The organism is Hydrogenophaga sp. T2 (genome assembly GCF_049843535.1).
Taxonomy (GTDB): Bacteria; Pseudomonadota; Gammaproteobacteria; order Burkholderiales; family Burkholderiaceae_C; genus Hydrogenophaga; species Hydrogenophaga crocea.
The window spans coordinates 221,378-276,028 of the sequence record NZ_JBBHZJ010000006.1; the positions used below are offsets into that span (position 1 = coordinate 221,378).

Below are 54,651 nucleotides of genomic sequence, written 5' to 3' on the forward strand. Positions count from 1 at the left end.
ACTGGTTCGTGCAGGGCCTGCTCGCGCGGCTGATGTACGCGAGCCTGCACCTCATGCACCACCAGGCGGTGCTGGGCACGCTGCGCACCGCCGTGCTGGCGTTGGCGCGCTTCCTCGTGAAGCGTGCGACGCCGCTGGTGAAGCTGCACTGAGGCGCGGCGAGCGCCGGGCCTGCAGCGCGCGCGTCAGAGGGCCGCGCGCACGCGCGACCAGTGCATCAGCCCCTCGGGCACGCCCTCGCGCTCGAACACCGGCGTGTGGGCCTCGCCCGCGGCGTCGAGCCGCGCCACGGCCCAGGCCAGCAGCGTGAGCGCGAGCGCGTGCAGCAGGTCGTCGGCGGTGTCGAGCAGGGTGGCGCCGCCTTGCGCGCAGCGCGCCAGCCACGCGGGCAGCACGGCGCGCGCCTCGTCGAACAGGCGACGCAGGCCGGCGGCTTCGCCGAGTTCGGCCTGCAGGCCGTCGAGCAGTTCGGTGAGCGCGGCGCCGCCGTCGGCGAGCAGCTTGCGCTGCGCGAGGTCGATCGCCTGGATCTGGTTGGTGCCCTCGTAGATCATCGCGATGCGCGCGTCGCGCACCGTCTGCTCGATGCCGTATTCGTGCACGTAGCCGTAGCCGCCCCACAGGCCCAGCGCCTCGGCCGGGCCGTGAAAGCCGTGGTGGGTGCAGAAGGCCTTGACCACCGGTGTGAGCAGCGCCGCGAAGCGGCGCTCGCGCGCGCGCACCGCCTCGTCGCGGTGGTGGTCGGCGAGGTCGAGCGCCAGCGCAGCGCGGTAGGCGAGCACGCGCTGGGCTTCGGTGTAGGTGCGCAGGCGCTGCAGCGTGCGCCGCACCGCGGGGTGCTGCGCGATGGGCTTGCCCATCTGCACGCGCTCCTCGGCGTAGCGCTGCGCGTTCTGCGCCGCCATTTCCTGGTGGCCCAGGCCCTGCAGGCCCACGTGCAGCCGGGCCGAGTTCATCATGAGGAACATCGCCGCCAGGCCGCGGTTGGCCTCGCCCACCAGCCAGCCCGTGGCGCCTTCGTAGCGCATGGCGCAGGTGGCGCTGGCCTTGATGCCCATCTTTTTCTCGATGCCGTCGCAGACCATGGCGTTGCGGCTGCCGTCGGGCAGCCACTTGGGCACGAGCGCGAGCGACAGGCCCTTGGTGCCCGCGGGCGCATCGGGCAGGCGGCACAGCACCAGATGCACGATGTTGTCGGTGAGGTCGTGCTCACCGCCGCTGATGAAGATCTTGCTGCCGCTGATGCGCAGGCTGCCGTCGGCCTGCGGCTCGGCACGCGTGCGCAGCTGGCCCAGGTCGCTGCCGGCCTGTGGCTCGGTGAGCGCCATGGCGGCCAGCCATTCGCCGCTGGCGATCTTGGCCAGGTAGCGCGCCTTGAGCGCGTCGCTGCCGTGGTGCTTGAGCGTTTCGTAGGCCCCGTGCAGCAGGTCGGGGTACATGTTCCAGCCGTGGTTGCAGGCGTCGAGCATCTCGCGCATGGCGGCGTCGAGCAGCAACGGCAGGCCTTGCCCGCCCCAGGCGGGGTCGCAGGGCAGGGCGGGCCAGCCGCCTTGCACGAAGGCCTGGTAGGCGGCGCGAAAACCCGGCGGCGTCTTCACCGAGCCGTCGGCCTCGCGCACGCAGCCGGCCAGGTCGCCCGGGCCGTTGAGCGGTTGCAGCACCTCGCTCGCGAAGCGCGCGGCTTCCTGCAGCACGGCGTCGGCGGTGTCGATGTCGAGTTCGGCGAAGGCCGGGCACTCGGCCCACAGCGCGGGCGCGCCCAGCACCTCGTCGATCACGCGCCGCATCGATGCGAGCGGCGCTTCGTATCCCCAGCTCATCCTTTTTTCGCCCCCAGGTAGGTCTCGATCACGCGCGGGTCGGTCGCCAGTTGCGCGGCCGGGCCCGAGAGCACCATGTCGCCGGTTTCGAGCACGTGGCCTTCGTCGGCCACGTTGAGCGCGGCGCGCGCGTTCTGCTCCACCAGCAGGATGCTCACGCCGCGTTCGCGCAGCGTCTCGACGATGCGGAAGATGTCGCGCACGATCAGCGGCGCCAGACCCAGGCTGGGCTCGTCGAGCATGAGCAGCCTGGGCTGGCCCATGAGCGCGCGGCCGATGGCGAGCATCTGGCGCTCACCGCCCGAGAGCGTGCCGGCGGCCTGCGCGCGGCGCTCCTTCAGGCGCGGGAACAGCTCGAAGACCTGCTCGAGCCCTTCGCGCCAGCGCGGCGCGCGCTGCTTCATGGGGCGCCAGCCGCCCAGCACCAGGTTGTCTTCCACGCTCATGGTGCCGAACAGCTCGCGCTTCTCGGGCACCAGCGCCAGCCCGGCCATCACGCGCTCTTCGAGCGTGAGGCGCGAGACGTCTTCGCCGTTGAAGCGCAGGCCGCCGCGCTGCGGCAGCAGGCCCATGAGCGCGTTGAGCAGCGTGGACTTGCCCGCGCCGTTGGGCCCGATCACGGTCACCACCTGGCCCGCGCGCACGCTCAGCGTGATGCCGCGCAGCACCTCGGCCTTGCCATAGCCGGCGTGCAGGTCGTTCACTTCCAGCAGAAGTTCGCTCATGTCAATGCTCCGTGCCGAGGTAGGCCGCGCGCACCTTTTCGCTCGCCTGGATTTCTTCGGGCGTGCCTTCGAGCAGCGGGGTGCCGAACTCCATCACCAGGATGCGGTCGGTCAGGTTCATCACGAAGTCCATGTCGTGTTCCACGAGCAGCAGGCTCAGGCCCTCGCCCTTGAGCTGGCGCAGCACCTCGGCCAGCGCCTGTTTCTCGCGGTGGCGCAGGCCGGCCGCGGGTTCGTCGAGCAGCAGCAGGGCCGGGTCGCTGGCCAGCGCGCGCGCGATCTCGACCAGGCGCTGCGGGCCCAGGGCCAGGTTGCCCGCCAGCTCGTGCATCTGCTCGCCCAGACCCACGCGCTGCAGCTGGCGCGCGGCCTCGGCGAAGGCGCGGGCCTCTTCGGCGCGGTCCAGGCGCAGCATGGCCGCGGCGGTGCCGCTGCGCGTGCGCAGGTAGGTGCCCAGGGCCACGTTCTCGAGCACCGTCATGTCGGGCACCAGCTTCACGTGCTGGAAGGTGCGCGAGAGGCCGCGGCGCGCGATCTCGCGCGAAGGCAGGCCGTCGACCCGTTCGCCGCGCAGCCAGACCTCGCCACCCGACAGCGGCAGCACGCCCGAGATCAGGTTGAAGGTGGTGGACTTGCCGGCGCCGTTGGGGCCGATGAGGCCGAAGATCTGGCCGGCCTGGATGTTGAAGGCCACGCCATTGACGGCCACCAGGCCGCCGAAGGTGCGGCGCACCGACTTCACCTCGAGCAGCGTGCTGCCCGCGGCGGGCTTGTCGCGCGCCGGCAGCGTGGCCGTGGTGTCCACGGCGCGCGCGCGGCGGCGCGGCAGCAGGCGCTCGATCGAGGGCCACAGGCCCTCGGGCGCGAACTTGAGCACCAGCACCAGCACCACGCCGAAGACGATGATCTCGTAGCTGCCCGAGGTGCCCAGCAGCGCGGGCAGCCAGGTCTGCAGCTGGTCTTCGGCGAGCTTGACCAGCGCCGCGCCGGTGAACGCGCCCCACACGTGGCCCGCGCCGCCGAGCACCGCCATGAACAGGTACTCGATGCCGAACTTGATGCCGAAGGGCGAGGGGTTCACGCTGCGCTGCATGTGCGCGAACAGCCAGCCCGAGACGGCCGCGAGCAGCGCGGCGATCACGAACATCAGCATCTTGTGGCGGAAGGCCGAAGCGCCCATGGCCTCGGGCATGGTGGAGCCGCCGCCGCGGTTGGCGTTGAGCGCGCGCATGATGCGGCCGGGCCGCGAGTCGAGCAGGCGCGTGACGGCGATCGCCGCCGCGATGGCCACGGCCCAGATCAGCAGGTAGATGCGCCGCTCTTCCTGCAGGCTGATGCCGAACAATTCGATGGCGGGCACGCCGAGCAGCCCGTCGTATTTGCCCAGGGCTTCGAGGTTGCCCATGGTGTAGAAGAGCGAGAGGCTCCAGGCGATGGTGGCCAGCGGCAGGTAGTGGCCCGACATGCGCAGCGTGACCCAGCCCAGCACCACGGCCACGGCCAGCGTGATGGCCAGCCCCGCGAGCAGGCCGATCCAGGGCGACAGGCCCACCTTCACCGCCAGGTAGGCGCTGGCGTAGGCGCCCAGGCCCGCGAACGCGGCCTGGCCGAACGAGGTGAGGCCACCGATGCCGGTGAGCAGCACCAGGCCCAGCGCCACCAGGCCGAACAGGCCCACGTAGTTGAGCTTGGTGATCCAGTAGTCGGGCACCGGCAGGAAGGGCACGGCGGCCATGACCACCACGAAGGCCAGCAGGCCGTAGCGACGCAGGTCCATGTCAATGCTCCTCGTCATGCGGGTCGACGAACGAGCGCCACAGCAGCACCGGCAGGATGGCGGTGAACACGATGACTTCCTTGAAGGCACTGGCCCAGAACGAGCCGAAGGCCTCGATCAGCCCGACGCCGAGCGCGCCCACGAGCGCGAGCGGGAAGCTGGTGAGGCCGGCGAACACGGCGGCCACGAAGCCCTTGAGGCCGATCAGGAAGCCGCTGTCGAAAAAGATGGTGGTGGTCGGGCCGATGAGCAGGCCCGAGAGCGCACCGATGAAGGCCGCGAGCGTGAAGCTCAGCGAGCCGGCGGCGTCGGTGGAGATGCCCATGAGCCGCGCGCCGGTCTGGTTGACCGAGGTGGCGCGCAGCGCCTTGCCGGTGAGCGTGCGGTCGAACAGCACGAACAGCGCAGCGATGAGCGCCACCGAGGCGATGAGGATGATGAGCGCCTGGCCGCTGAGCGCGATCGGGCCGAGGCTGAAGCGCTCGTCCCAGAAGCTCGGGTTGCGGAAGCCCTCGGCGCCGAAGAAGGCCAGGCCCAGGCCGGTCAGCGCGAAGTGCACGCCCACCGAGACGATCAGCAGCACCAGCACGCTTGCGCTCGCGAGCGAGCGGTAGGCCAGCCGGTACACCAGCGGGCCCATGGGCGTGACCAGGGCCAGCGTGAGCGCGGCCTGCACCAACATGGGCGGCTGCTTGGGCGCCAGCCACACGGTGAGGCCGCAGGCCACCAGCGGCAGGGCCGCGGTGCGCACGGCCAGCTTCGCCCAGCGCGCGAGCGGCCAGCTTTCGCGCCAGGCGCGCACGGTGTCGAGCACCAGCGCCAGCGCCACCATGAGCAGCAGCAGCCACACGGTGCCGGGCACGGCGCCGCTCTGGAACAGCGCCATGGTGAGGGCCGCGAAGGCGACGTACTCGCCCTGCGGGATGAAAACGATGCGGGTGACCGCGAACACCAGGACGAGGGCGATCGCCACCAGCGCGTAGATCGCGCCGTTGATGACGCCATCGACCCCGAGGATCGCGGCAATGTTCAGGTCCATGGGTCGCGGTCTCCCGTCAATCCTTCAAATGCCGATCAGTGCTCGAGCTTCCAGTCGCCGTTGACGACCTTCATCACCACGCCCGAACCGGTCTTGAAACCCCAGTGGTCGGTGGCGGTGAAGTCCAGGATGCCGTGCGTGACGGGCATGGCGGCCTCGGCTTCGATCGCGTCCTTGAGGGCCGCGCGGAACTCGGGCGTGCCGGGCTTGGCCTTCTTGAGCGCCACCGGCACGACCTTGTCGAGCAGCAGGTAGGCGTCGTAGGAGTGCGCGGCGAACTGGTTGCGCATGCCGGCGCCGTGGATCTTTTCGTACTCGGCGTTGAACTTCACGCCCACGGCCTTGCTGGGGTGGTTGTCGGGCAGCTGCTCGGCCACCACCACGGGGCCCGAGGTCACGAAGGTGCCCTCGACGGCCTTGCCGCCCACGCGCATCAGGTCGCGCGTGGCCGCGGCGTGCGTCTGGTAGTACTTGCCCTTGTAGCCGCGCTCGACCAGGCCCAGCTGGGGCATGGCCGCGCCGCTGCCCGAGGCGACGATCACCATGGCGTCGGGGTTGAGCGAGGCGAGCTTGAGGGCCTGCGCGGTCACGCTGGTATCCGAACGCGCGAAGCGCTCGACGCCCAGCATCTTGATGCCGGCCTTCTCGAGCAGCGGATTCAGGGCCTGCAGCCACTGCTCGCCGTAGGCGTCGGTGTAGCCCAGGAAGCCCACGCTCTTGACGCCCTGCTTCTTCATGTGCTCGACCATGGCCTCGGCCATGACGTTGTTGCTCTGCGGCATGCGGAAGCTCCAGGCGTCCTTGCCCGGGGGCAGGCCGATGGGCGAGAGCGCGAGCTGCACGGTGTTCGATTCGATCGCCACCTCGGCCATGGGGATGGCCACCGGCGTGGCGACCGCGCCCACGATCACGTCGACCTTGTCCTGGTTGACGAAGCGGCGCGCGTTCTGCACGCCCTTGGTGGGGTCGGTGGCGTCGTCGAGCACGATCACGTTGACCTTCTCGCCGCCGATGGTGGACGGCCACATCTTCACGCCGTTGGCCACCGGAATGCCCAGGCCCGAGGCCGGGCCGGTGAGCGACGCGCTCACGCCGATGGTGATGTCGGCCCAGGCGGCGCCGGTGAGCGTGGCCGCGACAGCGACGGCCAGGGTGTGCTTCAGCAGTTTCTTCATGCGTTGTCTCCGGTGGTGTTGCGTGTGCTCGTGGCCCGCACACGCGAGGGCGTGAAATCGGCTCAGGCGGCCGCGGGATTCTCGACCAGCAGGGCAATGCCCTGGCCACCGCCCACGCAGGCCGAGGCGATGCCCCAGCGCGCGCCGATGTCGCGCAACTGGCGCGCGACGGTGATGGTGAGGCGAACGCCGGTGGCCGCCAAGGGGTGGCCGAGCGCGATCGCGCCGCCGTGCACGTTGAGCCTGTCTTGATCGAGCTGCAGCTCGCGCGCCACGGCCAGCGCCTGCGCGCCCTGCGCCTCGTTGATCTCGAAACGCGCGATGTCGCCCAGCGCCAGGCCCGCGCGCTCGAGCAGCAGGCGGATGGCCGGCGCCGGACCGATTCCCATGATCTCGGGCGGCACGCCCACCACGGCGGCGGCGGCCAGGCGCGCCAGCGGGGCCTTGCCCGCGGCCTTCACGCCCGCGCCGTTGGTCACGACCGCGGCCGCGGCCGCGTCGGTGAGGGCCGAGCTGTTGCCGCCGGTCTGCACGCCGTCCTTGAACACGGTGCGCAGCTTGGCCAGCACCTCGGGCGGGGTGGGGCGCGGGTGGGTGTCGCGGTCGGCCACGGCGGCCTTGCCGCTCAGGCGCAGGCGGCGCGGCTGGTAGCCCTCGCGCTGGAATTCCTCGTTCGCCACGGGCACGGTCTCGCCGTCGAACCAGCCCGCGGCCTGCGCCGCCACGGCGCGCTCGAAGCTGCGCGCGGCGAAGGCGTCCACGTCTTCGCGCGTGAGGCCGTAGCGCTGCGCCAGGTTCTCGGCGGTGCGGATCATGCTGATGTCGGCGGCCGGATCGGTGAGCGCCTCCCACATGTAGTCCTTGAAGCCGATGGGCGCGCCCAGGCGGAAGCCGCCGCGGTGGTCGAAGGCCGCGATGGGGTTGCGCGTCATGGACTCGGTGCCGACCACCAGCACGTGGCTGGCCACGCCCGCGCCGATCTGCTCGCCGGCCTGGCGGAACAGTTCGAAGCCGGTGCCGCAAATGCGCTGCGCCATGAGCGCGGGCACCTCGACCGGCACGCCCGCGTACAGGCCGATGTGGCGCGGCACGTAGAACTGATCGAAGCCGCCCGGGGCCATGTTGCCCGCGATCACCGAGTCGATGCGCTCGGCGGGCACGCCGGTGCGCGCGAGGATCTCGCGCGCCACCTTGATGCCGAGGTCGATCGGGTTGGCATCGGCGAACGCACCCATGTAATCGACCATGGGGGTGCGAACCCCGTCAAGGATGAAAACGTCGTCGAAGGTCTGGCTCTGGCCGCGGCTCATGGGAGGGCTTTCTCGGGGGTGGCGGGGCGCACCACGCGCGCCGTGTCGTTGTCGTCGTAAAGGGCTTCGACCAGGGCCGCGCGGCGCTGCAGCACGGCACGCTGGTTGAGGTAGCCCTTGTCGGTGATTTCGCCGGCGTCCACGCTCGGGGCTTCGTCGAGCACCAGCGCGCGCGTGGGCGATTGCGAGGAGCCGCCGCCTTCGGCGCGCAGCGCGGCCAGGCCGCGCGCGATGTGCGCGTGCAGCTCGTCGCGTGGCAGCCGGGCCGCGGCCGGGGTGGGGAACACGAGCACGCCGATCTGGTCGCGGTCGTGGCCGGTGATGACCACGTCCTGTGCGTGCGGCGCGAGCGCCGACACCACGCGCAGGCGCAGCGTGCCCACCGACACCCAGGTGCCGGTGGTGAGCTTGAAGTCTTCGGCCACGCGGCCGTTGAACACCACGCCGCGCTCGGGCGCCTTCGGGTCGGCCAGGTAGCCGGCGTCGCCGATGCGGTAGTAGCCCTCTTCGTCGAAGGCCTGGGCGCTGAGCTCGGGCGCGTGGCGGTAGCCGGGGAAGATGTTCACGCCGCGGATGCGCAGCTCGTGTTTCTCGCCATTGGGCACGAACTTGAGTTCGACGCCGGGCAGCACCCCGCCGATCACACCCGCGCGCTCCATGCGCCAGTGCGCGCTCGTGACCGCGGGCGCGGTCTCGGTGGAGCCCCAGGAGGTGGTGAGCCAGACCTCGCGGCCGAGCACGCGCCTGGCGAGCCGCTGCAGCCGTTCCCAGCTGGCCTGCGGCAGCGCGGCACCGGCGTAGAACACCGTGCGCAGCCGGCCCAGCACGCGGCGCGCCAGGTCCTCGTCGGCCTCGAGCAGGGGCATGGCCATGTCGAAGCCACGCGGCACGTTGAACCAGATGGTGGGCTGCACCTCGGCGAGGTTGGCCACCGTCTTCTCGATCAGGCCCGGCGCGGGCCGGCCTTCGTCGATCACCAGCGTGCCGCCGTGGCACATCACCATGTGCAGGTTGTGGTTGCCGCCGAAGGTGTGGCTCCAGGGCAGCCAGTCGACCAGCACCGGCTTTTCATGGCGCAGGAAACGCCAGGCCTGCGCGATCATCTGCTGGTTCGCGCACAGCATGCGGTGTGTGTTGATTACCACCTTGGGCGTGCCGGTGGAGCCCGAGGTGAGCAGGTACTTGGCCGTGGTGTCGGGCGTGATGGCCTCGAAGGCCGTGCGCACCGCGGGCGTCTCGTCGCCAGCCAGCAGTTGTTCAAACGCCAGGGCCCCGGGGATGCGGTCCTGCACGGTGTCGGCGCCCTGGCTGAACACCACGGGCACCTGCAGGCCGCTGCTGGCGATCGCGGGGCCGTACACCGCGGCGTCGGACGCATAGACCAGCGCGGGCTGCAACGTGTGCAGGATGCCGTGCACCTTGCTGTACTCGCGCGTGAGGCGGCAGTAGGCGCTCGACACGGTGCAGCTCGCGCGGCCGATGTGCTGCGCGGCGAGCACCAGCAGCAGGTGGTCGATGCCGTTGTCGGACAGCACCACCACCGGCGCGTCGGGCGCGAGGTCCAGGCCCAGCAGGGCCTGCGCGACGCGGCCCACCTGCGCGCGCAAGGCGCCCCAGCTCAGGCGGCGCCAGCCGCCCTCGGGCGTGCGCTCGGCCAGCGCGGGCGCGTCGGGCGTGTGGCGGGCCCAGTGCTCGAGCCATTCGCCCACGCAACGCGCGTAATCGCCCAGGGGCTCGGGCGAGCGCAGCACAAAGCTGCCGTCGGCCCGGTGTTCCACCGTGGCCGCGGGCGGTGCGATCCAGGCGGGATCGGCCATCCAGTCGAGGGTGCTCATGGTCTCCATACAGTTATGTATGTTTGATAACCAATGCTATCGAGGGTTTTCACCAGGGGGGTACAGGGTTTTTCCCTAGCTCCGTACATTTCTGTACGGAGCCCTTTGAAGACGCCATCGATAGAATCCGCGCCGTGAGTTCGACCAGCGACAGCCCCAAGGCCACCGCCCCGGCGCGCAAGACCCGCGCGGGTGGCGAGGCCGCACGCGTGTCGCTCACGCCCGAGACCTGGATCGAGGCCGCGACCGGGGTGCTGGTGGACCAGGGCATCGACCACGTGCGCGTGGACCTGCTCGCGCAGCACCTGGGCGTCACGCGCGGCAGCTTCTACTGGCACTTCAAGGACCGCGAGGACCTGCTGCGCCGGGTGCTGCAGGCCTGGCGCGAGACCGCCACCGAAAACCTCACGGCGCGGCTCGAGTCCGCGCACGAAGACCCGATGGCGCAGCTGCGCGACGTGCTCTCGCTGCCATTTCGCGGCCGCTCCGCGGCGCGCGCGGCGCGCATCGAGCTCGCGATCCGCGCCTGGGCCCGGCGCGACCAGATGGCGCGTTTCGCGGTCGACGAGGCCGATGCGAGCCGCATCGGCTACATCGCGCAGGTGTTCTCGGCCCTGGGTTTTCCGGTGATGGAAGCGCGCTCGCGCGCCTTCATGCTCTACGGCTACATCGTGTCGGAATCGCTCATGCCCACGCTGAGCAGCAAGGCCCAGCAGGACGAGCGGCGCCGCTTCGCGGAGCGGCTGTTCACGCAGCGCGTGACGGTGCCGTAACTGGCCGGTTTATCGGTTCGAACGCTGGAGGTCGCGCTGGACGCGTTCGCGCGTTGAACGCTCTTCGTCGGCATCGAGAAAGCGCGTGAAACGCAGGCGCTTCACCACCACGTCGAGGTCAAGAAGACCCGCTTCGATACCGGCCCGGATCCATCGCAGATCGTTGGGCTCACCACGTGCGTACTTCGAGATCGCAGCGTCCGCGAAGTCGAGGAAGCAAACCTTGACGCCGTCCCGCTCCAGCAGGTGCATGCGACCTTCCCAACCCTCGGGCAGGGTGCACAACTGCGGTGTGACGGGATCGATGAAAACACCTGTTTCGGCGAAGAAGGCGCTGCCCTCTCCCAGCGCCGACACCACGTCGAGCATGCGCTCGGGATCGGCTCGCGTGTAGGCGTCGAAATCGTTAGACAGGGTCATGGCGCTTGGCAGCGGTCCCCGGGTTTCGTGCACCAGGGCGCTGAGGCTACCCACGACCACGAATTCGGTGTGTCCGGTGATGTCGCGTGCCCTGCGCAAGGCCTCGAACAACAGGTCGAGTTTTCGCGACATGGTTGGGATTACCGGGGCGCCAGGACAAAAGGCGTGTTCTGCCGAAGCGCACGGCCCCAGCCATCGGCGTCACCCACGATCGCACTGGCCAACTGCTTCACGGGCAACCCCAGCAGTTGCTCCCATTTCCCGATGTAATCCTCGCTGACCAGCCGTTCGTCTTTCCACTTCTTGAGCATGGCGCGGGCCTGGGCAATCAAGGCGTCCTGGCGCGAACGCGGCGCGCTCAGCAACTCGACGGCGAGCTGGGCATGGCGCTGCAGGCGTTGGGATTCGAGTTCGGCCTGTTTCGCGCGGGCCAGCTGCCGCTTCATCTGATCAACCGCGCGATGGGCTTCGTCGAGCGACTTCGAATTCGAATCCCAGACCTCAGGTGCGGCCATCAAGGCCTTGATGCGGCCGTGGGACGTGATGGCCAGCGCTGGCTCGGACCGCAAACGGTCCAGCATTTCGCCAAAGGCCTGTTTTGCCTGCGTAGCCGGCACCTGCGGCAAATTGTCTAATTTGTTCATAATGGACAAATTAGACAATTCATTGGGCGTGAAATCAAGCGCTGCGCTTGAACAGCGCGAGCAGCCCGCCCGCCACCACGAACAGCGTGCCGAACACGCGGTTGAGGGCGCGCACATGGGCGCTCGACTTGAGCGAACTCAGCAGCCGCGCCGCGAGCGCGGTGTAGCCCGCCATCACCACCAGGTCGGTGAAGCCCAGCGTGAGCGCGATCACCAGGTACTGGGGCGCAAGCGGCTGGGCCAGGTTGAGGAACTGCGGCACCACGGCGAGCAGGAACACCGTGCCCTTGGGGTTGAGCGCGTTGATGATCCAGCCGCGCACGATGAGCTCGCGCGCGCGCCGCGGCGTGGCGTCGGTGCCGGCCTCGGCGATGGGCCGCGCGGGCGCGCGCCATTGCTGGATGCCCAGCCACACCAGGTAGGCCACGCCGGCCCATTTGATGACCGTGAAGGCCGTGGCCGAGGCGGCCACCAGCGCGCCCAGGCCCACGCCCACCACCAGGATCTGCGTCCAGATGCCCAGCACCAGCCCCAGCGTGGTGAGGTAGCCGCGGCGGAAACCGTGCGACAGGCCCGAGCTCATGGCGGCCACGGCGCCCGCGCCCGGCGAGATGCTGATGGCCCAGGAAGCGGCGAAAAAGGCGAGCCAGGTGGTGAATTCCATGGTGGGCGGAGCGAGCAGCAGAGGGGCAGCGATGCTACCGGATCCTCAGCTTGAACTGCAGCAGCAGCGCACCGTCCACGTTCTTCATCGAGGGGATCACGCCCAGGTTGATGCCGAAGCGCCGGCCTTCGATGGTGGCCATGGGCAGGGCTGCGAAGAAAGTGCCGCCGCGCTCGATCGCGGGGTAGCCATTGAGCACACCGATGGCCGCACCGAGCTTGACGGGCCCGATCTGCCAGGGCTGCCAGTTCACGGCCGCGTACTGCGAGTGCTTGCCCAGGCTGTTGTCGTACACGCCCGCCATCAGCGCCACGTCGGGCGAGCGGCGCCATTCGAGGCCGAAGCCCAGGTTGCGCTCGTTGTAGTGCGCGTGGCGGTTGAAGTGGCGCGAGAAGCCACCGACGTTGACCCACACCGAGGACGTGTCGGCCACCGGCGTGGCCGGGCCATCATCGGCGCGCGCGGCAAAGGCCGCGAGCGGCAGCGCCAGGGCGATCAGCCAGACCCGGGCTGCGGGCAGGCAAAGGCGGGAAAGAACTGGGCGCGCAAGCATCGGTCACCTCGATCACGGAACCCCCGGTGGGGGCATGCCTGTGATCTCGGCGCCGCAGCGGCGCGCTGAATGCCACCGGTCGGGCTAACACCCGACCGTGACAAGCGCGTGACGGGATGCTCAGTTGCGCTTGCGCGGCGCAGCGGGACCGCGACCTTCGAGGTGGCGGAAATTGATGCGGCCCTTGGTCAGGTCGTAGGGCGAAAGTTCCAGCGAAACGCGGTCACCCGCGAGGATGCGGATGTGGTTCTTCTTCATCTTGCCGGCGGAATAGGCAATGAGCTGGTGCCCGTTGTCCAGGGTCACGCGAAAACGCGTGTCGGGCAACACCTCGTTGACGATACCCATCATGTCGATCAGTTCTTCCTTGGCCATGCGGATCCTTTTCAGTGGCTACGACGCCACCACGCAAGCCGCCCGGAGCTGCAGCGCAGGCCCGGGTGCGTGGAAGCGAGGAAATGGCCATCGGGGCGATGGCCGGCGAACGGCCCGGGCGCGGAGCCCGGGCAGGCGCGCGGCGGCGCGCAAAACCCCCGGATTTTACCGGGTCGCGCTTCAGCGCTTCTCGGGCAGCTCGATCTTGACCTCGAGCACGTCAAGGTTGTCCTGGCGTTCGAGCTGCACCTTGATGTCGTTGGGGTCGATGCGGATGTACTTGCCGATCACCGCCACGAGCTCGCGCTGCAGCGCGGGCAGGTAGTCGGGTTCCGCGGCGCTGCGGCCGGCCCGCTCGTGCGCCAGGATGATCTGCAGCCGCTCCTTGGCGACGCTGGCGGTCTTTTTCTTCTCGCCGAGCAGAAAGGACAGCAGGGACATGTCACTTCCCTCCGAACAGGCGCTTGAAGAAGCCGGCCTTCTCGGCCTCGATGAAGCGCAGGGGCTTTTCGGCGCCCAGGAAACGGTCGATCACGTCGCCATAGGCCTCGGCCACGTCGCTGCCTTTGAGGTGGATCGCCGGCGTGCCCTGGTTGGACGCCGTGAGCACGCTCTCGCTCTCGGGGATCACGCCGATCAGCGGGATGCGCAGGATGTCCTGGATGTCCTGCAGCGAGAGCATCTGGCCGTCGGCCACGCGCGAGGGGTTGTAGCGCGTGATCAGCAGGTGCTCCTTGATCGGGTCCTTGCCGTCGATGGCGCGCTGGGTCTTGCTCGAAAGCATGCCCAGGATGCGGTCGGAGTCGCGCACGCTGGACACCTCGGGGTTGGTCACCACCAGGGCCTCGTCGGCGTAGTGCATGGCCAGGAGCGCCCCGGTTTCGATGCCCGCGGGCGAGTCGCAGACGATGAAGTCGAAACCCATCTCGGCGAGCTCGTCGAGCACACGCTTGACGCCCTCCTGCGAGAGCGCATCCTTGTCGCGCGTCTGGCTGGCCGCGAGCACATACAGCGTGTCGACCTGCTTGTCCTTGATCAGGGCCTGGCCGAGCTTGGCCTCGCCGTGGATCACATTGATCAGGTCGTAGACCACGCGGCGCTCGCAGCCCATGATCAGATCGAGGTTGCGCAGGCCGACGTCGAAGTCGATGACGGCGGTCTTGTGGCCGCGCAGCGCGAGGCCGGTGGCGAAGCTGGCGCTGGTGGTGGTCTTGCCCACCCCGCCCTTGCCGGAGGTGACGACGACGATACGGGTCATGGTGCGGTTCCTTGGATTCGGATGGTTCAGGCAGGCAGCGGATCGATCACGAGCTTCTCGCCGTCGGGCGTGCGTTGCAGGCGCACCTGGGCCGGCTTGCCGTGCAGCTCACCGGGCAGGGGCACTTCGCTCGTGCGGTAGATGCCGGCGATGGACACCAGCTCGGGTGCCATGGCCAGCGAAAAAATGCGCGCATCGGCAAAGCCGCGCGCACCCGCGATGGCCTTGCCGCGCAGCGGCGCGTACACATGGATGTGGCCGTCGGCGATGACCTCGGCGCCCGGGTTCACGGGTGCCATCACCACCAGGTCGCGGCCGCGCGCATACACCTGCTGGCCCGAGCGCAGCGGTTTGTCCACCACCAGCGCGGCCGGGTTCACGGGCGGCGGGGGCGGCGCCACCGCGGCCTCGCGCGCCGGCTGGCGAGGCGCTTCGCGCGGCAGGTTGATGCCATCGGCCAGCGGGAGGCCAGCGCTGCGGGCCGCGGCGCGCTGGGCGTCGTCGAGCGCGTGCACGGCGACCGCGCGCAGGCGGTGCTCCTGCAGCAGGGCCACCACGGCAGCGAGGTCGGGCGCGCCCGCATCGGCCACGCCCTGCAGATCGATCAGCAGCGGATCGTGGTCGAAGAACTCGGGCTGGTCGCCGTAGCGTTCGCCGAACTCGCGGCGCAGCAGATCCAGGTCGCTCGACTTGAGCAGCAGGGCCAGCAGCGGGAGGTGGGCGCTCTTGAGGTCGAAACTGGCGGGCGCTTGGCCGCCCAGGGACACGGGCATGGACGGAGGTCGGGCACGGCGGAAAGGCGCGCAGTGTAGCAGCGGGCACCGGGGCGTCCGGTGAGCGTTCGTGACCGGATGTTGGACAAACCTGTGGAAAGTTCTGGCACAAGCCCGCTGTTGTCCACAGGCGGGGCGCGGGCGGCGGGTTTGTCCCCATCGGCGAACACCGGGAACCGGCCCCTCCCCACAGGCTTGTCCGGTTCACAAACGCCTTGCGCCACAAGGGAAAAGGGCGCTTGTCCACAGAAGACAGCGCCCTTCTACTAGCTACGACTATCTTTTAAAAAGAAACCATAGATAAGACAGCCGAACTCCCTCAGCCGCGACCAGGACCCTGGTGCGGGCCGCCGTGACGGTGGTCGTGGCCGCGGAGGTGACCGCGCTCGCCGCGCGGCCCGGACATCGGCTGTTGCGCGTCGAAGGCCTTTTGTTGCGCGGGATTGAGTTGCGCGTAGAAGCTGCGGATCGCGTCGTGGCGCTGGGCCATCGCGCGGTCGCGCTCGGCCTTCATCGCGTCCATGCGGTCCAGGCGCTCGGGCGTGCTCAGCTTGTGCCAGGCCTCGCGGTCCATCGGCGGCTGGGCCGGGCCTTGCGGGGGCTGCATGCGCGCCACGAAGGCGTTCCACGCAGGCTCCTGCTGCGGCGTGAGCTGCAGGCTGGCTTTCAGACGGGCCTGGTGCTCGGCCATGCGCTGTTGCAGGCGTTGCTGGTGCTCGGCATGGCGCTGCGCGTCGGCGCGCGGTGCGCCCGGGCGCTCGGCCTTCACCGCGGCGGGCGGCTGGCCGGCGGCCGGGGGGCTGGGCATGTTTTGCGCCAGTGCGGTCAGGGACAGGCCGACGATGGTCGTGGCCAGGACGGTGGCGGCGGTGCGGCGGACAAACAAGGTCTTCATGGTCACTCCTGCAAAGGGCCACCGGGGTGGTGGCGTGGGAATGACTGTGCGCCGCAACCGTGCATCAACCGTGCAACAAGCGCGGCGTTTCTGTGTTCTTTCGGTAAAGACCGGTGTCGCCCGCGCCGCCGAGGTCGTCGAGGATGGGGCAGTCGGGCCGCTGGTTGCCCGGGCAGCGCTGCACCAGGTCCTGCAGCGTGCGGCGCATGGCCTCGAGGGCGGCAATGCGTTCGCCCAGTTCGTCGATGTGGCGCTGCGCGATGCGCTTGACGTTCTCGCTGCTGCGCCGGCGGTTGTGCCAGAGGTTCACGAGGTCGCGGATCTCGTCGAGCGTGAAGCCCATGTCGCGCGCGCGCCGGATGAAGCGCAGCGTGTGCACGTCGGCCTCGGCGTACTGGCGGTAGTTGCCCTCGGTGCGGTGCACCGCACCGAGCAGGCCGAGGTTTTCGTAGTGGCGCAGCATCTTGGGCGAGATGCCGCTGAGCTGCGCGGCCTGGCCGATGCTCACCGGCCAGGGCACCGGGGACAGGTCGGTGTTCATCCGGCGCTCACCGCATAGCCTTCCTCGCGGATGGTCTCGGCGATCTTCTCGCGCGGCTGGGCGCTGGTCACGTCGACGCGGTTGTGCGACCGGTCGATGCGCACCTCGGCCTGCGGGTCGAGCTGTTTGATGGCGGTGGTCACGGCGCGTTCGCAGTGGCCGCAGGTCATGCCCTGCACGGTGAAGGTCTGGTTCATGGAAAAGCTCCGGGGGTTGAAGGAACGGCTTCATTCTCAAGCTTGACACCATGTCAAGGTCAAGCGCAGGGTGTTCCGATCGGTGGTTCTTGACCTTGCCATCGTGGCAAGGTGCACCATGCCGGGCATGAACACCACCACCACCCTGTCCACGGCCACAGCCGATGCCGAGGTTTGCGAGATCGACCTCGGCATCGGCGGCATGACCTGCGCCTCGTGCGTGGGCCGCGTGGAGCGCGCCCTGCGCAAGCAGCCCGGCGTGATCGATGCGAGTGTGAACCTGGCCACCGAGACCGCGCGCGTGACCGCTGCCGCGGGCGACCCGGCGCTGGCCGCGCGACTCAGGCGCGCGGTGCGCGACGCCGGTTACGAGCCGCGCGCGGTCGAGACCGACGACGACCCCGACCGCGACCGGGTGCTCGGCGTGCCGCGCAACGCCTGGCCCGTGCTGATCGCCGCGCTGCTGTCGGCGCCGCTCGTGGGGCCCATGGTGGGCGACCTGTTGGGCAAGCACTGGATGCTGCCCGCGCTCTGGCAGTTCCTGCTCGCCACGCCGGTGCAGTTCGTGCTGGGCGCGCGTTTCTATCGCGCCGGCTGGCACGCGCTCAAGGCCGGCAGCGGCAACATGGAGCTGCTGGTGGCCATCGGCACCACGGCCGGCTGGGCCTTGTCGACCTGGCTCTGGTGGCGCGCCGACGCGGGCGAGATGGTGCACCTCTACTACGAGGGCTCGGCCGTGGTGATCACGCTGGTGCTGCTCGGCAAATGGCTCGAAGCGCGCGCCAAGCGCCAGACCACCGAGGCCATCCGCGCGCTGCAGGCGCTGCGGCCCGAGCGCGCGCGGCTGCTGCCCGACGGCGTGCGCCGCACCGAGATGGTCGAGGTGCCGGTGGAAGAGCTGCTGCCGGGCGACCGCATCCAGGTGCTGCCGGGCGAGCGCTTCGCGGCCGATGGCGAGGTGGTGGACGGCCACACCCAGGCCGACGAATCCATGCTCACCGGCGAGGCCATGCCCGTGCCCAAGGCGCCGGGCAGCGGCGTCACGGGCGGCTCGCTCAATGGCGAAGGCCTGGTGGTGGTCGAGGTGCGCGCGAGTGGTGCGCAATCGGTGCTCGCGCACATCATTGCGCTGGTGCAGGACGCGCAGGCCGGCAAGGCGCCGGTGCAGCGACTGGTCGATCGCGTGGCCGCGGTGTTCGTGCCGGTGGTGCTGGCGATCGGCGTCGTCACGCTGCTGGCCTGGCTCGCGCTGGGCGCACCGCTCGAAGACGCGCTGCAGCACGCGGTGGCGGTGCTGGTGATCGCCTGCCCCTGCGCGCTGGGCCTGGCCACGCCCGCGGCCATCATGGCCGGCACCGGCGTGGCCGCGCGGCACGGCATCCTGATCCGCGACGCCGAGGCGCTGGAGATCGCGCACCGCGTGCAGGCGGTGGCCTTCGACAAGACCGGCACGCTCACCGAAGGCCGGCCGCGTCTGCTGTTCCTCGCGGGCGACCCAGGCAGCGACGAAGCCGCTCTGCTCGTGCAGGCCGCCGCACTGCAGGCCGGCAGCGAACACCCCCTGGCCCGCGCGGTGTTGCAGGCGGCGCGCGAGCGCGGCCTGGCCTGGCCCGAGGCGCGCGAGCTGCAGGCCGTGACGGGCCGTGGCGTGCAGGGCACGGTGGATGGCGCGCTGCTGCTGCTGGGCAGCCTGCGCTGGATGGAGGCGCTGGGGGTGGGCATGGCCCCGCTGCAGCCCATGGTGCAGCGCGCGCTCGCGCAGGGCGCGTCGGTTTCGGTGCTGGCGCGCCGCGACGCCCCCGAGCGCTTCACGGCGCTCGCGGTGCTGGCCTTCGGCGACGAGCCCAAGCCCGGTGCGCGCGAGGCCCTGGCGCGCCTGCGCGAGCGCGGCCTGCAGCTGGCGCTGGTGTCGGGCGACAACCGCGCCGCCGCCGAGGCCATGGCCGAGCGCCTGGGCCTGCGGCCCGAAGAGGTGATGGCCGAGGTGCTGCCGGCCGACAAGGCCGCGGCGATCCGTTCGCTGCAACAGGGCGGGCGCGTGGTGGCCATGGTGGGCGACGGCGTGAACGACGCGCCCGCGCTGGCCGCGGCCGACGTGGGCCTGGCCATGGGCCACAGCGAAGGCGCGAGCGCCGACGTGGCCCTGCACGCCGCAGGCATCACGCTCATGCGCGGTGAACCGCAGCTGGTGGCGGCGGCCTTCGACATCTCGCGCCGCACGGTGCGCAAGATCCGACAGAACCTGTTCTGGGCCTTTGCCTACAACGTGGCCGGCATACCGCTGGCGGCGCTGGGTTTTCTCAACCCGGTGGTGGCCGGTGCGGCCATGGCGCTGAGCTCGGTGAGCGTGGTGAGCAACGCGCTGCTGCTCAAACGCTGGCGGCCTTGACCTGTGTCAAGGCGCACGGTGGCCGCGCGTGGGATGCTCGCGGCCATTGTGAGGAGATGCCCATGAAACGCGACGCCCTGCGCACCGTTCGCGACGAGCACGCGAGCCTGGCCGCGATGCTGCGCTCCATGCTGGCGATGATCGAACGCGGGCCCGAGACCGACGGGCCCGAGCGTTTCTTCGATGTGCTGCGCGCCATGCTGTTCTACATCGGCGAGTTTCCCGAGAAGCTGCACCATCCCAAGGAATCGGACCTGCTGTTCCCGCGCGTGGCGCGCGCCGCGCCGCACACGCTCGAGGCCATCCAGCGCCTCGAGAAAGAACACATGGGCGGCGAAGACCGCGTGCGCGAGCTCGTGCACCTGCTCATGGCCTGGGAGTACCTGGGCGAGCCGCGCCGCCAGGCCTTCGTCGACGAAGTGCAGGCCTACGTGAATTTCTACCTCGCGCACATGCGCCTCGAAGAGCAGCTCGTGCTGCCCGCGGCCGAGCAGTCGCTGAGCGACGAAGACCGCCGCCTGCTCGACGCCGCTTTCGCCGCGCACACCGACCCGCTGAGCCCCGAAGGCGCGCGCGACCCGGCCTTCGACCGCCTGTTCACGCGCATCGTGCGGCTCGCACCCGCGCCGGTGGGCGTGGGCTGAGGCATCGGCTGGCGCTCGGGCGGGTGCTTGGGCGGGTGCTTGGGCTGGCGGTCAGCGCGCCAGTTCGGCGAGCAGCTGATCGAACACCGCGAGCAGCGCGGCCACATCGCCTTCGCGGGTCTCGGGGCTCACCAGCATCATGCTGTGGAAGGGTGTGAGCAGCACGCCGCGGTTGAGCATGAACAGGTGCGTGAGCGCTTCGAGTTCGCTCTGGGCATGGTCGCGCACGTCCTGCGCGTGGCGCGGCGTGTGCGGCATGAACTGCAGTTCGAGCCGCGCGCCCAGGCGCGTCACCGTCCAGGGCCGCTGCGCCCGCGCGATGCGCTGCACCAGGCCTTGTTCGAGCTCGGCCGCGAGTGCGAGCATGTGGCGGTAGTTCGGTGCCGTGTGCAGGTGCGTGAGCGCGGCGTCGAGCGCGGCCAAGGTGAGCGCGTTGCCCGCCAGCGTGGTGCCGATGCCGCTGTGGCCCTCGGGCGCGGCCGCCTTGGCCGCGGCCATGCGCGCACCCACCGCGTGCGTGAAGCCGTAGACCGCGCAGGGCAGGCCGCCGGCCACGGCCTTGCCCACCACCAGCACGTCGGGGTCGAGCGCATGGGCGCGCGCGTAGCCGCCGAGCGCGGTGGACACGGTGTGGGTCTCGTCCATCACGAACAGCACGCCGTGGCGGCGGCACAGCGCGCGCACGGCGGGCCAGAAGCCGTCGGCGGGCGGCACCAGGCCGAAGTTGGTGAGCGCGGGTTCGGCGAGCAGGCAGGCCACGTCGCCGGGCGCGAGCGCGGCCTCGAGCGCGGCGAGGTCGTTGAAGGGCACCACGCGCGTGAACGCGGCGTGGTTGTGCACCTGGCCCAGCACCGAGGGCCGGGGCAGGGTGCGGCCGGTGGCGGGGTCAAGGTCGACCAGGGTGTCGTCGACCGCGCCGTGGTAGCAGCCGTCGAACACCAGCAGCTGCGGCCGGCCCGTGATGGCGCGCGCCCAGCGCAGCACGAAGCGGTTGGCGTCGCTCGCGCTCAGCGCCATCTGCCACAGCGGCAGGCCGAACACGCGCTGCAGGGCCTCGCCCACGGCCGGGCTGCGCGTGGAAGGCAGCATGCAGGTGAGGCCTTGCGCGGCCTGCTCGGCGATGGCGTGCGCGAGCGGCGCGGGGCTGTGGCCGAACATGGCGCCGGTGTCGCCGAGGCAGAAGTCGGCGTAGCGGTGGCCGTCGGCGCAGGTGAGCGTGATGCCTTGCGCGCTGTGCACGGCCAGCGTGGCGGGCGTGGGCCAGTCGCGCATCCAGTGCAGGGGCACGCCGAAGAGGTAGTAGGCGCGCGCGGCCTCGGCCTGGGCCACGGAGCGCGGGTGGGTGGCGATGAAGCGCTCGCGCTCGGCCTGCTGCAGGGCCGCGATGCGCTGCGAAGCGATGGAGGGGTTCATGCGGCCACTCTACGGCCACACGCAGCGGCCGCACGGAGCCAGTGCGCGGGCCCCGGGGCGGACCGGCGCGACAGGCCCTGCGGGGGCACACGGCCACAATGCCGCGCATGCCGACCCGCGATCACCCCCTTCCCCTGTTGCGCCTGGCGCTGGCGCTGTCGCTCGGGGCCGCGGTCTCGCTGGGCATCACGCGTTTCGCCTACGGCCTGCTGCTGCCGCCCATGCGCGAGGACCTGGGCTGGAGCTACACGCTCGCGGGCGCGATGAACACGGTGAACGCGGCCGGCTACCTGATCGGTGCGCTCGCCACGCCGCTGCTGATGCGCCGCTGGCGGCCCGCGACGGTGCTGCTCGCGGGCTCGCTGCTGGCCTCGCTGTTCATGGGCCTGAGCGGCTTCTTCACGGCGGCCGCGCCGCTGCTCGCACAGCGCCTGCTCGCGGGCGTGGCGAGCGCGCTGGTGTTCATCACGGGCGGCCTGCTCGCGGCGCGGCTGGGCGCGCGCGACCCGGCGCGCAGCGGCTTCCTGCTGGGCCTGTACTACGGCGGCACGGGCCTGGGCATCGTGGTGTCGGCGCTGGGCGTGCCGCCGGTGCTCGCGGCCGCCGCGGCGCAGCCGCACGGCTGGGCCTGGGCCTGGTGGATGCTGGCGCTGGCCTGCCTGCTGGCCACGGCCCTCATGGTGTGGCCCGCGCGGGTGCTCGCGGCGCTGCCCGCGCCGGCACCGAACGCGCAGGCGCCGGGCCACCGCGTGTTCCGCGTGCGCGATTTCGGCTTCGGCCTCGCGGGCTACGGCTGTTTCGGCATCGGCTACATCGGCTACATGACCTTCGTGATCGCGCTGCTGCGCGAGCAGGGCAGCACGGCCGCGGCGCTGACGCTGTTCTACGCGCTGCTGGGCGTGGCGGTGCTGGCTTCGTCGCGCATCTGGGCCGGTCTGCTCGACCGCGAGCGCGGCGGCGGGGCGTTGGCGCGGCTCAACGCGCTGCTCGGCGTGGCGGCCATCGTGCCCGCGCTCACCGCGGCCTGGCCGCTGGTGCTGGCCTCGGGCCTGCTGTTCGGCGCGGTGTTCCTGTCGGTGGTGGCGTCGACCACCGCGCTGGTGCGCCACAACCTGCCGCCCGCGCAGTGGGCCGCGGGCATCAGCGCCTTCACCATCGTGTTCGCGGCCGGCCAGATCGTGGGGCCCACGGTGGTGGGCCTGATCGCCGACGGCCCGGGCGGCCTGGCGCGCGGGCTGGTCTTCTCGGCCGCGGCGCTGTGGCTGGGCGCGCTGCTGGCCTGGCGCCAGCGCGCGCTCTGAGCAGCGGCCCTCAGCGGTAGACGTTGACCCAGGGCACGGCGCCACCCACGCCGTCGAGCACGTGCCAGGCGGCCGCGGCGCTGCCGTCGGCCGACACCGCGAGCGCGGCGTCGCTGTCGAAGCCGATGTTGCTCGCGAGCGACCACACGCCGCTCTGCGTGCCCCAGTTGCCGGCCGTGTCGCGCACGCGCGAGACCAGGCGGTAGCTGGGTTCGTAGGCGCCCCAGACGAGCACGATGTTGCCCGTGCTGTCGCGCTGCATCATGGCGCCGCTGATGATGCTGCCCGCGCTGGCGCTGAGCATGCTGGCCGTGCCCACGCTGCCGCCGGCCGCCACGGTGTTGGTGTAGAGCAGGTTGCCCCCGGCGCTGGCCTGCTGCCAAATGACGACCGCGGTGCCGTCGTTGGCGAGCGCGACGCGGCTGAACAGGCTTTCGGCGCCGGTCTGGTCGACCTCGACCGCACTGCCCCAGGCGCCGCCCGCGGCGCGGCGCGCGAGCAGCACGCTGCGGTTTTCGCCGACCACGGGCGAGGTGCGGTGCATCGCGGCGGCAGCCGAGCCGTCGGACGCGATCGCCACGTCTTCGAGCACGCTGTTGTAGCCGCTCACGGGCGTGGTCAGCAGGGCCGGTGTGGCCCAGCCACCGCCCTGGGTGAACACGGTGGCGGCGGCGTACTGGCCGGCGGTCGGGCCCGCAACGATGTTGGTGGTCCAGCCGGCGACCACGTCGCCGTTGGCATTGACGGCCAGGCGCGGCGTCAGGCCGATGCCGTTGATGCCGCTGCCCGCGGGGAAGTCGATGTCCACGTACGGGCCCCAGGTGCCGTTGGCGGCCATGCGCGCGGCCAGCGCGCGCCGGGTGTTGAAGACCGCGGGGAAGACGTCGAAGTCCTGGCCCCAGACGGCGGTGGCCACGCCGTTGTTGTCCATCACCAGCGCCACGCGCGAGAAGCTGGAGCCGACGTCGTCGTCTTCGAGCAGGGTGGGCGTGGCCCAGGCGCCGCCCGCGGTCTGGTGCGAGCCGTACAGGCTGTCGCGCAGGTTGGAGCGGCCGATGAAGGCGATGGCGGCGGTGCCGTTGGGCGCGAGGCCGACGCTCATGCCTTGGAAGCTCGGGCGGTCGGCGCTGGTCCAGCTGGCCACCACGTCGGTCGGGCCCCAGCCGGCGCCGGGTGTGTAGCGGCGCGTGAGCAGCGAGCGGTCACCGGTGCCCAGGTCGGCGTCGACCCAGGCCACGATGAAGGCCCCGTTGGCGTTGGCGGCCACCACGGGCCCGGCCGTGCCGTTGGAGGGCCCGTCGGTGGCGCGCAGGCGTTCCGCGGTCTGCCAGGCGCGCGCGGTGGGTGTCGCGGGCGCAGGCGCCGGGGCGGGGGTCGCGGCCGGCGCAGGGGCGGGTGCGGGGCTGTCGCCACCGCCGCCACCGCAGGCGCCGAGCAGCACGGCGGCCATCAGACCGGCGAGCAGCCGGGGCGAGCGGGCGTGGCGTGGCGAGGGCGCGCAGGAAACGGCGGGTGCGGCGGTGTGCGTGGGCGTGACAGCGGCCATGGGTGCTCCTGGTGGCGCGCCCCGGATGGCCGCGCTCGGGGGGCACGATATGGAGGCCGGCACGGCACGAACAGTGCCGAAGGTCACGATCTGCGGGCCGCGCTCAGGGCGCCATCAGGTCGGCCAGCGCCTGGCGCAGCCGCAACGGATCGACCGGCTTGTAGAGCACGGGCAGGCCTGCGTCGCGCAGGCGCTGCAGCCGCTCGGGCGCGGTCTCGCCGGTCACGAGCAGCAGCGGCAGGCCCGGCGCGTAGCGCTCGCGCAATCGCTGCGCCACCTGCAGGCCGTCGGCGCCGTCGGCGAGGCGGAAGTCGCAGATCAGGGCGTCGAAGGCCTGCGTGGCCAGGGCCTCGGCGGCGCGCGCTTCGCCGTCCACCGCGGTGAGCTGCACGCCCCAGCCACCGAGCAGCGCGCCCGTGGCCTGCGCGATGTCGGCCTCGTCGTCGATCAGCAGCACGCGTTGCGGCAGGGCGCGCTGGTCGGCGGGCTCGGCGGGCAGGGGCAGCGGCGCGCGCGCGGGCGGCGCCTCGGCCAGCGGCAGTTCGATGCGAAAACGCGTGCCGCGGCCCGGGTGCGAGTGCAGCGCGATCGGGTGTTCGAGCAGCGCAGCGAGCCGGCGCACGATGGCCAGGCCCATGCCCAGGCCGCGCGTGCGGTCGCGACCGGGGTTGTCGACCTGGTAGAACTCGTCGAACACCCGGCCCGCGTGCTCGGGCGCGATGCCGATGCCGGTGTCGATCACCTCGACCCACACGCGGCGCCCGCGCAGGCGCGCCACCACCAGCACGCCGCCGCGCGGCGTGTACTTGATGGCGTTCTCGACCAGGTTGGCGAGCAGGCGCAGCAGCAGCTGCGGGTCGCTGCGCACCCACAGGCCGGTGGCGCGGATGCGCAGCTGCAGCCCGGCTTCTTCGGCGCGGTTGGCGAACAGCGGCAGCAGCGCGGTGAACACGTCGGCCAGCGCCAGGGCCTGGGGCTCGGGCTCGATCACGCCCGCGTCCAGGCGCGAGACGTCGAGCATGGTGTCGAGCGAGGCCCCGAGCGCGCGCACCGCGCCCATCAGGCGCTGCGCGTGCGCGAGCGCCGAGCGGCCCTTGAGCTCGCGCTCGATCACCGCGCCGAACAGCGCGATGGCGTGCAGCGGCTGGCGCAGGTCGTGGCTGGCGGCGGCGAAGAAGCGGGTCTTGTCTTCGCTGGCGCGGCGCGTGATCGCCATCTGCTCGGCGAGCTGTTCGGCCAGGGCCTCTTTCTCGAAGCGCGTGTGCAGCGCTTCGGTGAGCAGGCGGTGCAGGTTGCGCGCGAACAGCAGCGTGGCGCCCAGGTAGACCAGGCAGCAGCCCGCCAGAAAGGCGTGCAGGGTGTCGCCCTGCCAGAGCAGGGCCGAGGCCAGGCCCAGCACCATGGGCACGGTGAAGGCCAGCACCGAGGCCCAGCGCGTGGCCATGGCGGGCACGCCGGCGCTGCAGATGCCCAGGATCACGAGCATGAGCAGCGCGGTCAGCGGCTGGTTGCCCGCGGGCAGGAAGCACCAGGGCGCCAGGCCCCAGGTGAGGCTGTAGAAGGCGTGCTCGCGCACGTGCACGCGCGCCCAGTGCGCGCTGCGCTCGGCGGCCTGCGGGTCGCGGTGCCAGCGGCCCAGCAGCGGATAGCGCAGGGTCTGCAGGATGTGCAGGCCCCACCACACCAGCACGCCCGGCTCGCGCAGCTGCCACCAGTAGAGCGCGACCATGCTCCAGGCAATGGCCACGTCGGCCAGCGTGGAGGGCGCGAGGTTGCGAAACAGCGCCGCGACCTGCGCGCGGTGCACGCGCTCGTCGATGCCGATCGGCGCGGGGGCGGCGTTCAACGCAGCTGGCTGATGAGCTGGGCGCGCGAGCGCACGCCGAAGAGCAGCAGCAGGGCCGAGACGTGGTTCTTCACCGTGCCCTCGCTGAGGTGGGCGCGCAGCGCGATCTCGCGGTTGGAGGCGCCGGCCAGCACCCATTCGAGCACCTGGGTCTGGCGCTCGGTGAGCGAGAGGCGCTGGCCCTGGGCGCCGTGCCAGCGCGAGGCCGGCACGGGGTCGTCGGCCAGCGCGGCGGCGCAGGCGCGGTCGTGTTCGCCGAAGGTGCCGCGCGAGCGGATGAAGCCGATGACGTGTTGCAGGTCGCCCGCCTTGGGCAGGTAGGCCAGCGCGCCGCGCGAGACCGCGTGGCGCATCAGGCCCGGGTCGCCCACCCCCGAGAGCACCACCACGGGCGCGCCCGGGAAGGCGCGCAGGAAGTCGTCGAGGCCGCTCATGCCGTGGGCGTCGGGCAGCTGCAGGTCGAGCAGCACCAGGCCGATCCGGTGGCGCTGTGCGCGGTAGAGGTCGAGCGCTTCGGCCAGGGTGCGGGCCTCGAACACCGGCACGCTCTGGCCGGTGTCGGCCGCGTGCGACTGCACCAGCGTGAGCAGGCCCAGGCGGACCAGGTCGTGGTCGTCGACCACCAGCAGGCCGGACGCGGTGGTGGCGGGGACGGTGGGCTCGGCGATGGCGTCCATGGCGCGAATGGTAGGCAGCGCCCGCGGCGCCGGGAAGTGACCAAAGTCATTCACATCCCCCAGAGCGATGGTCTGCGCGGTGGACGCCGGGGGCGGCGGCGAAGTGGCTCCCTGGGGCGCGTGCGGGCGGCGCTATCGTCCCGCACCCCTTGTCCCGCAGCCCTTTTCCGCCCTCTTTCGCGCTTTGCCGCCTGTCGCCATGGCCCTCGGTCAGTTCGCTTTTGCCAACAACACCAACCGTTTCCTGGCCTGCGCGCCGCTCGACACGCAGCCCTACGCCGTCTGCGGCGTGCCCTACGACGGCGTGGTCACCAACCGCCCGGGCGCGCGCTTCGGCCCGCAGGCCATCCGCGCGGCCAGCCTCATGCTGTGCGACGGCATCCACCCGGTGTTCGACGTGTCGCCGCTGGCGCACGTGGGCGACGCGCTCGACATGCGCCTGCCCAACGCCTCGCCGCTGCCCGAGGTGCGCGCCCACATCGAGCGCCAGGCCGCGGCGCTGATGGCCAGGCACCACTGCGTGTTCCTCGGCGGCGACCACTCCATCACCCTGTCGCTGCTGCGCGCGGCGCGCCAGCGCCATGGCCAGCCGCTCGCGCTGCTGCACTTCGACGCCCACTGCGACACCTGGACCGACCACTTCGGCGAGCCCTCGGGCCACGGCACCTGGACCTACGAGGCGATCCAGGAAGGCCTGGTGAGCCCCGCGCACGCGGTGCAGGTGGGCATCCGCTCGAGCGGCGAGCGCGCGGCGCGCGAGTACGTGGCCGACCAGGGCGGCGCGATCTACACCGCGCGGGCGCTGCGCGGCCTCGACGGCGCGGCGCTGGCGCCCACGCTGCAGGCCATCCGCGAACGCCTGGGCGATCGCCCGGCCTACCTCACGCTCGACATCGACGTGCTCGACCCGGCCTTTGCGCCCGGCACCGGCACGCCCGAGCCCGGCGGCCTCACGAGCGCGCAGGTGCTGAGCTTTCTCGAAGAATTGGCCGATCTGAACTGGGTCGGCATGGACTGCGTGGAGGTCGCGCCCGCCTACGACCACGCCGAGCTCACCACCAACGCCGCCGCCTGTTTCGTGTGGACCTACCTCGCCGGGCGCGTGGCGCGCGACCGGGATCGGGGGCGCTGAGCATGTGGGGCTCGCTGACCGGTTCGGACACCCAGCTCAACCAGCGCAGCTACTACGAGGCCAGCGTGCAGCGCGGCGCGCCGCGCGCGCCGCTGCGCGAGCACCTGCACGTGGACGCGCTGGTGGTGGGTGCGGGCTTTTCGGGTCTGTCGGCCGCGCTCGAGATGGCGCAGCGCGGGCTGTCGGTGGCGGTGCTCGAGGCCGAGCGCATCGGCAGCGGCGCGAGCGGGCGCAACGGCGGCCAGGCCATCGTGGGCTATGCGAGCGGGCAGGGCCCGTTCGAGCAGCAGCTGGGCCGCGAAGACGCCGAGCGCGCCTGGGCGATGTCGCTCGAGGCCATCGACCTGATCGACCGCCGCATCGCCGAACACCGCATCGACTGCGACCGCGCCCTCGGCTACGTGTACGTGGCCGAGAACGCCCGCAAGGCGCGCGCGCTGCGCGAGGAAATGGACGGTCTGCAGGCGCGCGGCATCGGTGTGGAATGGGCCGAGGGCGCCGACATGGGCGCGCTGATCGGCAGCGATCACTACCGCGCCGCAGCGCGCGAGCGGCGCAGCGGCCACCTGCACCCGCTCAAGTACGCGCTGGGCCTGGCGCGCGCGGCCGAGGCCGCGGGCGTGCGCGTCTTCGAGCGCTCGGCGGTGACGGCACTGCAGCGCGGCGACACGCTGGTGGCGCGCACCGCGCAAGGCCAGGTCTCGGCGCGCTTCGGCGTGCTCGCGGGCAACTGCATGCTGGCCGAGCACGGCCCCGCGGTGGCGCCCGAGATCGCGGCGCGCATCATGCCCGTGGGCACCTACATCCTGGGCACCGCACCGGTCGACCCGGCGCTGGCGGCGCGGCTGATCCCGGGCAACGCCGCGGTGTGCGACAACAACTTCGTGCTCGACTACTACCGCTTCAGCGCCGACCACCGCATGCTGTTCGGCGGCCGCGTGAGCTACACCACGCGCACCCCGGCGCGGCTGGAGCAGACCATGCAGGCGCGCATGGCCGCGGTGTTCCCCGCGCTGCGCGCGGTGCCGGTGGAGCACCTCTGGGGCGGGTTCGTGGACATCAGCATGAACCGCGCGCCCGACTTCGGCCGCCTGGGCCCCAACCTGTACTACCTGCAGGGCTTCAGCGGCCACGGCGTGGCGCTCACCGGCCTGGCGGGCCAGCTCGTGGCCGAGGCCGTGCTGGGCCAGGCCGGCCGCTTCGACGTGTACGCGCGGCTGCGCCACCGGCGCTTCCCCGGCGGGCCGCTGCTGCGCACGCCCAGCCTGGCACTGGGCATGCTGTGGCACCGCTTGCGCGACGTGCTGTGAGCGACAGGCCTTACAAATCCGAAATTGAATTTCGGATTTGTAAGCGCTACCCCACCGCCTTGCGCACCGCCGCCGCGATCAGCGGCCCGCACTGGCGGATCTCGGCCAGCGCGGCGTAGCCATAGCCGATGACCAGGCCGCGCAGGTCGGTGCGGCGCAGGCAGTAGGCCGAGAGCGGGCGCACGATCAGGCCCTGCTGCGCCAGGCGCTGGGCGATGGCCTGGTCGTCGATGCGCGCGGGCAGGCGCAGGCACAGGTGCAGGCCCTGCTCGGCGCCGCTGATGCGCGGCGCGTCCGGGCCCTCGCCGCCGAGCACGGGGCCGAGCGCTTCGAGCAGGCACTGGCGGCGCTCGGCGTAGGTCTGGCGCGCGCGCCGCAGCGAGCTCGCGAAGTGGCCCATCTCGATGAACTCGGCCAGCGCCGCCTGGGTGGGCATGTGGCCGGGGCGGTGCAGGTCGTAGTGGGCCTGGCGGAAGGCCTCGACCAGGCCCTTGGGCACCACCAGGTAGCCGAGCTTCAGCCCGGGGTAGAGCACCTTGGAGAAGGTGCCCATGTAGAGCACGCGGCCGTCGAGGTCCAGGCCTTCGAGGCTGGAGATCGGCGGGCCGCTGAAGCGGTACTCGCTGTCGTAGTCGTCTTCGAGCACCCAGGCGCCGTGCGCGCGCGCCGTGGCCAGCAGCTGGTGGCGGCGCGCCAGCGACATCACCTCGCCCGTGGGGTACTGGTGCGAGGGCGTGACGTAGATCAGCGTGGGCGGCTCGGCGTCGTCGGCCTCGGTGGGTCGGATGCCCTCGTCGTCGGTGGCCACGGGGTGCACGCGCTGGCCGTTGGCCATGAAGGCCTTCATCGCGCCCCAGTAGGCCGGGTCTTCCACCCACACGGTGTCGCCGTGGTCGGCGAGCAGCCGCGCGCAGAGCTCGAGCGATTGCTGCGTGCCGGTGGTGACGATGACCTGGTCGGCCTCGAGCTGCACGCTGCGGAACACGCGCAGGTAGTCGGCGATGGCGCGGCGCAGCGGTGCGTAACCGCCCGAGGTGTTGTAGTCGAGCATGTCCGGGTAGGTCATGCGCCAGTGCTTGTTCTGCAGCCGCTGCCAGAGCGCGAGCGGGAAGGCGCTGAAGTCGGCGATGCCCGGCGTGAAGGGCTGCACCTCGAGCTCGTGGGCGCTGAAGCGGTGCGCGAGCGCTTCGCCGCGCCGGGACAGCCGCGGCGCCTGGCGGTGCGGCGCCTGGGCCGGCGCGCCGCGCAGCGCGCGCGCGCCGCTGGCGCGCGGCACGTGGTCGTTCACGTAGGTGCCGCTGCCCACGCGGCTGGCCAGGTAGCCCTCGACGCTGAGCTGGTTGATGGCCGCGACCACGGTGTTGCGCGACAGGGCCAGGTCCTGCGCGAGGTCGCGGCTGGAGGGCAGGCGCTCGCCGGCGCCGAGCTTGCCATCGAGCATGGCGCGGCGCAGCGCCTCGTAGAGCTGGCGGTGCAGGGGCAGGGCGTCTTGCGCGCCCAGGCGGTTCATCTCGGCCAGCAGGAATTCGGACAGCATGGGGGGCGGGTCAGGGCGTCAAGTGGCACCATTCGGGGGCCGCAACTGGCCCTCATTGTCATCCAATTGACCCGCCACAATGTCCGCAGACCGTCAGGAGAATCCATGAACAAGCCGCCATGCATGGTCTGGCTGCCGGCCGACCACCGCCTGCTGGGCGATCACGGTCACCAGATGCCCTTTCTGTTGCTGGGCGACAAGTACGCGCGGGCCGTGAAGGTCGGGGCGCAGGCCCAGCCCGTCATGTTCCCGCTCGCCGACGCCGAGCAGATCGACGAGCTGCTGGCCATGGTCGACGGCGTGATGCTCACCGGCTCGCCCTCGAACGTGCACCCCTCGCACTTCCACGAGGAGGTGGCCGACCCCAGCCTGCCGCTCGACCCCGACCGCGACCTGCTCACGCTGGCGCTGGTCAAGGCCTGTGTGCACCAGGGCGTGCCGCTGCTGGGCATCTGCCGCGGCTTCCAGGAGATCAACGTGGCCCTGGGCGGCGCGCTCTACCAGCGCGTGCACCAGGTGCCCGGCATGAACGACCACCGCGAGCCCAAGAGCGCCCCGCCAGACGAGCAGTACGCGCCCCGCCATGCGATCCGCATCGCCGAGGGCAGCGCCTTCGCCGAGTGGGCGCAGGCCACGACGGCACAGGTGAACTCGCTGCACGGCCAGGGCATCGCGCGGCTGGCCGAGGGCCTGGAGCCACTGGCCTGGGCACCCGACGGTCTGATCGAGGCCTTCGCCGTGAAGGGTGCGCGCACCTTCGCCTACGCCATGCAGTGGCACCCCGAGTGGCGCTGCTGGGACACCCCGTTCTACGCCGCCATCTTCGAGGCCTTCGGCCGCGCCTGCCGCCAGCGCCGCAGCCTGCGCCTGCAGGCCAGCGACCTCGCGCGCAGCCAGCCCGGTTAGCTGCGCTCATCCGCCCCCGACCCCGAACGATTTGCCCAACGCAGAAACAGGAGCCGGCCATGAGCGCCCCCAAGAATTTCAACGAGCTGGAGAACTGGCTCAACGAACACCGCGTCACCGAAGTCGAATGCCTGGTGCCCGACCTCACCGGCGTGGCGCGCGGCAAGATCCTGCCGCGCGAGAAGTTCACCGAAGACCGCGGCATGCGGCTGCCGCACGCCATCGTGGCCATGAGCGTGACCGGTGAGCAGCCCGCCAGCGGCCCGTACTACGACGTGGTCGAGCCCACCGACCGCGACATGCAGCTGCGCCCCGACCCGAGCACGGTGCGCATCGTGCCCTGGGCCACCGACCCCACGGCGCAGGTGATCCACGACTGCTTCGACCACAAGGGCCAGCTCGTGCCCTACGCGCCGCGCAGCGTGCTGCGCCGCATCTGCGACCTGTACGCCGCCGAGGGCTGGGACCCGGTGATCGCGCCCGAGCTCGAGTTCTACCTGACCGCGCGCAACACCGACCCCAACACCCTGCTGCGCCCGCCGATCGGCCGCAGCGGCCGCGCCGAGACCTCGCGCCAGGCCTATTCCATCGACGCCGTCAACGAGTTCGACCCGCTGTTCGAGGAGATCTACGAGTACTGCAACCTCATGGGCCTGAACGTGGACACGCTGATCCACGAGATCGGCGCGGGCCAGATGGAGATCAACTTCTTCCACGACCACCCGCTGGGCCTGGCCGACGAGGTCTTCTTCTTCAAGCGCACCGTGCGCGAGTGCGCGCTGCGCCACGACATGTACGCCACCTTCATGGCCAAGCCCATCGCGGGCGAGCCGGGCAGCGCCATGCACATGCACCAGAGCGTGGTGCACAAGGAGACCGGCAAGAACATCTTCAGCAACCCCGACGGCACGGCCTCGGACGCGTTCTTCCATTACATCGGCGGCCTGCAGCGCTACATCCCGGCCGCGATGGCGCTGGTGGCGCCCTACGTGAACAGCTACCGGCGCCTGAGCCGCCACACGGCCGCACCGATCAACATCGAGTGGGGCCACGACAACCGCACCGTGGGCATCCGCTCGCCCATCGCCTCGCCCGAGGCGCGCCGCATCGAGAACCGCGTGATCGGCGCCGACGCCAACCCCTACGTGGCCATGGCCATGACGCTGGCCTGCGGCTACCTGGGCATGAAGAACAAGATCAAGCCCAAGCCCGAGATGAAGGGCGACGCCTACCTCTCGCCCTACGCGCTGCCGCGCAGCCTGGGCGAGGCGCTCGACTGGCTGCGCCGCGAACCCGACCTGCACGAGGTGCTGGGCCACGAGTTCGTGACCATCTACACCGAGATCAAGGAACTCGAGTTCGACGAGTTCATGAAGGTGATCTCGCCCTGGGAGCGCGAACACCTTCTGCTCCACGTCTGACCCGGAAAGCCCGCCATGAACCCCTCCACCCTGATCGCCCCTCCCGCGCTGGTGCGCCGCGCCGAACAGCAGGACACCCAGGCCATCCAGGCCCTCGACAGCGCGCACTACATCCACCCCTTCACCGACCACGGTGACCTCGCCACGCGCGGGGCCCGGGTGATCACGCGCGCCGAGGGCATCTACATCTGGGATTCCGAGGGGCACAAGATCCTCGACGCCATGAGCGGGCTGTGGTGCGTGAACGCGGGCTACGGACGCAAGGAGCTGGCCGACGCGGCCTACCAGCAGCTCATGACGCTGCCCTACTACAACAGCTTCTTCCAGACCACCAACGTGCCCGCCACGCAGCTTGCGGCCAAGCTCGCGGCGCTCGCGCCCGAGGTCGGCGGGCGGCGCTTCGAGCACGTGTTCTTCAGCTCCAGCGGCAGCGAGAGCAACGACACCAACGTGCGTCTGGTGCGCCGCTACTGGGACCTGCTGGGCCAGCCGCAGCGCAAGACCATCATCAGCCGCCACAACGCGTACCACGGCTCCACCATGGCCGGCGCCTCGCTCGGCGGCATGGACGGCATGCACGCCCAGGGCGACCTGCCCATCCCGGGCATCGTGCACGTGATGCAGCCCTACTACCTCGAGAACGCACTGCCCGGCGAGAGCGAGGCCGACTTCGGCCTGCGCGCGGCGCGCGCGATCGAGCAGAAGATCCTCGAGCTTGGCGCCGACCGGGTGGCGGCCTTCATCGCCGAGCCGGTGCAGGGCGCGGGCGGCGTGATCATTCCGCCCGCCACCTACTGGCCCGAGGTGCAGCGCATCGTCGACCAGTACGGCATCCTGCTGATCTCCGACGAGGTGATCTGCGCCTTCGGCCGCCTGGGCCACTGGTTCGCCTACGAGAAGTTCGGCTACCGGCCCGACCTGGTGACCTTCGCCAAGGGCGTGACCAGCGGCTACGTGCCCCTGGGCGGCGTGATGGTGGGCGACCGCGTGGCCAAGGTGCTGATCGAGCAGGGCGGCGAGTTCAACCACGGCTACACCTACAGCGGCCACCCCGTGGCCTGCGCGGTGGCACTGGCCAACCTGGAATTGATGGAGCGTGAGCAGCTGCCGCGCAAGGTGCGCGAAGACATCGGCCCCTACCTGGCCGAGCGCTTCACCGAGATCGGCCGGCACCCCCTGGTGGGCGTGGCCGAGACCTGCGGCTTCGTGGGCGGCCTGGTGCTGGTGAAAGACAAGGCCACGCGGGCGATGTACGACCCGGCATTGGCCGTGGGCATGATGTGCCGCGCCCACTGCTTCCGCAACGGCCTGATCATGCGCGCCGTGGGCGACCGCATGATCATCGCCCCGCCGCTGGTGATGACCCGGGCCCAGATCGACGACATGGTGGCGCTGATCCTGCGCTGCCTCGACGCCACGCTCGCGGAACTGCGGGAAAAAGGGCTGCATGCATGACTAGAATGGCCGCCGATCCCTTTTCTGGGGCATGGCTGGCGGTCAAAAGCGGGGCATTCCCGGTCTGGAACTTGCATGCCACCCCTGGGTCATCTGCCTGCCGTTGGGTTCGACGGTTCGGGTCCTAAACCTCCTGTGGAGTGAGCAACACCATGAAGAAGCACGTTCTGGCACTCGCGATGGCGGCCATGCTGGTCGCCGCCTGCGGCAAGAAAGAAGAGGCCGCCCCGGCCCCGGCACCCGCGCCGGTGGCCACCGCGCCCGCTCCGGCCCCGGCGCCGGCCGGCCCGGTGCTCGATGACGAGAAGGTTCTCAACATCTACAACTGGCCCGACTACATCCCCGAGAACATGATCGCGGAGTTCGAGAAGGCCACGGGCATCAAGGTCAACTACGACACCTTCGAGACCAACGAAGCGCTGCACGCCAAGCTGGTCGCGGGCAACACCGGCTACGACATCGTGGTGCCGGGCAGCGTCTTCGCCAAGCCCCAGATCGAAGCCGGCTTCTTCCAGCCGCTCGACAAGGCCAAGCTCAAGAACTACGCCAACCTCGACCCGGCCGTGATGTCGGTGCTGACCAAGGCCGACCCCGACAACAAGTTCCTCGTGCCCTGGGCCTGGAGCTTCACCACCGTGGGCATCAACAAGACCAAGGTCGCCAAGGCCCTGGGCAGCACGCCCATGCCCGAGAACGCCTGGGACCTGGTGTTCAAGCCCGAGTACACGAGCAAGCTCAAGTCCTGCGGCATCGCCTACCTCGACTCGCCGACCGAGATCATCCCGGTGGCGCTGCACTACATCGGCAAGGACGCGTACTCCAACAACCCGGCCGACTACAAGGAAGCCACGGCCATGCTGGCCAAGGTGCGCAAGGACATCCGCCTGTTCAGCTCGACCATGATCGACGACATCGCCGGCGGCAAGGCCTGCGTGGCCATCGGCTGGGCCGGCGACGTGAACATCGCGGCCGGCCGCGCCAAGGAGAACGGCTCCAAGGACGAGATCGAGGCGCTGCTGCCCTCGACCGGCGCGCTGTCGTTCTTCGACACCATGGCCATCACCAAGGACGCCAAGCACCCGAACAACGCGCACGCGTTCATCGACTTCTTCCTCTCGCCCGAGAGCGGCGCCGCGATGGCCAACGAGATGAGCTACAACGCCGGCAACAAGGCCGCGCTGCCGCAGGTCAAGCCCGAGATGGCGGCCAACAAGACCATCTTCGTGGAAGAGGCCTACATGCCCAAGATGATCCCCCCGAGCAGCTTCACCAACGAAGCGCGTGAGGCGATGGCCACGGCCTACAACGCCTTCAAGAAGGGCGGCAAGTAAGCCCAGGCCTTCACGGGCCTCGACACCCCGGGCTGTTCGTACTCCAGTATGAACAGCCCTTTTTCTTGCCGGGCCGTTCCCGGCCTCCCTACACACAACAGGCGTACTCATGGCATCTGCGGGCAATCCTGAGGGCTATCTGGTCACCGAGAAGGTGGTGAAGCGTTTCGACGAGGCCGTGGCCGTCGACGAGGTTTCGCTGTCCATCGCCAAGGGTGAGATCTTCGCGTTGCTGGGCAGCTCGGGCTGCGGCAAGTCGACGCTGCTGCGCATGCTGGCCGGCTTCGAAAAGCCCACCTCGGGCCGGCTGCTGCTCGGCGGCCAGGACCTGGCCGCGCTGCCGCCCTACGAGCGGCCGGTGAACATGATGTTCCAGAGCTACGCGCTGTTTCCGCACCTGAGCGTGTGGGAGAACGTGGCCTTCGGCCTCAAGCGCGAGGGCCTGCCGGCCGACCAGATCGCCAAGCGGGTAGACGAAATGCTCGCGCTGGTGCAGCTCACGCCCTACGCCAAGCGCAAGCCGCACCAGCTCTCGGGCGGTCAGCAGCAGCGCGTGGCGCTCGCGCGCAGCCTGGCCAAGCGGCCCAAGCTGCTGCTGCTCGACGAACCGCTGGGCGCGCTCGACAAGAAGCTGCGCGAGCAGACGCAGTTCGAGCTCGTCAACATCATCGAGAAGGTGGGCGTGACCTGCGTGATGGTCACGCACGACCAGGAAGAGGCCATGACGGTGGCCAACCGCATCGCCATCATGAGCAAGGGCCGGGTGCTGCAGGTGGGCACGCCGCAGCAGGTCTACGAGTACCCCACGAACCGCTTCGTGGCCGACTTCATCGGCAACGTGAACCTGTTCGAAGGAAAGCTCAGCGTGGACGAGGCCGACCGCTGCGCGGCCAGCACCACCATCGGCGAGATCCACGTGGGCCACGGCATCAGCGGCGCCCTCGGCATGCCGGTATCGGTCGCGGTGCGGCCCGAGAAGATCAGCATCGGCAAGCAGCGCCCCGCGGGCATGGACCACAACGTGTTCGGCGGCCGCGTGAAGGAGATCGCCTACTTCGGCTCGTACAACACCTACATCGTGGTCACGCCGCAGGGCGCGCGCGTGAAGATCACCGAGCCCAACGGCTCGCGCCACGAGCAGCTCGACATCACCTGGGAAGACGAGGTCTTCTTCTGGTGGGACGACACCGACGCCGTGGTGCTGCGCGACTGAGCCGCCGGAGCAGACCATGAAGCTGTCCATGCCCGGCAAACGATTCGTCATCGGCGTGCCCTACGCCTGGCTGATCGTCTTCTTCTTCCTGCCCTTCCTGATCCTGCTGTACATCAGCTTCGTGGACATGGGCGGCGACATCAGCCCCTTCAAGCCGCTGTGGGATCCGGACACCGGCGTGCTGCGGCTCAAGTACGAGAACTACCTGTCCATCTTCCGCGAGGAAGAGGGCGCGCGCCTGTTCCAGACGCTCTACATCGACGCCTACCTGCGCTCGATCGGCTACGCGCTGGCCACGGCGGTGTTCTGCCTGGTGCTGGGCTACCCGTTCGCGTACTTCATCGCGCGCTCGCCGGCCAGCGTGCGCCCGGCCCTGCTGCTGCTGGTGATGCTGCCGTTCTGGACCTCGTTCCTGCTGCGCGTGTACGCGTGGAAGGGCATCCTCGCCGACCAGGGCATGCTCAACCGCCTGCTCATGGCGATCGGGATCACGAGCGAGCCCATTCCCATGCTCTACACCAGCGTGTCCATGCTGGTGGGCATGACCTACGTGTACCTGCCCTTCATGATCCTGCCGCTGTACGCGAACCTCGTGAAGATGGACTTCCGCCTGCTCGAGGCCGCCTACGACCTGGGCACCACGCCCTTCAAGGCCTTCTGGCTCGTCACGGTGCCGCTGTCCAAGGCCGGCATCGTGGCCGGCTTCATGCTGGTGTTCATCCCCTGCGTGGGCGAGTTCGTGATCCCCTCGCTGCTCGGCGGGCCCGAGAACCTCATGATCGGCCGCGTGGTCTGGGACGAGATGTTCACCGCCAACAACTGGCCGCGCTCGACCGCGCTCGCCGTGGTGATGATCGGTCTCATCGTCGTGCCGCTGGCGGTGTACTACAAGGTCACCGGCGACGCCGCCGAAAAGCGTTGAGGAGCGCGCCATGAAACAACTGCTCGAAAAACACTTCGGCAAGGTCTGGCTGCTGGTCGTCTTCGCCTTCCTGTACCTGCCACTGGCCTTCATGGTGCTGTTCTCGTTCAACAGCACCCGCCAGGACGCGCGCTTCACCGGCTTCTCGCTGCGCTGGTACGAGGCCCTGCTCAACGACAACAAGATCGTCGACGGCTTCTTCCTCTCGCTCAAGATCGCCGCCATCACGGGCGTGCTGTCGGCGGTGCTCGCCACCTTCGCGGCCTTCGTGCTGGTGCGCTACCGCCGCTTCATCGGCCGCACCGTGTTCAGCGGCATGGTGAACGCGCCGCTGGTGATGCCCGAGGTGATCATCGGCCTGTCGCTGCTGCTGCTGTTCGTGGGCGCGCAGAACCTGTTCGGCTGGCCGCAGCGCGGCCTGCTCACCATCGTGCTCGGCCACACCCTGCTCGGCATGGCCTACGGCATGGTGGTGATCCAGAGCCGGCTGCTCGAGATGGACCGCTCGATCGAAGAGGCCGCCATGGACCTGGGCGCGCGCCCGCACCAGGTGTTCTTCCTGGTCACGCTGCCCAACATCTTCCAGGCCATCCTCGCGGCCTTCCTGCTCGCGTTCACGCTCTCGTTCGACGACGTGGTGATCACCGAATTCCTCAGCGGACCGGGCGTGAGCACGCTGCCGCAGGTGATCTTCGGTTACGCGCGCCGCGGCATCAACCCGACCATCTACGCCGCGGCCACCATCCTCATCGTGACCGTGACCATCGTGGTGGTGAGCTACGCGGTGTGGGTGGCGCGCCAGACCCGCAAGCGCGAGCGCGAAATGGCGGCGGCGCTGCGCAGCTGAGCCCCCGGGCCCGGGGGGCCGTGGCGCTGCCCCGTGGCATGGGCGCCACGGCGTAGGCCATCGGCCCGAGTGGTGGACCTGGCCCGGTTCGCAAGAATGCGGGCTCTCCGGAATTCGGAGAGTTCTTTCTTCTTACTTGCGAACCATGAAAAGCACCCGCCTCCTGGCCCTTGCGGCCGCCTGTCTTGCCCTGTCCACGGCGCACGCCCAGACCGCAGAAGCGGCCGCCCACAGCGGCATGTACGCCGAGATCGGCTATGCCGCGCCCGAGTTCAAGACGTCCGATGGCATCGACTCGATGAAGGCCTCGCCCAGCCTCGTGTCGGGTGTCTTCGGCTACCAGTTGCATCCCAACTTCGCGGTCGAAGGCTTCCTGGGCCTGGGCGCCGGCAAGGACGGCTTGAAGTTCAACGGCCTGAGCGTGCCGGTGAACGTCAAGCTGGGCACCCTGTATGGCGTGTTCGCCCGGCCCAGCGTGGCCGTCAGCGAGTCCGTCGACCTGTTCGCCCGCATCGGCTGGATGAGCACCGAACTCAAGGCCTCCGGCCCCGGTGGGAGCTATGCCGACCGGAACTCCAGCCTCGCTTACGGCGTCGGCGCCAACTTCAACCTGTCCAAGACCTCGTACCTGCAGGCGAGCTGGACGAGCTTCTACGACAAGCACGAGACCCAGATCCAGGGTCTCGGCCTGGCCTACGGCATGCGCTTCTGAGCCATCCCTGTCTCCCCGTCTCCAAGGCTCTGGCCACCTTCGGGTGGCCTTTTTTTGGGCGCCGCGCGCGCAGTGGACGCCAGCTCGCCCGGGAAAGTGGCTGCCCATGGCCGGGCGCAGGCGGCGTAGCATGGGCCGATTCTTCAGGCCCCGCACCACCCACGCCATGACCACTGCCACGCCCGACACCCCCTCCCTCGCCTTCGACGGCCGCGCCTTCATCAACGGCGAGCGCGTCGCGGCGCGCGACGGCCAGACCTTCGACTGCTTCTCGCCGGTGGACGGCCGCCTGCTCGCGCCCGTGGCGCGTGGCCAGGCCGCCGACATCGACGCCGCCGTGGCCGCGGCGCGCGCGGCCTTCGAAGACCGCCGCTGGGCCGGCCTGGCGCCGGCGCGCCGCAAGCGCGTGATGCTGGCCTTCGCCGACCTGCTGCTCAAGCACGCCGACGAGCTCGCGCTCACCGAAACGCTCGACATGGGCAAGCCCGTGCGCTACGCGCGCAGCGTGGACGTGAACAGCGCGGCCAACTGCATCCGCTGGTACGGCGAGGCGGTGGACAAGGTCTACGACGAGATCGCGCCCACGCCCGACACCGCGCTGGCCCTGATCACGCGCGAGCCCGTGGGCGTGGTGGGCGTGATCGTGCCCTGGAACTACCCCATGATCATGGCCGCCTGGAAGATCGCCCCGGCGCTGGCCGCGGGCAACTCGGTGGTCTTGAAGCCCAGCGAGAAAAGCCCGCTCACCGCGTTGCGCCTGGCCGAGCTCGCGCTGGCCGCGGGCCTGCCGCCGGGCGTGTTCAACGTGGTGCCCGGTTACGGTCCCGAAGCGGGCAGCCCGCTCGCGCTGCACATGGACGTGGACTGCATCGCCTTCACCGGCAGCACGCGCGTGGGCAAGCAGATCCACGTGATGGCCGGCCAGAGCAACTTGAAGCGCGCCTGGACCGAGCTCGGCGGCAAGTCGCCCAACATCGTGTTCGCCGATTGCCCGAACCTGGACAAGGCCGTCGAGGCCGCGGTGGGCAGCATCTTCTTCAACCAGGGCGAGAGCTGCAACGCGCCCTCGCGCCTGTTCGTCGAGGCCTCGATCAAGGACGCCTTCCTCGAGAAGGCGCTCAAGCTGGTGCCGCAGTACCAGCCGGGCAACCCGCTGGACAAAGCCACGGTGATGGGCGCGATCGTCGACAAGACCCAGCTCGACACCGTGCTGCGCTACATCGAGAGCGGCAAGAAGGAGGGCGCGAAGCTGCTCGCGGGCGGCGAGCAGGCCGAGCCCGTGAAGGGCGGCTGCTACGTGCTGCCCACCATCTTCGACGGCGTGAAGAACGACATGACCATCGCGCGCGAGGAGATCTTCGGCCCGGTGCTGTCGGTGCTCTCGTTCACCGACGCGGCCGATGTGGTCAGGCAGGCCAACAGCAACATCTACGGCCTGCAGGCCGCGGTGTGGACGCGCGACATCAACAAGGCCCACGGTGTGGCGCGCGCCCTGCGCGCCGGCACGGTGCACGTGAACCAATACGACGAAGACGACATCACCGTGCCCTTCGGCGGCTTCAAGCAGAGCGGCGTGGGCCGCGACAAGTCGCTGCACGCCTTCGACAAGTACACCGAGATCAAGACCACCTGGATCCGCATCGACAGCCCGATCTGAGGAGAGCCGCATGAACGCCCCGCAAACGCCCGAGACCCTGAGCGCCCCGCACACCAACGCCGCCTGGCACCAGCGCCGGCTCGCGGCCACGCCGCGCGGCGTGGGCGTGTTCGGCGACTTCTTCATCGAGCGCGCGAAGAACGCCGAGTTCTGGGACATCGAGGGCCGGCGCTTCATCGACTTCGCGGGCGGCATCGCGGTGCTCAACACCGGCCACGTGCACCCCAAGGTGCAGGCCGCCATCGCGGCCCAGCTGCAGCGCTTCACGCACAGCTGCTACCAGGTGGTGCCTTATGCCGAGTACGTGTCGCTGGCCGAGCGCCTCAACGCCATGGTGCCCATCGCCGGGCCGGTGAAGACGGCGTTCTTCTCGACCGGCGCCGAGGCGATCGAGAACGCGGTGAAGATCGCGCGCGCGGCCACGGGTCGCAGCGGCGTGATCGCCTTCGGCGGCGCCTTCCACGGCCGCAGCCTGTTCGCGGTGTCGCTCACGGGCAAGGTGCAGCCCTACAAGGCCGGCTTCGGGCCTTTCCCGCCCGAGATCTACCACGTGCCCTTTCCCTGCCACTGCAGCTCGCTCGACGACACGAAGCGCGCGATCGAGCACCTCTTCAAGGCCGACATCGAGCCCTCGCGCGTGGCGGCCATCGTGTTCGAGCCGGTGCAGGGCGAGGGCGGCTTCAACCCGATCCAGCCCGCGGCCGTGAAGTGGCTGCGCGAGCTCTGCGACCAGCACGGCATCCTGCTCATCGCCGACGAGGTGCAGACCGGCTTCGCGCGCACCGGCCGCATGTTCGCCATGGAGCATTTCGGCGTGAAGCCCGACCTCATGACCCTGGCCAAGAGCCTGGCCGGCGGCACCACGCTCTCGGCCGTGTGCGGCCGCGCGGCCGTGATGGACGGGCCCGCGCCCGGCGGCCTGGGCGGCACCTACGCGGGCCACCCGCTGGCCATCGCCGCGGCGCACGCGGTGATCGACGTGATGGAAGAAGAGCGCCTGTGCGAGCGCGCGCAACGGCTGGGCGACAAGCTGCTCGCGCACCTGATCGCCCAGCGCGCGGTGCACCCGCGCATCGGCGACATCCGCGGCCTGGGCGCGATGGTGGCCAACGAATTCGTCGACCCGAACACCGGCGCGCCCGACGCCGACACGGCCAAGCGCGTGCAGATGGCGGCCCTCCAACGCGGCCTGCTGTTGCTCACCTGCGGCGTGCACGGCAACGTGATCCGCTACCTGTTTCCGCTCACGGTGGAAGACGCGGTCTTCGACGAGGGTCTGGCCATCCTCGACGCGGCGCTGGCCGAGGTGCTGGCGTGAACGACCGCAGCGCGGCCCCTGGCAACAGCGCAGGCGCCGCGCTCGACGAGCGCATCGCGGCGCTGCGCGCCCAGGGCGTGCATTCGGTGCTCGCCACCTTCACCGACCTCGAGGGCACGCCCAAGGGCAAGCTGGTGCCGCTCGATGGACTGCCCGGCGCGGTGTCACAGGGCGCGGGCTTCGCCGGCCCGAGCATCGTGGGCACCGGCCTGCCGCGCATGGGCGCGCGCAGCGAGTACATGGGCCGCGTGCGGCCCGAGAGCCTGCGGCCCTTGCCCTTCATGCCCGGCGTGGCCCACGCGGTGTGCGACGGTTACGCGGGCGGCGAGCCGCTGGCCACCGACCCGCGCCAGGTGCTGCAGCGCCAGGTGGCTCGGCTGCGCGAGCGCGGCTGGACGCTGTGGGTGGGCATCGAGCCCGAGTTCTTCCTGCTCAGGCGCGGCGACGACGGCCGCTGGGGCGTGGCCGATCCGCGCGACCGCCTCGCCAAGCCCTCGTACGACCTGCGCTCGATCGGCCGCAACCTGGGCTTCCTCGACGACATGCGCGAGGCGCTGGCGGCGCTGGGTTTCGCGCTCGAGCAGATCGACCACGAAGACGCGAGCGGGCAGTACGAAATCAACTACCGGCACGACGACGCGCTCGCCGCGGCCGACCGCTACCAGCTCTTCAAGCTCACCGCGCAGGCCGTCGCCGAGCGCCACGGCTGCACCTTCTCGACCATGCCCAAGCCGCTCGCGCACGCACCGGGCAGCGGCCTGCATTTCCACCTGAGCCTGAGCGACGCGGGCGGCCGCCCGCTGATGGGCGATGGCCAGGGCGCACTCGGTCTGAGCGATGCGGGCTGGGGCTTCGCCGCGGGCCTGCTCGCGCACGCCGACGCGCTGGCCGCGGTCTGCGCGCCCACGGTCAACAGCTACAAGCGCCTGGCCGCGAGCGATTGCGCCTCGGGCACCACCTGGGCGCCGGTGTGGAAGGCCGTGGGCGAAAACAACCGCACCTGCCTGCTGCGCGCGGTGGCGGGCCGGCTCGAATGGCGGCTGCCCGACCCGGCCTGCAACGTGTACCTGGCGCTCGCGGCCACGCTGGCTGCGGGGCTCGATGGCATCGACCGCGGCCTGCCCGCGCCCCGGCCTTGCGAGGACGACCTCTACCAGCGCCACGCCGCGGGCGAGCCCGTGCCCGAGCGCCTGCCGCGCGACCTGCACGATGCGCTGCGCGGGCTCGAGGCCGACGCCGTGGTGCGCGCCGCGCTGGGCGAGCCCCTGGTGGCGCAGTTCCTCGCGCTCAAGCGCGCCGAGTGGGCCGAGTACCACGCGCAGGTGAGCGACTGGGAGCTGCGGCGCTACGCCGAGGGCTGATCGGGTCCCGGCGCGGCCGATCGCGATAATCGCGGCCGTGAGTTCCCCCAGCACCACCGCCGGCGCCAAGACCTGGACCAAGACCACCGACCGCCCGCTGCGCAGCGCGCGCAAGTCGCTGGGCATCTGGCTGTTCGCGCGCTTCGTGGGCGTGCCCGTGCCCTGGGCCGCCACGCGCCAGACCGACGCCGAGGCCCTGCTGGCCTTCGAACACCAGCGCCTGCTCGACCTCGCGGCCGCGGGCGAGGCCGTGCCCACGGTGCTGGCCTTCGATGGCCACGCGCTGGTCACGAGTGATATCGGCACCACGCTCGACTACCTGCTGTTCCAGCGCGAGCCCAACCAGCGCCTGCCGCTGATGACCGCGGCCGCGGCCGACCTCGCGGCCTTTCACGCGCGCGGCCACTGGCACGGCGGCGCGCAGGCGCGCAACATCACCTGGGACGGCGCGCGCTTTGCGCGGCTCGATTTCGAGGAGCGGCTGGTGCCGGGGCTGCCGCTGGCCATGGTGCAGCGCTACGACGTGCTGCAGCTCATGCTCTCGCTGGCGCGGCTCATCGAGCCCCTGGGGCCCTCGGCCGTGCACGCCGTGCTGAGCGCCTACGCCGCGGTGGACGAAGCCCAGGGCGACGCGCTCAAGCGCTTCATCCGCCGGCTGCTGCCGCGGTTGGCGCGCGTGGCGCGCATCGCGGCCTGGTCGTCGCGGCTCGACGGCTCGCGCGAGCTTATGCGCCTGCGCACCGTGATGCAGGGCATGGCGGCCTTCGTCGAGACGCGCTGAGCCGCTTCAGGTCTGGTAGCCCGGGTCCAGGCGCTCGAGCTTGCGCAGCAGGGCGGGCCAGGCGATCTGCGCGCCCTGGCCCGCGGTGGCCACGCGCATCACGTCGGCCATGCCGGCGAGGATGCGCGGATCGACCTGGGTGAGTTCGCTCCCGCCGGCCAGCGCGTCGATCTGGATGCGACAGGTGTTCTCGAAGGTGTACATCGAGAGGAAGGCGTCGGGCACGGTGCGGCCCACGGTGAGCAGGCCGTGGTTGCGCAGCACCAGGTAATTGGCCTTGCCGAGGTCGGCCTGCAGGCGCGGCTTCTCGTCGGGGCGGAAGGCCACGCCCTCGTAGTCGTGGTACGCGAGCGAGGCCAGCACGAAGGTGCTCTGCTGGCTGATGGGCAGCACGCCGTGCTTTTGCGCGCTCACCGCCACGCCCGCGCGCGAATGCGTGTGCAGCACGCAGCCCGCCTCGGGCCGGGCCTCGTGCACCGCGCTGTGGATCACGAACCCCGCGGGGTTCACGGGAAAGGGCGAGTCGTGCAGCTTGTTGCAGGCCATGTCGACCTTCACGAGGCTGCTGGCGGTGATCTCGTCGAACATCAGCCCGTAGGGGTTGATGAGGAACTGGTGCTCGCCGCCGCTCACGCTGTCGGGCAGCTTGGCGCTGATGTGGGTGAAGACCAGATCGCTCCAACCATAGGCCGCCACCAGCCGGTAGCAGGCCGCGAGCTCGCAGCGCAGCGCCCATTCTTCGGCGCTGACCACTTCTTTGAGGGACGGGATGTGCATGGCGTGTCTCCGCGGCCGCCTCGGGGCGGGCGGCCTGCCATGCACTGTAGGCGCTGGGTCGCGTGCGGGCCTGTCCGCACGGCGACGCGCGGGGCTCAGCCCTTCGTCTTGCAGGTGTTCAGGCCCAGCATCGCGTAGGGCGGGCACCAGCCCACCAGGCCGGTGAGCAGCGGCACCACGCCGAGCCAGCCCCACCAGCCCACGGTGCCGGTGGCGGCGAGGGCGATCAGCACCAGGCCGAGGAGGATGCGAAGGGTGCGGTCGATGCCGCCGACGTTGCGGGTCATGGCTAACTCCATCAGTGAACGGTGATGTTCATGTGGATTGGACGCCCGGGCGCGCTGGTGCGCCTTGATCCAGATCAGGGTTGCGTCGCGCGCTCCAGCCGCGCCAGCCACAGCATGGCATGTGAGCGCTCGCTGCCGCACATTTCCTCGCTGGGCAGCAGCGAGCTGCACACCGCGGGCCGCTCGGGCCGGCCGAACAGGCGGCAGCGCAAGGCCTCGTCGAGCTGCGGGCAGGGCAGGCCCGCCGGCTTGCCCTGGGGCAGGCCGGGCAGGGGGCTGCTGATGGACGGGGCGGTGCAGCAGGCCGCGCAGCCCGGGCGGCAGTCCATGGCGGGCGGCGCTCAGGGCGCGTTGAGCTTGCGCGCGGCGTGCAGCGTCTGCTCCACCACGCCCTGCACCGACGCGAGCGCCGCGGCGTTCACGAGCCGGCCCTCGGCGTCGAAGGCCTCGCCGGCCTTGGCCAGCGCGAACTGGCGCGGCGTGAGCCAGCACTGCAGGTTGAGCAGCAGCGGGCTCAGGTGCGACAGGCTGCGCAGGCCGCCGAGCGCGCCCGGCGAGGCGCTGAGCAGACCCACCACCTTGCCCGCGAAGGGCTTGGTACCGCTGGACCATTCGGGGTCGCCCTTGATGGGGCTGGACACCCAGTCGATGGTGTTCTTGAGCAGGCCGGTGTAGCTGCCGTTGTACTCGGGCGAGCAGACGATCCAGGCCGGGTGGGCGTGGAAGATTTCCTTCAGCCGGCGGGCCGCGTCGGGCGTGCCACGCGCTTCGAGGTCGGCGTTGTAGAGCGGCAGTTCGTGCTCGGCGAGCTCGAGCAGCGTCACCTGCGCGCCCGCGGCGCGGCCGAGCTCGGCGGCCACGCGGGCCAGGCGGCGGTTGAACGACTGGGCGCGGGTGCTGCCGGCGAAAACGAGGAGGGGCGTGGGTGCGGTCATGGGGGCGGATTCTGGCACCCGGCCACGCGCGCCGCGCCTTGATGGGACAATCGCGGGCTTGCCCGCGCCGGTCGTCCACCGCCGCGGGCTTTGGAGTTCACATGCTGTACCCCCAGGAATTTGACGTCATCGTCGTCGGCGGCGGCCACGCCGGCACCGAGGCCGCGCTCGCCGCGGCGCGCATGGGCTGCGCCACGCTGCTGCTCACGCACAACATCGAGACGCTCGGCCAGATGAGCTGCAACCCCAGCATCGGCGGCATCGGCAAGGGCCACCTGGTGAAGGAGGTGGACGCGCTCGGCGGCGCGATGGCCATCGCCACCGACGAGGGCGGCATCCAGTTCCGCATCCTCAATGGCAGCAAGGGCCCGGCGGTTCGCGCCACGCGCGCCCAGGCCGACCGCGTGCTCTACAAGGCCGCGATCCGCCGCCGCCTGGAGAACCAGCCGAACCTGTGGCTGTTCCAGCAGGCGGTGGACGACCTGATGGTGGAGGGTGACCGCGTGGTGGGCGCGGTGACGCAGGTGGGCATCCGCTTCCGCTCGCGCACCGTGGTGCTCACGGCCGGCACTTTCCTCGACGGCAAGATCCACGTGGGCTTGAACAACTACAGCGCGGGCCGCGCGGGCGACCCGCCCGCGGTCTCGCTGTCGGCGCGCCTCAAAGAGCTCCGGCTGCCGCAGGGCCGCCTCAAGACCGGCACCCCGCCGCGGCTGGATGGCCGCACCATCGACTGGAGCCAGTGCACCGAGCAGCCCGGCGACCTCGATCCGGTGCCGGTGTTCAGCTTCATGGGCAACGCCGCGATGCACCCGCGCCAGGTGCCCTGCTGGATCACGCACACCAACGAGCGCACGCACGAGGTCATTCGCAGCGGCTTCGACCGCAGCCCCATGTTCACCGGCAAGATCGAGGGCGTGGGCCCGCGCTACTGCCCGAGCGTGGAAGACAAGATCAACCGCTTCGCCGACAAGGACAGCCACCAGATCTTTCTCGAGCCCGAGGGCCTGACCACGCACGAGGTCTACCCCAACGGCATTTCGACCAGCCTGCCCTTCGACATCCAGTACGCGCTGGTGCGCAGCATGAAGGGGCTGGAGAACGCGCACATCCTGCGCCCGGGCTACGCGATCGAATACGACTACTTCGACCCGCGCTCGCTCAAGAACAGCTTCGAGACCAAACAGATCGCGGGCCTGTTCTTCGCGGGCCAGATCAACGGCACCACCGGCTATGAGGAGGCGGCGGCCCAGGGCCTGTTCGCGGGCATCAACGCCGCGCTGCAGTGCCGCGGCGAAGCGCCCTGGCTGCCTTCGCGCGACCAGGCCTATCTGGGTGTGCTGGTCGACGACCTCGTGACCCAGGGCGTGACCGAGCCCTACCGCATGTTCACCAGCCGCGCCGAATTCCGGCTGCAGCTGCGTGAGGACAACGCCGACATGCGCCTGACCGAAACCGGCCGCCGCCTGGGCCTGGTGGACGACGCGCGCTGGGACGCCTTCAGCCGCAAGCGCGACGCGGTTTCACGTGAAACCGAGCGCCTCAAGTCGACCTGGGTGAACCCGCGTGTGCTGCCCGCGGAAGAGGGCGAGCGGGTGCTGGGCAAGGCCATCGAGCACGAGCACAACCTGTTCGACCTGCTGCGCCGGCCCGGCGTGTCCTACGCGGCGCTCACCGGCATGAACGGCGGCGCCTACGCGAGCGACGCCGTTTCACGTGAAACGCTGGGCGATCTGGCCGAGCCCGTGATCGAGCAGGTGGAGATCGCGGCCAAGTACAGCGGCTACATCGACCGGCAGAAGGCCGAGGTGGAGCGCGCCGCGAATTTCGAGCACCTGCGCCTGCCCGCCGACATCGACTACCTCCAGGTCACATCGCTCTCGTTCGAGGCGCGCCAGAAGCTGGCCAAGCACCGGCCCGAGACCCTGGGCCAGGCGGCGCGCATTTCGGGCATCACGCCCGCGAGCATCTCCCTGCTGCTGATCCACCTGAAGAAGGGTGGCTTCAAGGGCTTTGCCGCGCTGCGCACCGAGCCGGAGGCCGCTGCGCAATGAGCACCCTGCCCGAAGCCCTGCGCCGTGAGTTGCGTCAGGACCTGCTCGTGGGTCTGCGCGCGCTCGAGCTGGAATTCGACGAGGCCCAGGTCGAGTTGTTGCTCGACTACATGGCGCTGATCGAGAAGTGGAACCGGGTCTACAACCTCACGGCGGTGCGTGAGCCCGGTGAGATGCTGACCCACCACGTGCTCGACAGCCTGGCCGTGGTCGGCCCGCTGCTGCGCGAAACCGACGGACGCCCCGTGCGCCTGCTCGACGTGGGCTCGGGCGCGGGTCTGCCGGGCGTGGTGATCGCCATTGCCTGCCCGCACATCGAGGTGACCTGCGTGGACACGGTGGCCAAGAAGGCGGCCTTCATCCAGCAGGTGGCGACCGAACTCGCGCTCGTGAACCTGCACGGCCTGCACACCCGGGTCGAGAGCCTGGACCGCCGCCGGGGCGAGGAGGGCTTCGACGTCATCACCTCGCGTGCCTTCGCGGCGCTGGTCGATTTCGTGGATTGGTCGCACAAGGCGCTGCAGACCGGGGGCGTGTGGATGGCCCTCAAGGGCAAGCACCCACAGGCCGAACTGCTCGCGCTGCCGCCCGGCATCGACGTGTTTCACGTGGAACCGATCGCCGTACCCGGCCTCAAGGCCGACCGCTGCATCGTCTGGATGCGCGATCGCCGCGCCTGAGCGCGGCTGGCGCGGCGGGGCGGGCCGGTTCTGCGCGGCCCCTCACGTACACTCGACCCTCTTTTGTGAGGGGCCACCACCATGTTCGGCATCGCGGACTACGGCGCTTTCGTCATCGCCATCGTCGTGTTTCTCGCCATTCCCGGGCCGGGCAACCTGGCCCTGATCACCTCGACCAGCAAGGGCGGCGTGAAGGGCGGACTGGCCGCCACCATGGGCGTGATTGCCGGTGACCAGGTGCTGATGTGGGCGGCCGTGGCGGGCGTGGCCGCGCTGCTGGCCGCCACCCCCGCGCTGTTCGGTGCGGTGCAGTGGCTGGGCGCCATCTACCTGGCCTGGCTGGGCTGGAAGATGCTCAGTGCCAAGCCCGGCGACGCGCCGGTGCTCAACATCCGCCCGCGCCAGTACTTCCAGCAGGCCGCGGCCATCACCTTGCTCAATCCCAAGGCCATCGTGTTCTACATGGCCTTCTTCCCGCTGTTCGTGGACCCGGCCCGCCACCAGGGCCTGGTCACGTTCGGTGCCATGGCCGCGACCATCGCGGCGCTCACCTTCGCCTACGGCCTGGGCATGACGCTGATCGTGCACTTCCTGGCCGAGCGCCTGCGCGCCAACCCCACGATCGGCCGCGCGCTCGAGAAGGTGGCGGGCGTGTTCCTGATCGGCTTCGGCGTGAAGCTGGCCCTGTCCAAGTAAGCCCCATGGCAAAGATCTTTTGTGTTGCGAACCAGAAGGGTGGCGTCGGCAAGACGACCACCACGGTGAACCTGGCGGCGGGGCTGGCCAAGGTGGGGCAGCGCGTGCTCATGGTCGACCTCGACCCCCAGGGCAATGCCACCATGGGCTCGGGGGTGGACAAGCGCGCCATGGCGCTGTCGGTGTACGACGTGCTGCTCGAGTCGGCCTCGGTGGCCGAGGCCGCGGTGTTCTCCGAGAAGTGCGGCTACCACGTGCTCGGCGCCAACCGCGAACTCGCGGGGGCCGAGGTGGAACTGGTGGAGGTGGAGCGCCGCGAGCGCCGCCTCAAGCAGGCCCTGGCCGCAGTGGCCGATCAGTACGACTTCGTGCTCATCGACTGTCCGCCGTCGCTCAGCATGCTCACGCTCAACGGCCTGTGTTCGGCGCACGGCGTGATCGTGCCCATGCAGTGCGAGTACTTCGCGCTCGAAGGCCTGACCGATCTGGTCAACACCATCAAGCAGGTGCACGCCAACCTCAACAAAGACCTGCAGATCATCGGCCTGCTGCGCGTGATGTTCGACCCGCGCATCACCCTGCAGCAGCAGGTGAGCGACCAGCTCAAGGCCCACTTCGGCGACAAGGTGTTCGACACCGTGATCCCGCGCAACGTGCGCCTGGCCGAAGCGCCGAGCTACGGTCTGCCCGGCGTGGTGTTCGATCCGGCCGCGCGCGGCAGCCAGGCCTTCGTCGCCTTTGCCGAAGAGATGGTCCAGCGCATCAAGAAGATGTAAGGGGAGGGCGTTTCACGTGAAACCCGAGAACGTCCTGATCCTGCCGGGCTGGCAGAACAGCGGCCCCGCCCACTGGCAGAGCCGCTGGGAGAAGGCCCACGGCTACCGACGCGTCGAGCAGCACGACTGGATGACGCCCCAGCGCGGCGACTGGATGGCCCGCCTCGAAGACGTGGTGCTCGGCGCCGACGGCCCGGTGGTGCTCGTGGCCCACAGCCTGGGCTGCATCCTCACGGCGGCCTGGGCCGCGCATTCGCGCAGCACCGCGCGCGTGCGTGGCGCGCTGCTGGTGGCGCCGGGCGACAGCGAGCGGCCCGACCTGCGCGATCAGCTGCCGAGCTGGTCGCCCATCGTGCGCCAGCGCCTGCCTTTCCCGGCCGTGCTCGTGGGCAGCCACGACGACCCGTACTGCAGCTTCGAGCGCGCCCAGGGCTTCGCGGCCGACTGGGGTGCGCGCTTCATCGACCTCGGCAACGCCGGCCACGTCAACGCCGACTCGGGCCTGGGCGACTGGCCCCAGGGCCGGGCCTGGCTCCAGGAACTCCAGAAAGACACGCACTGATGGTCACCAAAAAACCCAAGGGCCTGGGCCGCGGCCTCGAAGCCCTGCTCGGCCCCAAGGTCGACGATGCGCCCGCGGGCGCCGAAACCCCGGCCGGCGCGCCGTCCACGCTGCCGCTCGACCAGCTCGTGGCCGGCCAGTACCAGCCGCGCACGCGCATGGACGAGGGTGCGCTCTACGAGCTGGCCGAGAGCATCAAGGCCCAGGGCATCATGCAACCGATCCTGGTGCGCAAGCTCGCGAGCGGCCCGAACGCGGGCAAGCACGAGATCATCGCGGGCGAGCGGCGCTTCCGCGCCTCGAAGCTCGCGGGCCTCAGCGAGGTGCCGGTGCTGGTGCGCGAGGTGCCCGACGAGTCGGCCGCGGCGATGGCGCTGATCGAGAACATCCAGCGCGAAGACCTCAACCCGCTCGAAGAGGCGCACGGCCTGCAACGGTTGGTGAAAGAGTTTGGGCTCACTCACGAGCAGGCGGCCCAGGCCGTGGGGCGTTCGCGCAGCGCGGCCAGCAACCTGCTGCGCCTGCTGCAGCTCGCCGAGCCGGTGCAGACCATGCTGATGGCCGGCGACCTCGACATGGGCCATGCCCGGGCCCTGCTGCCCTTGGACAAGGCCACGCAGATCACGGCGGCGAATCAGATCGCGACCAAGCAGTACTCGGTGCGCGAGGCCGAGAACCTGGTGAAGAAGCTCGCCGCCGAATTTGCGCTCGCGCCGCAGAAGCCGCGCAAGGAAAAGTCGCGCGACATCCGGCGCGTGGAAGAGGAGCTGGCCGACCTGCTGACCGCCGAGGTCGAGGTGCGCGTGAAAAAGCGCGTGAAGCGCCACGGCCGCGTGGAAGAGATGGGCGAACTGGCGATCCAGTTCGGCTCGCTGGAAGCCTTGAACGGCATCATCGAGCGGCTGAGGAACAGCTGAGCGCCCACCGCGCTTCGGGCGCGCCCCGGCCGGGGGCTCCCGCTCAGAGCGCGAAGATCTTGCCCGGGTTGAGGATGTTGTCCGGGTCGAGCGCGCGCTTGATGGTGCGCATCATCTCCACCGCCCCTGCGCCCGCTTCGTCGAGCAGGAAGCCCATCTTGTGCAGGCCCACGCCGTGTTCGCCGGTGCAGGTGCCTTCGAGGCGCAGCGCGCGGGTCACGAGCTTGACGTTGAGCGCCTCGGCGATGCGGCGCTCGTCGGCGCTGTCGGGGTCGATCAGGTAGCCGAAGTGGAAGTTGCCGTCGCCCACGTGGCCCACGAGGAAGTAGGGCAGGCCGGCGGCATCGGCCTCGGCCACGGAATCGAGCAGGCAGTCGGCCAGGCGGCTGATGGGCACGCAGGTGTCGGTGCTCACGGCGCGGCAGCCGGGCTTGCTCTGGATGGCCGCGAAATAGGCGTTGTGCCGCGCGGTCCACAGGCGCGTGCGCTCTTCGGGGGTGGTGGCCCATTCGAAGGCGTTGCCACCGAACTCGCTGGCGATCTCCTGAACCGTTTCGGCCTGCTCCTGCACGCTGGCGGGCGAGCCGTGGAACTCCATCAGCAGCATGTGCTCTTCGCGCAGGCCGAGCTTGCTGTGGGCGTTGACCATGCGCACGGTGTTGGCGTCGATCAGCTCGCAGCGCGCGATCGGCACGCCAAGCTGGATCACCTGGATCACCGTGCGCACCGCGGCCTCGATCGTGGGGAAGGAGCAGATGGCGGCCGAAATCGCCTCGGGCAGCGGGTAGAGCTTGAGCGTGACTTCGGTGATCACGCCCAGCGTGCCCTCGCTGCCCACCATCAGGCGCGTGAGGTCGTAGCCCGCGCTGCTTTTCTTGGCGCGCGTGCCGGTGCGCAGCACCTCGCCGCGGGCCGTGACCACCTCGAGCGCAAGCACGTTCTCGCGCATGGTGCCGTAGCGCACGGCGTTGGTGCCGCTGGCGCGCGTGGCCGTCATGCCGCCGATGGAGGCGTCAGCCCCCGGGTCGATGGGGAAGAACAGGCCTTCGCTCTTCACGGCCTCGTTGAGCGCCTTGCGCGTCACGCCAGGCTGCACCGTCACGGTGAGGTCCTCGGCGTTGATGGACAGCACCTTGTCCATGCGGCCCACGTCGATGCTGACGCCGCCCTGCACCGCGAGCAGGTGGCCTTCGAGCGAGGAGCCCACGCCGAAGGGAATCACGGGCACCTTGTGCTGCGCGCACAGGGCCACGGCATCGGCCACGTCCTGCGTGGACTGCGCGAACACCACGGCGGCCGGCGGCGGCACGGTGAAGGTCGACTCGTCGCGGCCGTGCTGCTCGCGCACCGCCAGCGCGGTGGAGCACTGAGCGCCGAAGCGCGCCTGCAGCGCGGCGATGAAGTCGGCGGACACCTCGCGCTGCGCCACCGTGGGCAGCAGGTGGGTGATGTCGGTGGGGGCGTTCATGGGCGGTCTCCGGCGCGTGTTCTGCAGAACGCGGCAGTTTACGCCCGGGCCCGGCCGCTGCGCTCAGCGCGGGGTCATGGGCGCGGCAGGCGCGCCGTGAGCGGCGGCAGGCTGCCCGTGGCCGCCGACGGGGCCGACTGCGTGCTGGCGCCGCCGCTGGCGTGGCGCGAGGGCAGGGTGTTGTGGGCCGCGGTGAGGCCGCCCATGGCCAGGGTCCAGGCCGCGATCAGTTGCACGCTGCGGCCTTCGAAGTGCAGTCGGCTGCGGGCGGGGCTGCGGGCGGGCGTGTCGGAGCTTCGTCGCATGGATGGAGGTCAGAGGCTGTGGAACGAAGCCGCATTGCAGCCCGGGGCGGCGCCACGCGCCAGGCTTTTTGCCGGGCGTTGCGCGCTTGACCGCGGCTTCACGCGGTTCACATTTCCCTAAGGCCTGTTACGTGCGGGGCATCGCGCACAATCGGTTCCCGTTCGACGAGGATCACCATGGGCAACCGACTCACGCAGATCGCCACGCGCACCGGCGACGCCGGCACCACCGGCCTGGGCGACAACACCCGCGTCTCCAAAGACAGCCTGCGTGTGCACGCCATGGGCGATGTGGACGAGCTCAACTCCCACATCGGTCTGCTGTTGTGCGAAGCGCTGCCGCCGGGCGTGCGCGCGCTGCTGGTGGAGATCCAGCACCAGCTGTTCAACCTGGGTGGCGAGCTCTCCATCCCCGGCTACGAGCTGCTCAAGCCCGAGGCCGTGGCCGCGCTCGACGAGGCCCTGGCCGAGCACAACGCCACCCTGCCGCGCCTGCAGGAGTTCATCCTGCCCGCCGGCAACCGAGCCGCCAGCCAGGCCCACGTGTGCCGCACCGTGGCGCGCCGCGCCGAGCGCGCGGTGGTGGCGCTGGGCCAGGCCGAGCCGGTGAACGACGCGCCGCGCCAGTACCTGAACCGGCTGTCCGACCTGATGTTCGTGCTCGCGCGCGTGCTCAACCGCATGAACGGCGGCGACGACGT

General features: G+C 70.6%; 55 protein-coding genes (2 of these 55 only partly in view). 26 read left to right on the top strand and 29 right to left on the bottom strand.

The window, feature by feature from the left end; all coding sequences use genetic code 11:
• A protein-coding gene (locus WDZ95_RS15675) for an NAD(P)/FAD-dependent oxidoreductase (RefSeq protein ID WP_425779726.1) crosses the window boundary here: on the top strand, positions 1-152 show its 3' portion. The gene continues 1,159 nt to the left of window position 1, outside the view; only the last 152 of its 1,311 coding nucleotides appear in the window; its start codon lies off the left edge, out of view; it ends in the stop codon at positions 150-152.
• Between the two features lie 33 nt (positions 153-185).
• On the opposite strand, the gene WDZ95_RS15680 is transcribed toward WDZ95_RS15675, so the two are convergent.
• The 7 genes from WDZ95_RS15680 to WDZ95_RS15710 all read right to left on the bottom strand — a co-directional run bounded on the left by WDZ95_RS15680 (position 186) and on the right by WDZ95_RS15710 (position 9,681).
• Positions 186-1,820 (bottom strand): acyl-CoA dehydrogenase family protein, encoded by a 1,635-nt coding sequence (locus WDZ95_RS15680; protein WP_425779728.1) that lies wholly within the window; start codon positions 1,818-1,820, stop codon positions 186-188.
• Positions 1,817-2,545 carry an ABC transporter ATP-binding protein gene (locus WDZ95_RS15685; RefSeq protein WP_425779730.1) on the bottom strand — a complete coding sequence of 243 codons (729 nt, stop codon included), beginning with the start codon at positions 2,543-2,545 and terminating at the stop codon, positions 1,817-1,819. Before WDZ95_RS15685 ends, WDZ95_RS15680 begins: the two co-directional genes overlap by 4 nt.
• A gap of 1 nt (position 2,546) precedes the next feature.
• Positions 2,547-4,322, bottom strand: a complete 1,776-nt coding sequence (locus WDZ95_RS15690) for an ABC transporter permease subunit (protein WP_425779732.1) — start codon at positions 4,320-4,322, stop codon at positions 2,547-2,549.
• A gap of 1 nt (position 4,323) precedes the next feature.
• A complete protein-coding gene (locus WDZ95_RS15695) occupies positions 4,324-5,361 on the bottom strand; it encodes a branched-chain amino acid ABC transporter permease (RefSeq protein WP_287468470.1) in 1,038 nt (345 codons plus the stop codon).
• Between the two features lie 35 nt (positions 5,362-5,396).
• Complete coding sequence (locus WDZ95_RS15700; RefSeq protein WP_425779734.1) at positions 5,397-6,536, bottom strand: ABC transporter substrate-binding protein; 1,140 nt, start codon at positions 6,534-6,536, stop codon at positions 5,397-5,399.
• Positions 6,537-6,598: 62 nt separating this feature from the next.
• Positions 6,599-7,846 (bottom strand): thiolase family protein, encoded by a 1,248-nt coding sequence (locus WDZ95_RS15705; RefSeq protein ID WP_425779736.1) that lies wholly within the window; start codon positions 7,844-7,846, stop codon positions 6,599-6,601.
• The gene (locus WDZ95_RS15710; protein ID WP_166229162.1) at positions 7,843-9,681 is read right to left on the bottom strand and encodes a feruloyl-CoA synthase; all 1,839 of its coding nucleotides are present in this window, start codon (positions 9,679-9,681) and stop codon (positions 7,843-7,845) included. Before WDZ95_RS15710 ends, WDZ95_RS15705 begins: the two co-directional genes overlap by 4 nt.
• A 134-nt stretch (positions 9,682-9,815) precedes the next feature.
• Here WDZ95_RS15710 and WDZ95_RS15715 point away from each other — a divergent pair, with 134 nt between their 5' ends.
• Positions 9,816-10,454, top strand: coding sequence for a TetR/AcrR family transcriptional regulator (locus tag WDZ95_RS15715; RefSeq protein WP_425779738.1), 639 nt, complete (start codon positions 9,816-9,818; stop codon positions 10,452-10,454).
• 9 nt (positions 10,455-10,463) lie between these two features.
• On the opposite strand, the gene WDZ95_RS15720 is transcribed toward WDZ95_RS15715, so the two are convergent.
• The 11 genes from WDZ95_RS15720 to WDZ95_RS15770 all read right to left on the bottom strand — a co-directional run bounded on the left by WDZ95_RS15720 (position 10,464) and on the right by WDZ95_RS15770 (position 16,774).
• A complete protein-coding gene (locus WDZ95_RS15720) occupies positions 10,464-11,006 on the bottom strand; it encodes a DUF6036 family nucleotidyltransferase (RefSeq protein ID WP_425779740.1) in 543 nt (180 codons plus the stop codon).
• An 8-nt stretch (positions 11,007-11,014) separates the two neighbouring features.
• Positions 11,015-11,518, bottom strand: a complete 504-nt coding sequence (locus WDZ95_RS15725) for a type II toxin-antitoxin system Phd/YefM family antitoxin (protein ID WP_425779744.1) — start codon at positions 11,516-11,518, stop codon at positions 11,015-11,017.
• Positions 11,519-11,552: 34 nt separating this feature from the next.
• Entirely contained in the window at positions 11,553-12,182 is a 630-nt protein-coding gene (locus WDZ95_RS15730) for a LysE family transporter (protein ID WP_166229166.1), read from the bottom strand.
• Positions 12,183-12,216: 34 nt separating this feature from the next.
• A complete protein-coding gene (locus WDZ95_RS15735; RefSeq protein ID WP_425779746.1) occupies positions 12,217-12,735 on the bottom strand; it encodes a hypothetical protein in 519 nt (172 codons plus the stop codon).
• Positions 12,736-12,855: 120 nt separating this feature from the next.
• Positions 12,856-13,110 (bottom strand): translation initiation factor IF-1, encoded by a 255-nt coding sequence (gene infA, locus WDZ95_RS15740; protein ID WP_425779748.1) that lies wholly within the window; start codon positions 13,108-13,110, stop codon positions 12,856-12,858.
• A gap of 180 nt (positions 13,111-13,290) precedes the next feature.
• Complete coding sequence (gene minE / locus WDZ95_RS15745; RefSeq protein ID WP_166229172.1) at positions 13,291-13,551, bottom strand: cell division topological specificity factor MinE; 261 nt, start codon at positions 13,549-13,551, stop codon at positions 13,291-13,293.
• A 1-nt stretch (position 13,552) separates the two neighbouring features.
• A complete protein-coding gene (minD, locus tag WDZ95_RS15750) occupies positions 13,553-14,368 on the bottom strand; it encodes a septum site-determining protein MinD (RefSeq protein WP_425779750.1) in 816 nt (271 codons plus the stop codon).
• Positions 14,369-14,394: 26 nt separating this feature from the next.
• On the bottom strand, positions 14,395-15,141 hold the full coding sequence (minC, locus tag WDZ95_RS15755) for a septum site-determining protein MinC (RefSeq protein WP_425779752.1): 747 nt from the start codon (positions 15,139-15,141) through the stop codon (positions 14,395-14,397).
• Positions 15,142-15,460: 319 nt separating this feature from the next.
• Positions 15,461-16,036: a Spy/CpxP family protein refolding chaperone gene (locus tag WDZ95_RS15760; protein WP_425779754.1), complete on the bottom strand. Its 576-nt coding sequence runs from the start codon at positions 16,034-16,036 to the stop codon at positions 15,461-15,463.
• 64 nt (positions 16,037-16,100) lie between these two features.
• Positions 16,101-16,577, bottom strand: a complete 477-nt coding sequence (gene cueR, locus WDZ95_RS15765; RefSeq protein WP_425779756.1) for a Cu(I)-responsive transcriptional regulator — start codon at positions 16,575-16,577, stop codon at positions 16,101-16,103.
• On the bottom strand, positions 16,574-16,774 hold the full coding sequence (locus WDZ95_RS15770; protein WP_425779758.1) for a heavy-metal-associated domain-containing protein: 201 nt from the start codon (positions 16,772-16,774) through the stop codon (positions 16,574-16,576). Before WDZ95_RS15770 ends, cueR begins: the two co-directional genes overlap by 4 nt.
• A 127-nt stretch (positions 16,775-16,901) precedes the next feature.
• On the opposite strand from WDZ95_RS15770, the gene WDZ95_RS15775 reads away from it, so the two are divergent.
• A complete protein-coding gene (locus tag WDZ95_RS15775) occupies positions 16,902-19,163 on the top strand; it encodes a heavy metal translocating P-type ATPase (protein WP_425779760.1) in 2,262 nt (753 codons plus the stop codon).
• Positions 19,164-19,225: 62 nt separating this feature from the next.
• Positions 19,226-19,807: a hemerythrin domain-containing protein gene (locus WDZ95_RS15780; RefSeq protein ID WP_166229186.1), complete on the top strand. Its 582-nt coding sequence runs from the start codon at positions 19,226-19,228 to the stop codon at positions 19,805-19,807.
• A gap of 51 nt (positions 19,808-19,858) precedes the next feature.
• Here WDZ95_RS15780 and WDZ95_RS15785 read toward each other — a convergent pair whose 3' ends face one another.
• Complete coding sequence (locus tag WDZ95_RS15785; RefSeq protein ID WP_425779762.1) at positions 19,859-21,220, bottom strand: transaminase; 1,362 nt, start codon at positions 21,218-21,220, stop codon at positions 19,859-19,861.
• 98 nt (positions 21,221-21,318) lie between these two features.
• On the opposite strand from WDZ95_RS15785, the gene WDZ95_RS15790 reads away from it, so the two are divergent.
• Positions 21,319-22,521 carry a YbfB/YjiJ family MFS transporter gene (locus WDZ95_RS15790; protein ID WP_425779764.1) on the top strand — a complete coding sequence of 401 codons (1,203 nt, stop codon included), beginning with the start codon at positions 21,319-21,321 and terminating at the stop codon, positions 22,519-22,521.
• Positions 22,522-22,531: 10 nt separating this feature from the next.
• On the opposite strand, the gene WDZ95_RS15795 is transcribed toward WDZ95_RS15790, so the two are convergent.
• The 3 genes from WDZ95_RS15795 to WDZ95_RS15805 form a co-directional block, all read right to left on the bottom strand.
• Positions 22,532-24,067 carry a hypothetical protein gene (locus tag WDZ95_RS15795; protein ID WP_425779766.1) on the bottom strand — a complete coding sequence of 512 codons (1,536 nt, stop codon included), beginning with the start codon at positions 24,065-24,067 and terminating at the stop codon, positions 22,532-22,534.
• Positions 24,068-24,170: 103 nt separating this feature from the next.
• Complete coding sequence (locus WDZ95_RS15800) at positions 24,171-25,913, bottom strand: ATP-binding response regulator (protein ID WP_240936425.1); 1,743 nt, start codon at positions 25,911-25,913, stop codon at positions 24,171-24,173.
• Positions 25,910-26,590: a response regulator transcription factor gene (locus WDZ95_RS15805; protein ID WP_166229194.1), complete on the bottom strand. Its 681-nt coding sequence runs from the start codon at positions 26,588-26,590 to the stop codon at positions 25,910-25,912. Before WDZ95_RS15805 ends, WDZ95_RS15800 begins: the two co-directional genes overlap by 4 nt.
• A gap of 199 nt (positions 26,591-26,789) precedes the next feature.
• Here WDZ95_RS15805 and speB point away from each other — a divergent pair, with 199 nt between their 5' ends.
• On the top strand, positions 26,790-27,722 hold the full coding sequence (speB, locus tag WDZ95_RS15810) for an agmatinase (protein ID WP_166229196.1): 933 nt from the start codon (positions 26,790-26,792) through the stop codon (positions 27,720-27,722).
• A gap of 2 nt (positions 27,723-27,724) precedes the next feature.
• Complete coding sequence (locus WDZ95_RS15815; protein WP_425779769.1) at positions 27,725-29,032, top strand: NAD(P)/FAD-dependent oxidoreductase; 1,308 nt, start codon at positions 27,725-27,727, stop codon at positions 29,030-29,032.
• 46 nt (positions 29,033-29,078) lie between these two features.
• Here the strand turns inward: WDZ95_RS15815 and WDZ95_RS15820 are convergent, their stop codons facing one another.
• The gene (locus tag WDZ95_RS15820) at positions 29,079-30,569 is read right to left on the bottom strand and encodes a PLP-dependent aminotransferase family protein (protein WP_166229200.1); all 1,491 of its coding nucleotides are present in this window, start codon (positions 30,567-30,569) and stop codon (positions 29,079-29,081) included.
• A 105-nt stretch (positions 30,570-30,674) separates the two neighbouring features.
• On the opposite strand from WDZ95_RS15820, the gene WDZ95_RS15825 reads away from it, so the two are divergent.
• The 12 genes from WDZ95_RS15825 (at position 30,675) to WDZ95_RS15880 (ending at position 44,493) form a co-directional block, all read left to right on the top strand.
• Positions 30,675-31,475, top strand: coding sequence for a gamma-glutamyl-gamma-aminobutyrate hydrolase family protein (locus WDZ95_RS15825; RefSeq protein WP_205710673.1), 801 nt, complete (start codon positions 30,675-30,677; stop codon positions 31,473-31,475).
• 59 nt (positions 31,476-31,534) lie between these two features.
• Complete coding sequence (locus tag WDZ95_RS15830) at positions 31,535-32,896, top strand: glutamine synthetase family protein (RefSeq protein WP_166229202.1); 1,362 nt, start codon at positions 31,535-31,537, stop codon at positions 32,894-32,896.
• Positions 32,897-32,911: 15 nt separating this feature from the next.
• Positions 32,912-34,351 carry an aspartate aminotransferase family protein gene (locus WDZ95_RS15835; RefSeq protein ID WP_425779772.1) on the top strand — a complete coding sequence of 480 codons (1,440 nt, stop codon included), beginning with the start codon at positions 32,912-32,914 and terminating at the stop codon, positions 34,349-34,351.
• Positions 34,352-34,503: 152 nt separating this feature from the next.
• Entirely contained in the window at positions 34,504-35,682 is a 1,179-nt protein-coding gene (locus tag WDZ95_RS15840; RefSeq protein WP_425779774.1) for an extracellular solute-binding protein, read from the top strand.
• A 109-nt stretch (positions 35,683-35,791) separates the two neighbouring features.
• Entirely contained in the window at positions 35,792-36,895 is a 1,104-nt protein-coding gene (locus tag WDZ95_RS15845) for an ABC transporter ATP-binding protein (protein ID WP_425779776.1), read from the top strand.
• A gap of 16 nt (positions 36,896-36,911) precedes the next feature.
• Complete coding sequence (locus tag WDZ95_RS15850; protein WP_425779778.1) at positions 36,912-37,817, top strand: ABC transporter permease; 906 nt, start codon at positions 36,912-36,914, stop codon at positions 37,815-37,817.
• Between the two features lie 10 nt (positions 37,818-37,827).
• Positions 37,828-38,664, top strand: coding sequence for an ABC transporter permease (locus tag WDZ95_RS15855; protein ID WP_425779780.1), 837 nt, complete (start codon positions 37,828-37,830; stop codon positions 38,662-38,664).
• A gap of 145 nt (positions 38,665-38,809) precedes the next feature.
• Positions 38,810-39,376, top strand: coding sequence for an outer membrane beta-barrel protein (locus WDZ95_RS15860; protein WP_166229213.1), 567 nt, complete (start codon positions 38,810-38,812; stop codon positions 39,374-39,376).
• 166 nt (positions 39,377-39,542) lie between these two features.
• The gene (locus tag WDZ95_RS15865; RefSeq protein ID WP_425779783.1) at positions 39,543-41,033 is read left to right on the top strand and encodes an aldehyde dehydrogenase; all 1,491 of its coding nucleotides are present in this window, start codon (positions 39,543-39,545) and stop codon (positions 41,031-41,033) included.
• A 10-nt stretch (positions 41,034-41,043) separates the two neighbouring features.
• Positions 41,044-42,351, top strand: a complete 1,308-nt coding sequence (gene gabT, locus WDZ95_RS15870; RefSeq protein WP_425779785.1) for a 4-aminobutyrate--2-oxoglutarate transaminase — start codon at positions 41,044-41,046, stop codon at positions 42,349-42,351.
• Complete coding sequence (gene glnT, locus WDZ95_RS15875) at positions 42,348-43,712, top strand: type III glutamate--ammonia ligase (protein ID WP_425779787.1); 1,365 nt, start codon at positions 42,348-42,350, stop codon at positions 43,710-43,712. Before gabT ends, glnT begins: the two co-directional genes overlap by 4 nt.
• Positions 43,713-43,749: 37 nt before the next feature.
• Complete coding sequence (locus WDZ95_RS15880; protein WP_425779789.1) at positions 43,750-44,493, top strand: hypothetical protein; 744 nt, start codon at positions 43,750-43,752, stop codon at positions 44,491-44,493.
• A 6-nt stretch (positions 44,494-44,499) separates the two neighbouring features.
• Here WDZ95_RS15880 and WDZ95_RS15885 read toward each other — a convergent pair whose 3' ends face one another.
• The 4 genes from WDZ95_RS15885 to WDZ95_RS15900 form a co-directional block, all read right to left on the bottom strand.
• Positions 44,500-45,270 carry a class II aldolase/adducin family protein gene (locus WDZ95_RS15885; protein WP_425779791.1) on the bottom strand — a complete coding sequence of 257 codons (771 nt, stop codon included), beginning with the start codon at positions 45,268-45,270 and terminating at the stop codon, positions 44,500-44,502.
• Positions 45,271-45,365: 95 nt separating this feature from the next.
• Entirely contained in the window at positions 45,366-45,557 is a 192-nt protein-coding gene (locus WDZ95_RS15890; protein WP_166229225.1) for a YgaP family membrane protein, read from the bottom strand.
• Positions 45,558-45,631: 74 nt separating this feature from the next.
• The gene (locus WDZ95_RS15895) at positions 45,632-45,886 is read right to left on the bottom strand and encodes a YkgJ family cysteine cluster protein (protein ID WP_425779793.1); all 255 of its coding nucleotides are present in this window, start codon (positions 45,884-45,886) and stop codon (positions 45,632-45,634) included.
• A gap of 12 nt (positions 45,887-45,898) precedes the next feature.
• Positions 45,899-46,492 (bottom strand): NADPH-dependent FMN reductase, encoded by a 594-nt coding sequence (locus WDZ95_RS15900; RefSeq protein ID WP_425779795.1) that lies wholly within the window; start codon positions 46,490-46,492, stop codon positions 45,899-45,901.
• Between the two features lie 101 nt (positions 46,493-46,593).
• Here WDZ95_RS15900 and mnmG point away from each other — a divergent pair, with 101 nt between their 5' ends.
• From mnmG to WDZ95_RS15930, 6 genes are all read left to right on the top strand, one after another.
• On the top strand, positions 46,594-48,546 hold the full coding sequence (mnmG, locus tag WDZ95_RS15905) for a tRNA uridine-5-carboxymethylaminomethyl(34) synthesis enzyme MnmG (RefSeq protein WP_425779797.1): 1,953 nt from the start codon (positions 46,594-46,596) through the stop codon (positions 48,544-48,546).
• Positions 48,543-49,226, top strand: coding sequence for a 16S rRNA (guanine(527)-N(7))-methyltransferase RsmG (gene rsmG / locus WDZ95_RS15910; protein ID WP_166229233.1), 684 nt, complete (start codon positions 48,543-48,545; stop codon positions 49,224-49,226). The genes mnmG and rsmG overlap by 4 nt, the downstream gene beginning before the upstream one ends.
• A gap of 81 nt (positions 49,227-49,307) precedes the next feature.
• On the top strand, positions 49,308-49,922 hold the full coding sequence (locus WDZ95_RS15915) for a LysE family translocator (RefSeq protein WP_425779799.1): 615 nt from the start codon (positions 49,308-49,310) through the stop codon (positions 49,920-49,922).
• A 5-nt stretch (positions 49,923-49,927) separates the two neighbouring features.
• Positions 49,928-50,698 carry a ParA family protein gene (locus WDZ95_RS15920; RefSeq protein ID WP_166229237.1) on the top strand — a complete coding sequence of 257 codons (771 nt, stop codon included), beginning with the start codon at positions 49,928-49,930 and terminating at the stop codon, positions 50,696-50,698.
• A 16-nt stretch (positions 50,699-50,714) separates the two neighbouring features.
• On the top strand, positions 50,715-51,260 hold the full coding sequence (locus WDZ95_RS15925) for an RBBP9/YdeN family alpha/beta hydrolase (RefSeq protein ID WP_425779802.1): 546 nt from the start codon (positions 50,715-50,717) through the stop codon (positions 51,258-51,260).
• Positions 51,260-52,177, top strand: a complete 918-nt coding sequence (locus WDZ95_RS15930; RefSeq protein ID WP_425779804.1) for a ParB/RepB/Spo0J family partition protein — start codon at positions 51,260-51,262, stop codon at positions 52,175-52,177. Before WDZ95_RS15925 ends, WDZ95_RS15930 begins: the two co-directional genes overlap by 1 nt.
• Before the next feature lie 43 nt (positions 52,178-52,220).
• Here the strand turns inward: WDZ95_RS15930 and WDZ95_RS15935 are convergent, their stop codons facing one another.
• Together WDZ95_RS15935 and WDZ95_RS15940 are read right to left on the bottom strand one after the other, a co-directional pair.
• Entirely contained in the window at positions 52,221-53,645 is a 1,425-nt protein-coding gene (locus WDZ95_RS15935; protein WP_425779806.1) for an FAD-binding oxidoreductase, read from the bottom strand.
• 74 nt (positions 53,646-53,719) lie between these two features.
• Entirely contained in the window at positions 53,720-53,950 is a 231-nt protein-coding gene (locus tag WDZ95_RS15940) for a hypothetical protein (RefSeq protein ID WP_287468492.1), read from the bottom strand.
• 177 nt (positions 53,951-54,127) lie between these two features.
• Between WDZ95_RS15940 and WDZ95_RS15945 the strand changes: the two genes are divergently transcribed.
• Positions 54,128-54,651, top strand: partial view of a cob(I)yrinic acid a,c-diamide adenosyltransferase gene (locus tag WDZ95_RS15945; protein ID WP_425779808.1) — the 5' portion only. Its footprint extends 43 nt past the window's final position; 524 of the gene's 567 nt are visible here — the first part of the coding sequence; its start codon is at positions 54,128-54,130; the stop codon falls past the right edge of the window.

Excerpts from the sequence above, each read along its gene's own strand:
- WDZ95_RS15680 (WP_425779728.1), bottom strand. The coding sequence starts at position 1,820 with ATGAGCTGGGGATACGAAGCGCCGCTCGCATCGATGCGGCGCGTGATC.
- WDZ95_RS15685 (WP_425779730.1), bottom strand. The coding sequence starts at position 2,545 with ATGAGCGAACTTCTGCTGGAAGTGAACGACCTGCACGCCGGCTATGGC.
- WDZ95_RS15690 (WP_425779732.1), bottom strand. The coding sequence starts at position 4,322 with ATGGACCTGCGTCGCTACGGCCTGCTGGCCTTCGTGGTGGTCATGGCC.
- WDZ95_RS15695 (WP_287468470.1), bottom strand. The coding sequence starts at position 5,361 with ATGGACCTGAACATTGCCGCGATCCTCGGGGTCGATGGCGTCATCAAC.
- WDZ95_RS15700 (WP_425779734.1), bottom strand. The coding sequence starts at position 6,536 with ATGAAGAAACTGCTGAAGCACACCCTGGCCGTCGCTGTCGCGGCCACG.
- WDZ95_RS15705 (WP_425779736.1), bottom strand. The coding sequence starts at position 7,846 with ATGAGCCGCGGCCAGAGCCAGACCTTCGACGACGTTTTCATCCTTGAC.
- WDZ95_RS15710 (WP_166229162.1), bottom strand. The coding sequence starts at position 9,681 with ATGAGCACCCTCGACTGGATGGCCGATCCCGCCTGGATCGCACCGCCC.
- WDZ95_RS15720 (WP_425779740.1), bottom strand. The coding sequence starts at position 11,006 with ATGTCGCGAAAACTCGACCTGTTGTTCGAGGCCTTGCGCAGGGCACGC.
- WDZ95_RS15725 (WP_425779744.1), bottom strand. The coding sequence starts at position 11,518 with ATGAACAAATTAGACAATTTGCCGCAGGTGCCGGCTACGCAGGCAAAA.
- WDZ95_RS15730 (WP_166229166.1), bottom strand. The coding sequence starts at position 12,182 with ATGGAATTCACCACCTGGCTCGCCTTTTTCGCCGCTTCCTGGGCCATC.
- WDZ95_RS15735 (WP_425779746.1), bottom strand. The coding sequence starts at position 12,735 with ATGCTTGCGCGCCCAGTTCTTTCCCGCCTTTGCCTGCCCGCAGCCCGG.
- infA (WP_425779748.1), bottom strand. The coding sequence starts at position 13,110 with ATGGCCAAGGAAGAACTGATCGACATGATGGGTATCGTCAACGAGGTG.
- minE (WP_166229172.1), bottom strand. The coding sequence starts at position 13,551 with ATGTCCCTGCTGTCCTTTCTGCTCGGCGAGAAGAAAAAGACCGCCAGC.
- minD (WP_425779750.1), bottom strand. The coding sequence starts at position 14,368 with ATGACCCGTATCGTCGTCGTCACCTCCGGCAAGGGCGGGGTGGGCAAG.
- minC (WP_425779752.1), bottom strand. The coding sequence starts at position 15,141 with ATGCCCGTGTCCCTGGGCGGCCAAGCGCCCGCCAGTTTCGACCTCAAG.
- WDZ95_RS15760 (WP_425779754.1), bottom strand. The coding sequence starts at position 16,036 with ATGAAGACCTTGTTTGTCCGCCGCACCGCCGCCACCGTCCTGGCCACG.
- cueR (WP_425779756.1), bottom strand. The coding sequence starts at position 16,577 with ATGAACACCGACCTGTCCCCGGTGCCCTGGCCGGTGAGCATCGGCCAG.
- WDZ95_RS15770 (WP_425779758.1), bottom strand. The coding sequence starts at position 16,774 with ATGAACCAGACCTTCACCGTGCAGGGCATGACCTGCGGCCACTGCGAA.
- WDZ95_RS15775 (WP_425779760.1), top strand. The coding sequence starts at position 16,902 with ATGAACACCACCACCACCCTGTCCACGGCCACAGCCGATGCCGAGGTT.
- WDZ95_RS15780 (WP_166229186.1), top strand. The coding sequence starts at position 19,226 with ATGAAACGCGACGCCCTGCGCACCGTTCGCGACGAGCACGCGAGCCTG.
- WDZ95_RS15785 (WP_425779762.1), bottom strand. The coding sequence starts at position 21,220 with ATGAACCCCTCCATCGCTTCGCAGCGCATCGCGGCCCTGCAGCAGGCC.
- WDZ95_RS15790 (WP_425779764.1), top strand. The coding sequence starts at position 21,319 with ATGCCGCGCATGCCGACCCGCGATCACCCCCTTCCCCTGTTGCGCCTG.
- WDZ95_RS15795 (WP_425779766.1), bottom strand. The coding sequence starts at position 24,067 with ATGGCCGCTGTCACGCCCACGCACACCGCCGCACCCGCCGTTTCCTGC.
- WDZ95_RS15805 (WP_166229194.1), bottom strand. The coding sequence starts at position 26,590 with ATGGACGCCATCGCCGAGCCCACCGTCCCCGCCACCACCGCGTCCGGC.
- speB (WP_166229196.1), top strand. The coding sequence starts at position 26,790 with ATGGCCCTCGGTCAGTTCGCTTTTGCCAACAACACCAACCGTTTCCTG.
- WDZ95_RS15815 (WP_425779769.1), top strand. The coding sequence starts at position 27,725 with ATGTGGGGCTCGCTGACCGGTTCGGACACCCAGCTCAACCAGCGCAGC.
- WDZ95_RS15820 (WP_166229200.1), bottom strand. The coding sequence starts at position 30,569 with ATGCTGTCCGAATTCCTGCTGGCCGAGATGAACCGCCTGGGCGCGCAA.
- WDZ95_RS15825 (WP_205710673.1), top strand. The coding sequence starts at position 30,675 with ATGAACAAGCCGCCATGCATGGTCTGGCTGCCGGCCGACCACCGCCTG.
- WDZ95_RS15830 (WP_166229202.1), top strand. The coding sequence starts at position 31,535 with ATGAGCGCCCCCAAGAATTTCAACGAGCTGGAGAACTGGCTCAACGAA.
- WDZ95_RS15835 (WP_425779772.1), top strand. The coding sequence starts at position 32,912 with ATGAACCCCTCCACCCTGATCGCCCCTCCCGCGCTGGTGCGCCGCGCC.
- WDZ95_RS15840 (WP_425779774.1), top strand. The coding sequence starts at position 34,504 with ATGAAGAAGCACGTTCTGGCACTCGCGATGGCGGCCATGCTGGTCGCC.
- WDZ95_RS15845 (WP_425779776.1), top strand. The coding sequence starts at position 35,792 with ATGGCATCTGCGGGCAATCCTGAGGGCTATCTGGTCACCGAGAAGGTG.
- WDZ95_RS15850 (WP_425779778.1), top strand. The coding sequence starts at position 36,912 with ATGAAGCTGTCCATGCCCGGCAAACGATTCGTCATCGGCGTGCCCTAC.
- WDZ95_RS15855 (WP_425779780.1), top strand. The coding sequence starts at position 37,828 with ATGAAACAACTGCTCGAAAAACACTTCGGCAAGGTCTGGCTGCTGGTC.
- WDZ95_RS15860 (WP_166229213.1), top strand. The coding sequence starts at position 38,810 with ATGAAAAGCACCCGCCTCCTGGCCCTTGCGGCCGCCTGTCTTGCCCTG.
- WDZ95_RS15865 (WP_425779783.1), top strand. The coding sequence starts at position 39,543 with ATGACCACTGCCACGCCCGACACCCCCTCCCTCGCCTTCGACGGCCGC.
- gabT (WP_425779785.1), top strand. The coding sequence starts at position 41,044 with ATGAACGCCCCGCAAACGCCCGAGACCCTGAGCGCCCCGCACACCAAC.
- WDZ95_RS15885 (WP_425779791.1), bottom strand. The coding sequence starts at position 45,270 with ATGCACATCCCGTCCCTCAAAGAAGTGGTCAGCGCCGAAGAATGGGCG.
- WDZ95_RS15890 (WP_166229225.1), bottom strand. The coding sequence starts at position 45,557 with ATGACCCGCAACGTCGGCGGCATCGACCGCACCCTTCGCATCCTCCTC.
- WDZ95_RS15895 (WP_425779793.1), bottom strand. The coding sequence starts at position 45,886 with ATGGACTGCCGCCCGGGCTGCGCGGCCTGCTGCACCGCCCCGTCCATC.
- WDZ95_RS15900 (WP_425779795.1), bottom strand. The coding sequence starts at position 46,492 with ATGACCGCACCCACGCCCCTCCTCGTTTTCGCCGGCAGCACCCGCGCC.
- mnmG (WP_425779797.1), top strand. The coding sequence starts at position 46,594 with ATGCTGTACCCCCAGGAATTTGACGTCATCGTCGTCGGCGGCGGCCAC.
- rsmG (WP_166229233.1), top strand. The coding sequence starts at position 48,543 with ATGAGCACCCTGCCCGAAGCCCTGCGCCGTGAGTTGCGTCAGGACCTG.
- WDZ95_RS15915 (WP_425779799.1), top strand. The coding sequence starts at position 49,308 with ATGTTCGGCATCGCGGACTACGGCGCTTTCGTCATCGCCATCGTCGTG.
- WDZ95_RS15920 (WP_166229237.1), top strand. The coding sequence starts at position 49,928 with ATGGCAAAGATCTTTTGTGTTGCGAACCAGAAGGGTGGCGTCGGCAAG.
- WDZ95_RS15930 (WP_425779804.1), top strand. The coding sequence starts at position 51,260 with ATGGTCACCAAAAAACCCAAGGGCCTGGGCCGCGGCCTCGAAGCCCTG.
- WDZ95_RS15935 (WP_425779806.1), bottom strand. The coding sequence starts at position 53,645 with ATGAACGCCCCCACCGACATCACCCACCTGCTGCCCACGGTGGCGCAG.
- WDZ95_RS15940 (WP_287468492.1), bottom strand. The coding sequence starts at position 53,950 with ATGCGACGAAGCTCCGACACGCCCGCCCGCAGCCCCGCCCGCAGCCGA.